The 55,988-nt window shown below is 62.7% G+C and carries 61 protein-coding genes; 45 read left to right on the forward strand and 16 right to left on the reverse strand.

Annotation, left to right across the window (positions count from 1 at the left end; genetic code table 11):
* On the forward strand, positions 1-290 hold a 290-nt coding region (locus tag CSQ95_RS25410; RefSeq protein WP_143450079.1), incomplete at its 5' end, for an integrase core domain-containing protein.
* A gap of 42 nt (positions 291-332) precedes the next feature.
* Here the strand turns inward: CSQ95_RS25410 and CSQ95_RS25415 are convergent.
* Complete coding sequence (locus CSQ95_RS25415; protein ID WP_065306524.1) at positions 333-983, reverse strand: CoA transferase subunit B; 651 nt, start codon at positions 981-983, stop codon at positions 333-335.
* 21 nt (positions 984-1,004) lie between these two features.
* The gene (locus CSQ95_RS25420) at positions 1,005-1,703 is read right to left on the reverse strand and encodes a CoA transferase subunit A (RefSeq protein ID WP_070289089.1); all 699 of its coding nucleotides are present in this window, start codon (positions 1,701-1,703) and stop codon (positions 1,005-1,007) included.
* 147 nt (positions 1,704-1,850) lie between these two features.
* Here CSQ95_RS25420 and CSQ95_RS25425 point away from each other — a divergent pair, with 147 nt between their 5' ends.
* Positions 1,851-2,417 carry a LuxR C-terminal-related transcriptional regulator gene (locus CSQ95_RS25425; RefSeq protein ID WP_070221561.1) on the forward strand — a complete coding sequence of 189 codons (567 nt, stop codon included), beginning with the start codon at positions 1,851-1,853 and terminating at the stop codon, positions 2,415-2,417.
* Positions 2,418-2,560: 143 nt separating this feature from the next.
* Here the strand turns inward: CSQ95_RS25425 and CSQ95_RS25430 are convergent, their stop codons facing one another.
* Entirely contained in the window at positions 2,561-3,337 is a 777-nt protein-coding gene (locus CSQ95_RS25430; protein ID WP_034752351.1) for an SDR family oxidoreductase, read from the reverse strand.
* A 264-nt stretch (positions 3,338-3,601) separates the two neighbouring features.
* Here CSQ95_RS25430 and CSQ95_RS25435 point away from each other — a divergent pair, with 264 nt between their 5' ends.
* The 10 genes from CSQ95_RS25435 to CSQ95_RS25480 all read left to right on the forward strand — a co-directional run bounded on the left by CSQ95_RS25435 (position 3,602) and on the right by CSQ95_RS25480 (position 15,912).
* Positions 3,602-5,278: an electron transfer flavoprotein-ubiquinone oxidoreductase gene (locus CSQ95_RS25435; protein WP_175444538.1), complete on the forward strand. Its 1,677-nt coding sequence runs from the start codon at positions 3,602-3,604 to the stop codon at positions 5,276-5,278.
* Between the two features lie 229 nt (positions 5,279-5,507).
* Positions 5,508-8,117: a tetratricopeptide repeat protein gene (locus CSQ95_RS25440; RefSeq protein WP_099411522.1), complete on the forward strand. Its 2,610-nt coding sequence runs from the start codon at positions 5,508-5,510 to the stop codon at positions 8,115-8,117.
* Entirely contained in the window at positions 8,114-9,247 is a 1,134-nt protein-coding gene (locus tag CSQ95_RS25445; protein ID WP_099411523.1) for a DegT/DnrJ/EryC1/StrS aminotransferase family protein, read from the forward strand. Before CSQ95_RS25440 ends, CSQ95_RS25445 begins: the two co-directional genes overlap by 4 nt.
* Positions 9,244-9,987: a CatB-related O-acetyltransferase gene (locus CSQ95_RS25450; protein WP_099411524.1), complete on the forward strand. Its 744-nt coding sequence runs from the start codon at positions 9,244-9,246 to the stop codon at positions 9,985-9,987. Before CSQ95_RS25445 ends, CSQ95_RS25450 begins: the two co-directional genes overlap by 4 nt.
* A complete protein-coding gene (locus tag CSQ95_RS25455; protein ID WP_099411525.1) occupies positions 9,980-10,576 on the forward strand; it encodes an acyltransferase in 597 nt (198 codons plus the stop codon). Before CSQ95_RS25450 ends, CSQ95_RS25455 begins: the two co-directional genes overlap by 8 nt.
* Before the next feature lie 172 nt (positions 10,577-10,748).
* On the forward strand, positions 10,749-11,600 hold the full coding sequence (locus tag CSQ95_RS25460) for a flagellin (RefSeq protein ID WP_099411526.1): 852 nt from the start codon (positions 10,749-10,751) through the stop codon (positions 11,598-11,600).
* Positions 11,601-11,783: 183 nt separating this feature from the next.
* Positions 11,784-12,635 (forward strand): flagellin, encoded by an 852-nt coding sequence (locus CSQ95_RS25465; RefSeq protein ID WP_099411527.1) that lies wholly within the window; start codon positions 11,784-11,786, stop codon positions 12,633-12,635.
* A 184-nt stretch (positions 12,636-12,819) separates the two neighbouring features.
* Entirely contained in the window at positions 12,820-13,698 is an 879-nt protein-coding gene (locus CSQ95_RS25470; RefSeq protein WP_077403203.1) for a flagellin, read from the forward strand.
* A 172-nt stretch (positions 13,699-13,870) separates the two neighbouring features.
* The gene (locus CSQ95_RS25475; protein WP_099411528.1) at positions 13,871-14,749 is read left to right on the forward strand and encodes a flagellin; all 879 of its coding nucleotides are present in this window, start codon (positions 13,871-13,873) and stop codon (positions 14,747-14,749) included.
* A gap of 56 nt (positions 14,750-14,805) precedes the next feature.
* A complete protein-coding gene (locus CSQ95_RS25480; RefSeq protein WP_180279163.1) occupies positions 14,806-15,912 on the forward strand; it encodes a hypothetical protein in 1,107 nt (368 codons plus the stop codon).
* Between the two features lie 95 nt (positions 15,913-16,007).
* On the opposite strand, the gene CSQ95_RS25485 is transcribed toward CSQ95_RS25480, so the two are convergent.
* From CSQ95_RS25485 to CSQ95_RS25515, 7 genes are read right to left on the reverse strand one after another with little or no spacing between them, the layout of a single operon-like run.
* Complete coding sequence (locus CSQ95_RS25485; RefSeq protein WP_070220038.1) at positions 16,008-18,095, reverse strand: flagellar biosynthesis protein FlhA; 2,088 nt, start codon at positions 18,093-18,095, stop codon at positions 16,008-16,010.
* Complete coding sequence (locus CSQ95_RS25490) at positions 18,092-19,231, reverse strand: flagellar biosynthesis protein FlhB (protein ID WP_070289078.1); 1,140 nt, start codon at positions 19,229-19,231, stop codon at positions 18,092-18,094. The genes CSQ95_RS25485 and CSQ95_RS25490 overlap by 4 nt, the downstream gene beginning before the upstream one ends.
* Positions 19,232-19,251: 20 nt before the next feature.
* Complete coding sequence (locus CSQ95_RS25495) at positions 19,252-20,049, reverse strand: flagellar biosynthetic protein FliR (protein WP_070220034.1); 798 nt, start codon at positions 20,047-20,049, stop codon at positions 19,252-19,254.
* An 11-nt stretch (positions 20,050-20,060) separates the two neighbouring features.
* Positions 20,061-20,333 (reverse strand): flagellar biosynthetic protein FliQ, encoded by a 273-nt coding sequence (locus CSQ95_RS25500; RefSeq protein ID WP_034757874.1) that lies wholly within the window; start codon positions 20,331-20,333, stop codon positions 20,061-20,063.
* Positions 20,334-20,336: 3 nt separating this feature from the next.
* Positions 20,337-21,107, reverse strand: coding sequence for a flagellar type III secretion system pore protein FliP (gene fliP, locus CSQ95_RS25505; RefSeq protein ID WP_070220032.1), 771 nt, complete (start codon positions 21,105-21,107; stop codon positions 20,337-20,339).
* On the reverse strand, positions 21,104-21,469 hold the full coding sequence (locus tag CSQ95_RS25510) for a FliM/FliN family flagellar motor switch protein (RefSeq protein ID WP_070220030.1): 366 nt from the start codon (positions 21,467-21,469) through the stop codon (positions 21,104-21,106). The genes fliP and CSQ95_RS25510 overlap by 4 nt, the downstream gene beginning before the upstream one ends.
* A gap of 1 nt (position 21,470) precedes the next feature.
* Positions 21,471-22,349, reverse strand: a complete 879-nt coding sequence (locus tag CSQ95_RS25515; protein WP_180279164.1) for a FliM/FliN family flagellar motor switch protein — start codon at positions 22,347-22,349, stop codon at positions 21,471-21,473.
* A 550-nt stretch (positions 22,350-22,899) separates the two neighbouring features.
* On the opposite strand from CSQ95_RS25515, the gene CSQ95_RS25525 reads away from it, so the two are divergent.
* The 17 genes from CSQ95_RS25525 (at position 22,900) to CSQ95_RS25605 (ending at position 36,581) form a co-directional block, all read left to right on the forward strand.
* Positions 22,900-23,238 (forward strand): flagellar hook-basal body complex protein FliE, encoded by a 339-nt coding sequence (locus tag CSQ95_RS25525; protein WP_034787870.1) that lies wholly within the window; start codon positions 22,900-22,902, stop codon positions 23,236-23,238.
* A 60-nt stretch (positions 23,239-23,298) separates the two neighbouring features.
* Positions 23,299-25,020, forward strand: a complete 1,722-nt coding sequence (fliF, locus tag CSQ95_RS25530; protein ID WP_099411530.1) for a flagellar basal-body MS-ring/collar protein FliF — start codon at positions 23,299-23,301, stop codon at positions 25,018-25,020.
* On the forward strand, positions 24,998-26,038 hold the full coding sequence (locus CSQ95_RS25535; protein WP_070289073.1) for a flagellar motor switch protein FliG: 1,041 nt from the start codon (positions 24,998-25,000) through the stop codon (positions 26,036-26,038). The genes fliF and CSQ95_RS25535 overlap by 23 nt, the downstream gene beginning before the upstream one ends.
* The gene (gene fliH / locus CSQ95_RS25540; protein WP_070219799.1) at positions 26,035-26,724 is read left to right on the forward strand and encodes a flagellar assembly protein FliH; all 690 of its coding nucleotides are present in this window, start codon (positions 26,035-26,037) and stop codon (positions 26,722-26,724) included. The genes CSQ95_RS25535 and fliH overlap by 4 nt, the downstream gene beginning before the upstream one ends.
* A complete protein-coding gene (gene fliI / locus CSQ95_RS25545; protein WP_070219797.1) occupies positions 26,721-28,031 on the forward strand; it encodes a flagellar protein export ATPase FliI in 1,311 nt (436 codons plus the stop codon). Before fliH ends, fliI begins: the two co-directional genes overlap by 4 nt.
* Positions 28,032-28,039: 8 nt before the next feature.
* Positions 28,040-28,477, forward strand: a complete 438-nt coding sequence (locus CSQ95_RS25550; RefSeq protein WP_077403163.1) for a flagellar export protein FliJ — start codon at positions 28,040-28,042, stop codon at positions 28,475-28,477.
* Positions 28,478-28,566: 89 nt separating this feature from the next.
* The gene (gene fliD / locus CSQ95_RS25555; RefSeq protein ID WP_099411531.1) at positions 28,567-29,976 is read left to right on the forward strand and encodes a flagellar filament capping protein FliD; all 1,410 of its coding nucleotides are present in this window, start codon (positions 28,567-28,569) and stop codon (positions 29,974-29,976) included.
* 50 nt (positions 29,977-30,026) lie between these two features.
* Positions 30,027-30,416, forward strand: coding sequence for a flagellar export chaperone FliS (fliS, locus tag CSQ95_RS25560; protein WP_070219791.1), 390 nt, complete (start codon positions 30,027-30,029; stop codon positions 30,414-30,416).
* Positions 30,409-30,726 carry a hypothetical protein gene (locus CSQ95_RS25565; RefSeq protein ID WP_099411532.1) on the forward strand — a complete coding sequence of 106 codons (318 nt, stop codon included), beginning with the start codon at positions 30,409-30,411 and terminating at the stop codon, positions 30,724-30,726. The genes fliS and CSQ95_RS25565 overlap by 8 nt, the downstream gene beginning before the upstream one ends.
* Complete coding sequence (locus tag CSQ95_RS25570) at positions 30,723-31,886, forward strand: flagellar hook-length control protein FliK (RefSeq protein WP_099411533.1); 1,164 nt, start codon at positions 30,723-30,725, stop codon at positions 31,884-31,886. The genes CSQ95_RS25565 and CSQ95_RS25570 overlap by 4 nt, the downstream gene beginning before the upstream one ends.
* 11 nt (positions 31,887-31,897) lie before the next feature.
* Positions 31,898-32,362 (forward strand): flagellar basal body-associated FliL family protein, encoded by a 465-nt coding sequence (locus CSQ95_RS25575; RefSeq protein ID WP_306532808.1) that lies wholly within the window; start codon positions 31,898-31,900, stop codon positions 32,360-32,362.
* Between the two features lie 33 nt (positions 32,363-32,395).
* Positions 32,396-33,139: a FliA/WhiG family RNA polymerase sigma factor gene (locus CSQ95_RS25580; RefSeq protein WP_086137678.1), complete on the forward strand. Its 744-nt coding sequence runs from the start codon at positions 32,396-32,398 to the stop codon at positions 33,137-33,139.
* Between the two features lie 56 nt (positions 33,140-33,195).
* Positions 33,196-34,110, forward strand: a complete 915-nt coding sequence (motA, locus tag CSQ95_RS25585) for a flagellar motor stator protein MotA (protein WP_034757817.1) — start codon at positions 33,196-33,198, stop codon at positions 34,108-34,110.
* The gene (locus CSQ95_RS25590) at positions 34,037-35,098 is read left to right on the forward strand and encodes a flagellar motor protein MotB (protein ID WP_070219910.1); all 1,062 of its coding nucleotides are present in this window, start codon (positions 34,037-34,039) and stop codon (positions 35,096-35,098) included. Before motA ends, CSQ95_RS25590 begins: the two co-directional genes overlap by 74 nt.
* Positions 35,099-35,114: 16 nt before the next feature.
* The gene (gene flgM / locus CSQ95_RS25595) at positions 35,115-35,405 is read left to right on the forward strand and encodes a flagellar biosynthesis anti-sigma factor FlgM (protein WP_034757812.1); all 291 of its coding nucleotides are present in this window, start codon (positions 35,115-35,117) and stop codon (positions 35,403-35,405) included.
* On the forward strand, positions 35,402-35,842 hold the full coding sequence (flgN, locus tag CSQ95_RS25600) for a flagellar export chaperone FlgN (RefSeq protein WP_083287147.1): 441 nt from the start codon (positions 35,402-35,404) through the stop codon (positions 35,840-35,842). The genes flgM and flgN overlap by 4 nt, the downstream gene beginning before the upstream one ends.
* Entirely contained in the window at positions 35,829-36,581 is a 753-nt protein-coding gene (locus CSQ95_RS25605) for a glycoside hydrolase family 73 protein (RefSeq protein ID WP_070219908.1), read from the forward strand. The genes flgN and CSQ95_RS25605 overlap by 14 nt, the downstream gene beginning before the upstream one ends.
* Positions 36,582-36,588: 7 nt before the next feature.
* On the opposite strand, the gene flgA is transcribed toward CSQ95_RS25605, so the two are convergent.
* The gene (gene flgA / locus CSQ95_RS25610; RefSeq protein ID WP_227742151.1) at positions 36,589-37,209 is read right to left on the reverse strand and encodes a flagellar basal body P-ring formation chaperone FlgA; all 621 of its coding nucleotides are present in this window, start codon (positions 37,207-37,209) and stop codon (positions 36,589-36,591) included.
* A gap of 281 nt (positions 37,210-37,490) precedes the next feature.
* Here flgA and flgB point away from each other — a divergent pair, with 281 nt between their 5' ends.
* The 14 genes from flgB to CSQ95_RS25680 all read left to right on the forward strand — a co-directional run bounded on the left by flgB (position 37,491) and on the right by CSQ95_RS25680 (position 49,632).
* Positions 37,491-37,853, forward strand: a complete 363-nt coding sequence (flgB, locus tag CSQ95_RS25615) for a flagellar basal body rod protein FlgB (protein ID WP_034758109.1) — start codon at positions 37,491-37,493, stop codon at positions 37,851-37,853.
* Between the two features lie 8 nt (positions 37,854-37,861).
* On the forward strand, positions 37,862-38,278 hold the full coding sequence (flgC, locus tag CSQ95_RS25620) for a flagellar basal body rod protein FlgC (RefSeq protein ID WP_034757795.1): 417 nt from the start codon (positions 37,862-37,864) through the stop codon (positions 38,276-38,278).
* Positions 38,279-38,281: 3 nt separating this feature from the next.
* Complete coding sequence (locus tag CSQ95_RS25625) at positions 38,282-38,935, forward strand: flagellar hook capping FlgD N-terminal domain-containing protein (protein ID WP_099411535.1); 654 nt, start codon at positions 38,282-38,284, stop codon at positions 38,933-38,935.
* Positions 38,936-38,993: 58 nt separating this feature from the next.
* Positions 38,994-40,172 carry a flagellar hook protein FlgE gene (locus CSQ95_RS25630; protein WP_099411536.1) on the forward strand — a complete coding sequence of 393 codons (1,179 nt, stop codon included), beginning with the start codon at positions 38,994-38,996 and terminating at the stop codon, positions 40,170-40,172.
* Positions 40,173-40,198: 26 nt separating this feature from the next.
* Positions 40,199-40,927 carry a flagellar basal body rod protein FlgF gene (locus CSQ95_RS25635; RefSeq protein ID WP_070219896.1) on the forward strand — a complete coding sequence of 243 codons (729 nt, stop codon included), beginning with the start codon at positions 40,199-40,201 and terminating at the stop codon, positions 40,925-40,927.
* Positions 40,928-40,959: 32 nt separating this feature from the next.
* A complete protein-coding gene (gene flgG / locus CSQ95_RS25640; RefSeq protein WP_170909686.1) occupies positions 40,960-41,748 on the forward strand; it encodes a flagellar basal-body rod protein FlgG in 789 nt (262 codons plus the stop codon).
* 11 nt (positions 41,749-41,759) lie between these two features.
* Complete coding sequence (gene flgH, locus CSQ95_RS25645) at positions 41,760-42,422, forward strand: flagellar basal body L-ring protein FlgH (protein WP_046685514.1); 663 nt, start codon at positions 41,760-41,762, stop codon at positions 42,420-42,422.
* A 9-nt stretch (positions 42,423-42,431) separates the two neighbouring features.
* Positions 42,432-43,544, forward strand: coding sequence for a flagellar basal body P-ring protein FlgI (locus tag CSQ95_RS25650; protein ID WP_070219890.1), 1,113 nt, complete (start codon positions 42,432-42,434; stop codon positions 43,542-43,544).
* Positions 43,541-43,933 carry a flagellar biosynthesis protein FlgJ gene (locus tag CSQ95_RS25655; RefSeq protein WP_373633016.1) on the forward strand — a complete coding sequence of 131 codons (393 nt, stop codon included), beginning with the start codon at positions 43,541-43,543 and terminating at the stop codon, positions 43,931-43,933. The genes CSQ95_RS25650 and CSQ95_RS25655 overlap by 4 nt, the downstream gene beginning before the upstream one ends.
* 81 nt (positions 43,934-44,014) lie before the next feature.
* A complete protein-coding gene (gene flgK, locus CSQ95_RS25660; protein WP_070289067.1) occupies positions 44,015-45,376 on the forward strand; it encodes a flagellar hook-associated protein FlgK in 1,362 nt (453 codons plus the stop codon).
* 10 nt (positions 45,377-45,386) lie between these two features.
* Positions 45,387-46,298, forward strand: coding sequence for a flagellar hook-associated protein FlgL (gene flgL / locus CSQ95_RS25665; protein WP_070219886.1), 912 nt, complete (start codon positions 45,387-45,389; stop codon positions 46,296-46,298).
* 5 nt (positions 46,299-46,303) lie between these two features.
* A complete protein-coding gene (locus tag CSQ95_RS25670; RefSeq protein WP_070219884.1) occupies positions 46,304-47,347 on the forward strand; it encodes a hypothetical protein in 1,044 nt (347 codons plus the stop codon).
* 170 nt (positions 47,348-47,517) lie between these two features.
* Positions 47,518-48,486, forward strand: coding sequence for an IS1595 family transposase (locus CSQ95_RS25675; RefSeq protein ID WP_099411537.1), 969 nt, complete (start codon positions 47,518-47,520; stop codon positions 48,484-48,486).
* 45 nt (positions 48,487-48,531) lie between these two features.
* Positions 48,532-49,632 carry a glycosyltransferase family 9 protein gene (locus CSQ95_RS25680; RefSeq protein WP_180279165.1) on the forward strand — a complete coding sequence of 367 codons (1,101 nt, stop codon included), beginning with the start codon at positions 48,532-48,534 and terminating at the stop codon, positions 49,630-49,632.
* Here CSQ95_RS25680 and CSQ95_RS25685 read toward each other — a convergent pair.
* The 3 genes from CSQ95_RS25685 to CSQ95_RS25695 all read right to left on the reverse strand — a co-directional run bounded on the left by CSQ95_RS25685 (position 49,617) and on the right by CSQ95_RS25695 (position 53,355).
* On the reverse strand, positions 49,617-51,791 hold the full coding sequence (locus CSQ95_RS25685) for a bifunctional diguanylate cyclase/phosphodiesterase (protein ID WP_306532812.1): 2,175 nt from the start codon (positions 51,789-51,791) through the stop codon (positions 49,617-49,619). The two genes, CSQ95_RS25680 and CSQ95_RS25685, sit on opposite strands and share 16 nt — an antisense overlap.
* Before the next feature lie 120 nt (positions 51,792-51,911).
* Positions 51,912-52,865 (reverse strand): DUF5672 family protein, encoded by a 954-nt coding sequence (locus tag CSQ95_RS25690; RefSeq protein ID WP_143450080.1) that lies wholly within the window; start codon positions 52,863-52,865, stop codon positions 51,912-51,914.
* Between the two features lie 37 nt (positions 52,866-52,902).
* The gene (locus CSQ95_RS25695; protein ID WP_070291266.1) at positions 52,903-53,355 is read right to left on the reverse strand and encodes a hypothetical protein; all 453 of its coding nucleotides are present in this window, start codon (positions 53,353-53,355) and stop codon (positions 52,903-52,905) included.
* A gap of 207 nt (positions 53,356-53,562) precedes the next feature.
* Between CSQ95_RS25695 and CSQ95_RS25700 the strand changes: the two genes are divergently transcribed.
* Positions 53,563-54,030 (forward strand): PACE efflux transporter, encoded by a 468-nt coding sequence (locus CSQ95_RS25700; RefSeq protein ID WP_070224839.1) that lies wholly within the window; start codon positions 53,563-53,565, stop codon positions 54,028-54,030.
* Here the strand turns inward: CSQ95_RS25700 and CSQ95_RS25705 are convergent.
* On the reverse strand, positions 54,006-54,887 hold the full coding sequence (locus CSQ95_RS25705) for a LysR family transcriptional regulator (RefSeq protein ID WP_070224838.1): 882 nt from the start codon (positions 54,885-54,887) through the stop codon (positions 54,006-54,008). The genes CSQ95_RS25700 and CSQ95_RS25705 overlap by 25 nt on opposite strands.
* Positions 54,888-54,983: 96 nt before the next feature.
* Here CSQ95_RS25705 and CSQ95_RS25710 point away from each other — a divergent pair, with 96 nt between their 5' ends.
* On the forward strand, positions 54,984-55,187 hold the full coding sequence (locus tag CSQ95_RS25710; RefSeq protein ID WP_099411541.1) for a DUF3460 family protein: 204 nt from the start codon (positions 54,984-54,986) through the stop codon (positions 55,185-55,187).
* Positions 55,188-55,193: 6 nt separating this feature from the next.
* On the opposite strand, the gene CSQ95_RS25715 is transcribed toward CSQ95_RS25710, so the two are convergent.
* Positions 55,194-55,943, reverse strand: a complete 750-nt coding sequence (locus tag CSQ95_RS25715; protein ID WP_373633025.1) for a YcbK family protein — start codon at positions 55,941-55,943, stop codon at positions 55,194-55,196.
* Positions 55,944-55,988 lie beyond the last annotated feature (45 nt).

The raw sequence follows: 55,988 nt of genomic DNA on the forward strand, positions 1-55,988 counted from the left end.
ATCATTCAGACAGGGGCATCCAGTACTGCTCGACTTACTATCAAGAAATTCATCGTCGTCATGGACTGACTTGCTCCATGACCGACGGCTACGACTGCTATCAGAATGCGCTGGCCGAACGTATCAATGGCATTCTGAAAGGCGAGTTCTTGCTGAATCGACCTGCAGACCTGCAACAGGCGAGCAAAATGGTGGCGCAATCGGTGCGGATATACAACCAGGAACGACCACATCCGGCCTTGAAGTACAAAACGCCCGATGCGGTGCATCGGGCGTTTGTGCAGCAATAAATACTGTCAACCTATTTTAGGACTGGACAGGCAACGAGCCGCTCAGACGGCGGAAACGTCCAGTTCCGCGCCCGTGGCCGCCTGCACTTGCTCCTTGGTCACGCCAGGCGCCAGTTCCACCAGCTTCAAGCCGTTTTCCGTCACGTCGATGACGCCCAGGTCGCTGATGATGACGTCGACCACGCCCACGCCCGTCAGCGGCAAGTCGCATTGTTTCAGCAACTTGTGCGACGTCGTGCCATCCTTGGCCGTGGCCACGTGCTCCATCAGTACGACGACGCGCTTGACGCCGGCGACGAGGTCCATCGCGCCGCCCATGCCCTTGACCATTTTGCCTGGAATCATCCAGTTCGCCAGGTCGCCCTTTTCCGACACCTGCATGGCGCCCAGGATGGCCAGGTTGATCTTGCCGCCACGGATCATGCCGAAGGAATCGGCCGAGCTGAAGTAGGCCGCGCCCGGCAGGGCCGTGACGGTCTGCTTGCCGGCGTTGATCAGGTCGGCATCGACTTCGGCATCGAGCGGGAACGGGCCGATGCCCAGCAAGCCGTTTTCCGACTGCAAAAACACTTCGATATTGTCCGGCACATAGTTGGCCACCAGGGTCGGCAAGCCGATGCCCAGGTTCACATAAAAGCCATCCTGCAATTCTTTAGCCGCGCGCGCGGCCATTTCATCTCTTGTCCAAGCCATGATCATCTCCCAATCTTGTATTTAGTCGGCGCGCACGGTGCGCTGCTCGATGCGTTTTTCCGGGTTCGCGTTGACCACGATGCGGTGCACGAAGATGCTCGGCGTGTGGACCTGGTCCGGGTCGATCTCGCCCACTTCGACCAGTTTTTCCACTTCCACGATGGTGATCTTGCCCGCCATGGCCACGTTCGGGTTGAAATTGCGCGCCGTCTTGCGGTAGATCAGGTTGCCGGCGCGGTCGGCCATGTAGGCTTTGACCAGGGCCACGTCGGCCACGAGGCTGCGTTCCATCACGTATTGTTCGCCGTCGAATTCGCGCAGTTCCTTGCCGTCGGCAACGATGGTGCCCACGCCCGTCTTGGTGAAGAAGGCGGGGATGCCGGCGCCGCCGGCGCGCAGCTTCTCGGCCAGGGTGCCTTGCGGCGTGAATTCCAGTTCCAGCTCGCCGGCCAGGTACTGGCGCGCGAATTCCTTGTTTTCACCCACATAGGAGGCGATCATTTTCTTGATCTGGCGCGTGGTCAGCAGCTGGCCCAGGCCGAAGCCGTCCACGCCGGCGTTGTTGGAAATGGCCGTCAGGCCCGTCACGCCCGAATCGCGCAAGGCGCCGATCAGGGCTTCGGGAATGCCGCACAGGCCGAAGCCGCCGACGGCGATGGTCTGGCCATCTTGGACGATACCGGCCAGCGCCGAGGCGGCGTCAGGATAAACTTTATTCATGGGTGTCCCTCTATCTTTTGTTAAGCTTTGGTCTTGAGTCCATGACTCAGGCAGCGTCTCAGCATAAAATACGCGAGTGGAAAGTACAATACCGTAGAACTACCGGCGCCGTGCCGGCAATCCCCCTGTGAGAGTGATACGCATCAGATGAACGCCGCGTCAGCCATCGATTATGAAAGCATCTTCCTGCACGCGCCCGTGGGCATGTGCATGTCGGAAAACCGCATCATGCGCAGCTGCAACGAAGCGCTGGCGGCCATGTTCGGCTATGCGCGCGCCCAGCTCGACGACCAGTCCTTCGAAGTACTCTACCCCACGCACGACGAATTCCTGCGCACGGGTGACCGCATCATCCCCATCATGAACGCCAGGGGCCGCTATTCGGACGAGCGCATCATGCGCCGCAGCAATGGAGAATTGTTCTGGTGCCACGTGACGGGCCACGCCATGCTGCCGAATCAACCGCTGGGAGCGGGCATCTGGACGTTCGAGGATGTCAGCGAGAAACGTCCCGTGACGGCGGAACTGACCCCGCGCGAGCGCGAAATCGCCGCCCTGCTGGTGGAAGGCAAGACCAGCAAGGTCATCGCCCGCCAGATCGACCTCAGCCCCCGCACGGTGGAAATGCACCGCGCCAAGCTGATGCGCAAGTTCGCCGCCTCGACGTCGTCGGAGCTGGTGCACAAGCTGGTGGGACTGCAGCTGCAGCGCTAGGGCTGCAGCCAGGGTGACTTTTCGTTTAAAGCCAAGTAAAACCGTCGCGAGCGGCAGCGATTTGTGGTTGAGAAGCGCAACCGTGCTCTAGCACGGTGAGCATCGCAGGCCGCAAAGCGCGACGCGCAGCAGGTTTTATGGCGTTAAAAAGTACTCATGCCGCCATCGGCGGAGATAATCGCGCCATTGATGAAGTGCGAATCCTCGCCCGCCAGCAACAGCAGCAGGCCGTCGAGGTCCTCCGGCTTGCCCGGCCGTTTATTCGGCAGCATTTCGATCAGTTTCTTGCCCTGCTCGGTAGCGAAATAATCTTCATTGATCTCGGTGGAAATGTAGCCGGGGCAGATGGCGTTGGTGTTGATGCCATATTTACCCCATTCCACGGCCATGGCGCGCGTCATGTGCACCATGCCCGCCTTGCTCATGCAGTACACGCCGATCTGCGGCAACACCTGCAAGCCGGCCATCGAGGCGATATTGATGATGCGGTGCTGTTTCTTCGGGTCGCCCTTGGCGCGCGCGATCATGCGCTTGGCCGTCTGCTGGGCCACGAAGAACGAACCGCGCAGATTGGTGTCCATCACGAACGAGTAATCTTCGGGCGTGACGTCGACCAGACGTTGCGTGGTGGAGACACCTGAATTGTTGACGAGGATATCGATGGGACCCGCTTCCGTTTCCGCATGGGCGATGGCCGACTTGATGCTGGCAAAGTCGGTCACGTCGAGCGACACCACGTGCGCGGCGCCGCCGTCCGCCTCGATTTCGGCGCGCAATTCCTTCAGGCGTTCGGTGCGGCGCGACGCCAGCACGACCTGCGCGCCGGCCTGGGCCAGCACTTTCGCAAAGCGCGCGCCGAGGCCGCTCGATGCGCCGGTAATCAGGGCAATCTTGCCCTCGAAATTGACTTCTATGCCCACGAGCTACTCCTGTTTTATTTTAAACAACACTTTACGCCATGCCCATGGCAATCCGGCAAATTCCCCCGCCGCGCACTCGAGCAAAAGTAAACGCCATCATTACACAAAATGGCCGGATTTAGATTGCGGCGAGGGGCAATGTCACGCAAAATGGCGCCAAAGTTGCAATCCTCGTCAAAAACAAGCACACTCGTGCTTAAATTTCCCCGATGATGCTTTATTCCCTATCCTTGCTACCTAATTGAGTGACTATAAATCGAGACCATGACACAGCCTAATAACTTAGTTGAACAGTACGGACCGCGCGAAACCATGGAGTATGACGTGGTGATCGTCGGCGGTGGCCCCGCAGGCTTGGCCGCGGCGATCCGCCTGAAGCAGCTGGCCGCTGAAAAGAGCCAGGAAGTGTCCGTCTGCGTGCTGGAAAAAGGCGGCGAACTGGGCGCGCATATCCTGTCGGGCGCCATCATGGACCCGAAAGCGCTGACGGAATTGATTCCGAACTGGAAAGAACTGGGCGCGCCCCTGAACACGGAAGTAACGGAAGACCGCATCCTGTTCCTGACCGAAACGAAAGCGTACAAGACGCCAGGCTTCGCCGTGCCGGCCTGCTTTGAAAACCATGGCAACTACATCGTCTCCTTGGGCAATGTGGTGCGCTGGATGGGCCAGCAGGCGGAAAACCTGGGCGTGGAAATCTTCCCCGGCTTCCCTGCCGCGGAAATCCTCTACAACGACGACGGCTCCGTGAAAGGCGTGGCGACCGGCAACATGGGCGTCAAGCGCGACGGCGAGCCCGGTCCCGACTTCCAGCTGGGCATGGAATTGCACGCCAAATACACCCTGTTCGCCGAAGGCGCGCGCGGCCACCTGGGCAAGCAATTGATGGCCAAGTATGACTTGAACGCCGGCAAGGACCCGCAATCGTACGGCATCGGCATCAAGGAATTGTGGGAAATCGACCCGGCCCAGCACAAGCCGGGCCTGGTGATCCACTCGAGCGGCTGGCCGCTGGACACGAAAACCTATGGCGGCTCCTTCCTGTACCACCTGGAAAACAACCAGGTGATGGTCGGCTACGTGGTGGGCCTGAACTACGAAAACCCCTACCTGTCGCCGTACGAGGAATTCCAGCGCTATAAAACGCATCCGGAAATCCGCAAGTTCTTCGAAGGCGGCAAGCGCATCTCGTACGGCGCGCGGGCCATTGCGGCCGGCGGCCTGCAATCGCTGCCGAAGCTGGTGTTTGCCGGCGGCGCGCTGATCGGCTGCGATGCGGGCTTTTTGAACATGAGCCGCATCAAGGGCAGCCACGCGGCCATCAAGAGCGGCATGCTGGCGGCGGACGCGGCCTTCGGCGCGCTGGGCGAACAGCGCCAGCACGACGAACTGACGAGCTACCCTGTTGCGTTCGAGAAATCCTGGCTGCATGAAGAACTGCACGTGGCGCGCAACGTCAAGCCATGGCTGTCGAAAGGTTTGTACCTGGGCAGCCTGATGACGGGCATCGACCAGCTGATCTTCCGCGGCAAGGCGCCGTGGACCCTGCACCACTCGCATGGCGACCACGAATGCCTGAAACCGGCGGCCCAGTCGAAAAAGATCGTGTATCCGAAACCCGATGGCAAGCTGACCTTCGACAAGATGTCGTCTGTGTTCATCTCGAACACGAACCACGCGGAAGACCAGCCCATCCACCTGACGTTGAAGAACGCCAGCGTGCCCGTCGATGTCAACCTGGCCACGTATGCGGGTCCGGAAGCGCGTTACTGTCCCGCCGGCGTGTACGAATTCGTGAAGAACGACGACGGCGCCGAACGCCTGCAGATCAATGCGCAAAACTGCGTGCACTGTAAAACCTGCGACATCAAGGACCCGACGCAGAACATCGTGTGGGTGACACCGGAAGGCGGCGGCGGCCCGAACTATCCGAATATGTAATCGCAAGGTTCCGCAGCACCGGCTGACAATCGGCCAGAACAGCGCACTCCCATCCGGCGGTGCGCTGTTTTTTTGTCGGAAGGATCAGAATTGCCCGCACTTTGGATCAACTGCAACAGCAAGTGCGCATTCGCGCGGCGTGCGTCAACAAATTCCCCTCGGAAAGTTTCTCGCGGGCACTGTCACCAGTTACAATTCCCGTTGCTAAACATTTCTCCAGCCTCAGCCCATGCACCCAACCCTCCCTCCCGCAGTCTCCCCCGACACCGAATTACAGCAAGCCATTGCTGAACACCAGGCAGGGCGTTTTGCCGAGGCGGAAGAGATTTACCTGTCGATCCTGCAGGATCATCCCTACCATGCCATCGCCAACCACAACCTGGGCTTGCTGGCCGGACAAGTAGGCCAGCACGTGGCCAGCCTGCCGTATTTGCGCAAGGCGCTGTCCGTCGCCCCGGACGAAGGCCAGTTCTGGCTGTCCTATGCGCAGGGATTGCTGCAGGCGGGACAGCCCGACGAAGCGCTCGACATCGTCGACACCGCCATCGCCCGCGGACTGGACAATGATGCTTCGCAAGCGCTGCGCCGGCAGGCGCAGGAAGCCGTCGCGCTGGCGGCCCTGTCGCCTTCGCAGCCGGAAATGGACCAGATCGTACAACTGTACCAGGCAGGCCAGCATGCGCAGATGGAAGCGGCCTGCCGGCAATTGCTGGCAACCTATCCCGACTCGCCATTCGGCTGGAGCGTGCTGGGCACGGCCTTGCAACTGCAAGGCAAGGATGCACTCGCCACGCTGCAGCGGACGGTGGAACTGACGCCGCACGATGCGCAGGCTCATGGCCACCTGGGCAATGCCTGGCAAACGGCCGGAAAACTCGATGCAGCCCGCGAATGCTACCTGCGGGCACTGGAAATCGAGCCGGCGTTCGCCGAGGCGCACTGCAACCTGGGCAACCTGCTCCAGGCAGAAAACCGGCTGGACGAGGCCGTGGCGAGCTACCGCCGCGCCCTTGCCTTGAAGCCGGACTACGCACTGGCGGCATTTAACCTGGGCAATGCGCTGCTGCGCCAGAAACAGTTTGGCGCCGCTGCCGACAGCTTCCGCGCCGCCACCCTTGCACTGCCCGACGACGCTGAAGCGCACAACCGGCTCGGCCAGGCGCTGCACGAAAACAAAAATGTGCAGGACGCCGTGCGCAGCTTCCAGCGCGCGCTGCAGATAAAACCCGCTTACCGGGCGGCACGGAACAATCTGGTCGCCGCCTACCTGGCGCTGAAACAGTATCAGGATGTATTGACGTGCCTCAACACGGCCATGGAATCCGAACCAGATGATGAAGAATTGCATTTTCATTTAGGTAATGTCATGCGCACCATGGGCAAAAGCAAGGAGGCGCTGGCCGCGTTCCAGCGCGCCCTGGAAATCAAGCCCGACTACGCAGCGGCGGAAATCAACCTGTGCTCGCTACTCCATGCCGAAGGCCACTTGGAGCAAGCCATCGCCAGCGGCTATCGCGCGCGGACGGTGGCACCGCATATTCCGGAAAGCCACAGCGGTCTGCTGTTTTGCCTCAGCCATAGCATCGATATCGACGCCCAAAGCCTGTTTGAGGAACATTGCCGCTTCGGCGAAGCCTTCGACCGCCCGTCCACGGCCGGGACAGCGGAAGTCCACGGCTTCCACAACGACAACGATCCCGCGCGGCGCATCAGGGTCGGCTTTGTCTCGGGCGACTTCAATTCGCACGTGGTGTCCAATTTCGTCGTGCCCGTGATCGCGCACCTGAGCGCCAGCCCCGGCCTGAGCCTGTATGCCTATTACAACAATACGCTGGAAGACGCCGTCACGCAGCGCCTGCGCGGCTATTTCCCGCATTGGCAAAACATCATCGAGGTGAGCGACAGCAACTTGCAGGAAAAAATCCGCGAAGACGGCATCGACATCCTGGTCGACTTGTCCAGCCATACTGCCTTCAACCGCCTGACGGCCTTTGGCCGCAAACTGGCGCCGATTCAGGTCAGCTGGATCGCCTATCCCGGCACAACGGGCCTGAAGACCATGGATTACTACCTGACGGATCCGCAATTCGACGTCGATGAAAAGTACTTCACGGAAAAAGTCGTGCTGCTGCCCGCCAGCGTGCCCTTCCTGCCATCGTCGGACTCCCCGGAGCTGGTCCGCGCGCCAGCGCTGGGCAACGGCTACCTGACCTTCGGCAGCTTCAATCGGCTCAGCAAGCTCAACCCAGGCGTCATCGCCCGCTGGGCAAAGCTGCTGCGGGCCCTACCCGAAGCGAAAATGCATCTGGCTGCCATGCAAAAGGACAGCGACATCACCACCTTGCAAGCCTGGTTCGCGCAGGAAGGCATCGCCGCCAACCGCCTGACCTTCCACGGCCGCACCCACCTGGGCGGCTATCTGGCCCTGCACCAGCAAATCGACCTTTGCCTCGACACCTTCCCGTACACGGGCGGCACCACCACGCTGCACGCGCTGTGGATGGGCGTGCCCACGCTGACGCTCAAGGGTACAAGCGTACCGAGCCATGCCGGCGCCTGCATCTTGCAGCATGTGGGGCTCGACGCCTTCATCGCGACCGACGACGACGATTTCGTCCGGAAAGGAATATTCTTGTCTAACAACATCATGCAACTGGCCGTCCTGCGCGCAGACTTGCGCAACCGCATGCAAGAGTCTGCGCTGGCCGACTCCCGCGCCATCGCCCACAATATGGAACAGGCTTTCCGCACCATGTGGCAGCGCTGGTGCGGCGGCTTGCCGCCCGCATCGTTCGCCATTGCGCCCGACGACGCCAGCAAGCAGGCGGTGCAGTCATGAGCGACAAGAAGCCGATTTACGTCACGCAGCCGCTCATGCCAGATTTGCAAGACTTCCTGCCGTATCTGGAAGAGATCTGGGAAAATAAAATCCTCACCAACGGCGGCCCGTTCCACCAGCAACTGGAACAGGCGCTATGCGACTATCTGGGCGTCAAGCACATCTGCCTGTTTACCAATGGTACGCTGGCGCTGATCACGGCCCTGCAGGCGCTGCGCATCACCGGCGAAGTCATCACCACGCCCTATTCCTTCGTCGCTACCGCCCACTCGCTGCTGTGGAATGGCATCAAACCCATTTTTGTCGATATCGACCCGCTGAGCCTGAATATGGATCCTGCCAGGATCGAGGCAGCCATCACGCCGCACACCACAGCCATCATGCCGGTGCACTGCTATGGCCGTCCCTGCGACGTGGAACGCATCGAAAAGATCGCCGACAACTATGGCTTGAAAGTCATCTACGACGCGGCGCATGCGTTCGGCGTGCGGCACAAGGGCAGCAGCGTGCTCAATTGCGGCGACCTGTCCGTGCTGAGTTTTCACGCCACGAAGATTTTCAATACCTTTGAAGGCGGCGCGATCGTCTGCCCCGACGCCAAGACCAAGCAGCGCATCGACCATTTGAAAAATTTCGGTTTCGTCGACGAAGTGACGGTGGTGGCGCCCGGCATCAACGGCAAGATGAGCGAGATCAACGCCGCATTCGGCCTGCTGCAATTGAAGGGCATCGACGCAGCACGCCTGCAGCGGCGCTCCATCGATGCGCGCTACCGGGAACGGCTGACGGCCATCGCCGGCATCGACTGCCTGCCCGCTGGAGAGGAGGAATCGGCCAACCATTCCTACTTCCCCATTCTCATCAAGGAAGCCTACGGCACCAGCCGCGACGCACTGTTCCATCTGCTGCGGGACGAGAATATCTACGCGCGCCGCTATTTCTATCCGCTTATCAGCGACTTCCCCATGTACCGCAGCATGCCGACCGCCGCCCACAGTAATCTGCCGAACGCGCTGCAAGCATCGCGGCAAATCATCTGCCTGCCCATCTATCCCGGCCTGGGCCTCGATCAGGTCGATGCCATCTGCGCCATCGTCGAGCAGCATGCACAGGCCGGCCTGACCCCATGAATATTTCCACAGACACCGACTTTTTCGGCACCATCGACGACCATCGCTGGGCGGCACAATTTACCGTGCTGTCCTATAAAAGTGGCGGACAGACCCTGATACCGCATGGCTTTTTCCGTAACTGGCTGGGCAATGAGCCGGACTTCGGGCAATTTACCATCGGCCGCTGTTCCGGCATCGGCATCGGTTCGCAAGCCAAATACGATTCGACCGCGCAGCACCTGCAAATCGGGCGCTACGTTTCCGGCGGCGCGAATCTGCGCTTCATCCTCAACGGCCAGCACGACATGCGCACCATTTCCACGTATCTTCTGGCATTGGGCGGCATGGGCCTGGAAAACAGCCCGATTCCCCAATATGCCGATACCGTGATCAAGAACGATGTGTGGATCGGCGACGAGGCGATGATATTGGGCGGCGCGGTCATCGAGAATGGCTGCGTCATCGGTGCGCGCACGCTGGTGCCGCCCGATTTCCGCAGCGAACCCTACGGCGTTTACGCAGGGACGCCGGCGCGGCTGCTGCGCTTCCGCTTCAGCGAGGAAGTGCGCGCAGCCCTGCTGGCGCTGGCCTGGTGGGAACTGCCGCTGCGCTGGATACGCGAGAATAATGCGCATTTCCTGCAAAACATGACGGCCGACGACGGCGATGCGCTGCGCATCATTGCCGAATTGGCAGAAAGCAAGCGCCGCCACCTAGAAGCCGGTGCCGCACACCCGCACAAGGATGACCATGTCTGAACTTTTCAATCCCGGCTATTACACCGAAGAAGACTTGCGCGACGCGGGGTTTCGCAGCCTCGGCCACAACGTGCGCATTGCCAGGAACTGCACCATCATCGGCATCGAAAATATCGCGGTCGGCAACAACGTACGCATCGACGGCTACAGCACGCTGGCGGCGGCAGGCGGATATATCCACATCGGCAACTACGTGCATATCGGCGGCGGCGGCTTTCTTTCCGGCGCCGCCGGCATCACGCTGGAAGACTACGCCGGCTTGTCGCAAGGCGTGCGCCTGTACAGCAAGACCGATGACTACAGCGGTGCCAGCATGACCAACCCAACCGTGCCGGCGGAATTTACAAACTGCAAAAGTGGCACTGTCCACCTGGGCAGGCACGTCATCATCGGCTCGGGCAGCGTGGTGCTGCCCGGCGCGCAGCTTGGCGAAGGCGTCGCCGTGGGCGCGCTCAGCCTGGTCACCAAGTCCCTGCCGGCATGGGGAATCTATGCGGGCACACCGGCGAAGCGGATCAACAGCCGCGACCAGGGGCTGTTAATTGCGGAAGAGCAATTGCGCGCGCGGGATGCCGTGAAAAATAGTTAAAAATATATTTTTAGATATGGTTTCTATGACAATAAAAAATCATCGCAGGCCAGCGGTCAGATAAAAAATATTTCCATGTAGCATTTAATACATAAGCAGAAATAGCCGCCTTGTGCTTGTGAGAGCAGAAAAATACCGCGTCTCGCTGAATATATCCTACAGGAGCAATACAATGCTGAGCCTTCACACCAATAACGCATCGCTGTCCGCACAAAACTCGATCGCCAAGACCCAATCGCAACTGTCGACCTCGATGACCCGCCTGTCCACCGGCTACCGCATCAACTCGGCAATGGACGACGCTGCCGGCCTGCAGATCGCTACCCGCCTGAAAGCACAGACCAGCGGCATGACGGTCGCCATGAGCAACACGCAAAACAGCACCTCGATGCTGCAAACGGCTGAAGGCGCGTTCGGTGAAGTCACCAACATGCTGGTGCGCATGAAAGATCTGGCCACCCAAGCTGCCGATGCTTCGTCGAACACGGCCGACAAGGACGCCATGCAAGCCGAGTACGACGCACTGGGCCTGGAGTTGTCCAACGTGATGAACAACACCACGTTCGGCGGCCAAGCCCTGCTGACCGGCGGCACCATCGCCAGCGCCATGACGTTCCAGATCGGCGCCGCGAAGTCGGAAACGATGACCATCAACCTGTCCACCTCGATGGGCAGCGTCGCCACCGCACTGGGTTCGGCCACCGCCAACTTCGCCGGCACCGCCGGCGGCACCGAACTGAAAACCTTGGCCAACACGGCCATCGGCAGCCTGGTTTCGGCCATCGACAGCATCGGCGTGGTACGTTCGGCCCTGGGCGCCGCCGCCAACCGCCTCGACCACGTCAACAGCAACCTGTCGAACATCTCGACCAACACCAAGGCCGCTACCGGCCGGATCATGGACGTCGACTTCGCCACCGAAAGCTCGAACATGACCTCGTCGCAGATGCTGCTGCAAGCCGGCACCGCGATGCTGAAACAAAGCAACAGCATGTCCTCGATGGTCATGTCCTTGCTGCAATAATCACCGGCGCCTAGCGCCGCATGAAAGCCCCGGCAAGCGATTGCCGGGGCTTTTTTTCATGGCGGTGCGCCAGATAAAAATTTCCGTGTGGAATTTAATGAAAGGTGCTCCCCTGTCGCCTTGTAGGGGTGAGGGCAAGAAATTACCTGCCGCTCGACGAATTCACTTACCAGGAGCAATACAATGCTGAGCCTTCACACCAACAACGCATCGCTGTCCGCACAGAACTCGATCGCCAAAACGCAATCGCAACTGTCGACCTCGATGACCCGCCTGTCGACCGGCTACCGCATCAACTCGGCAATGGACGACGCTGCCGGCCTGCAGATCGCCACCCGCCTGAAAGCACAGACCAGCGGCATGACGGTCGCCATGAGCAACACGCAAAACAGCACCTCGATGCTGCAAACGGCTGAAGGCGCGTTCGGTGAAGTCACCAACATGCTGGTGCGCATGAAAGACCTGGCCACGCAAGCTGCCGATGCTTCGTCGAACACGGCCGACAAGGACGCCATGCAAGCCGAGTACGACGCACTGGGCCTGGAATTGTCCAACGTGATGAAAAACACCACGTTCGGCGGCCAAGCCCTGCTGACCGGCGGCACCATCGCCAGCGCCATGACGTTCCAGATCGGCGCCGCGAAATCGGAAACGATGAGCATCAACCTGTCCACCTCGATGGGCAGCGTCACCGCCGCACTGGGTTCGGCCAGCGCCAACTTCGGCGCCGCTGGCCTGGGCACCGAACTGACCGCCAGCGCCAACGCCGCCATCGGCAGCCTGGTTTCGGCCATCGACAGCATCGGCGTGGTACGTTCGGCGCTGGGCGCCGCCGCCAACCGCCTCGACCACGTCAACAGCAACCTGTCGAACATCTCGACCAACACCAAGGCCGCTACCGGCCGCATCATGGACGTCGATTTCGCCACCGAAAGCTCGAACATGACGTCGTCGCAAATGCTGCTGCAAGCCGGCACCGCGATGCTGAAACAAAGCAACAGCATGTCCTCGATGGTCATGTCCTTGCTGCAATAATCACCGGCGCCTCGCGCTGCATGAAAGCCCCGGCAAGCGATTGCCGGGGCTTTTTTTCATGGCGGCGCGCCAGATAAAAAATTTCCGTGTGGAATTTAATGAAAGGTGTTCCCCTGTCGCCTTGTAGGGGTGAGGGCAAGAAATTACCTGCCGCTCGACGAATTCACTTACCAGGAGCAATACAATGCTGAGCCTTCACACCAACAACGCATCGCTGTCCGCACAGAACTCGATCGCCAAGACCCAATCGCAACTGTCGACCTCGATGACCCGACTGTCGACCGGCTACCGCATCAACTCGGCAATGGATGACGCTGCCGGCCTGCAGATCGCCACCCGCCTGAAAGCACAGACCAGCGGCATGACGGTCGCCATGAGCAACACGCAAAACAGCACCTCGATGCTGCAAACGGCTGAAGGCGCGTTCGGTGAAGTCACCAACATGCTGGTGCGCATGAAAGATCTGGCCACGCAAGCTGCCGATGCTTCGTCGAACACGGCCGACAAAACCGCCATGCAAGCCGAATACGACGCGCTGGGCCTGGAACTGTACAACGTGATGACCAATACCACGTTCGGCGGCCAGAATTTGCTGGGCGACGGCACGACCGGCAAGGGCACCCTCTCGGAAGCCAAGATGACCTTCCAGATCGGCGCCGCCAAGTCGGAAACCATGGACTTCACCGTGCAAGCAGGCATGGTCACGCTGGACGGCGCGCTGAAGGGCCTGTCCGCCAACAACTTCAAGGCAACCAGCGCCGGCGTCGGCACGGAACTGACCGGCACGGCAAACGCCACGATCGACCTGCTGAAAAATGCCATCGACAACGTCGGCACGATCCGTTCCTCCCTGGGCGCCGCCGCCAACCGCCTCGACCACGTCAACAGCAACCTGTCGAACATCGCCACCAACACCAAAGCCGCTACCGGCCGCATCATGGACGTCGATTTCGCCACCGAAAGCTCGAACATGACGTCGTCGCAAATGCTGCTGCAAGCCGGCACCGCGATGCTGAAACAAAGCAACAGCATGTCCTCGATGGTCATGTCCTTGCTGCAATAATCTTTGCCGGGCCGCTTGCGGCCAGCAAACGAAGCCAGACTGCGGTCTGGCTTTTTTTATGTGCGAAACGTATAAATTTGACTATATTGCCTTTCGATTTAACAATACGGGCGGCGCAGTCGCCTATACAAGGTAGACCCGATTCACCCTCACCGCCCACCGGAGCCGCCTTGTGCTGAGCATTCACACCAATATCGCCGCAATGTACGCCCAAAGCGCCGCAGCCAGTGCGCAAAGCCGGCTGGCGACGTCGATGCAGCGCCTGTCCACCGGCTTTCGCATCAACTCGGCCATGGACGACGCCGCCGGCTTGCAGATCGCCACGCGCCTCAGTGCCCAGGTCAGCGGCATGACGGTGGCCATGCGCAACACGCAGAACAGCACCTCGATGCTGCAGACGGCCGAAGGCGCGTTTGGCGAAGTCACCGACATGCTGGTGCGCATGAAAGACCTGGCCACGCAGGCGGCCGACGCTTCGTCCAACCAGACCGACCGCGACGCCATGCAGTCCGAATACGATGCGCTGGGGCTCGAGCTGTACAACGTCATGACCAACACCTCCTACGGCGGCGGCCTGTTGCTGGGCAACGGCAGTGCCGGCAAGGGCACCTTGTCGGAGGCGATGGCCTTCCAGATCGGCGCCAGCAGCAACGAAACCATGCAGTTCGACGTGTCAGGCAAGATGGTCAGCCTGGACACAATACTGAAAGCCATTTCGGCCAACTTTGCCGCCAGCGGCACGGCCGGCAGCGAAATCGGCACGAATGGCAGCGCCAACAACATGATCGACCAGCTGGCGGCGGCGCTCGACCAGGTCGGCGGCGTGCGCTCGGCCCTGGGCGCGGCGGGCAACCGCCTCGACCACGTGCACAACAACCTGGCCAACATGGTCACCAATACCAAGGCTGCCATTGGCCGTATCATGGATGTCGACTACGCGGCGGAAAGCGCCAACATGGTGTCGGCACAAATGTTGCTACAGGCTAGCACGGCGATGCTCAAGCAAAGCCAGAGCATGCAGAAAATGATACTGTCCCTGTTGCAGCCATGATGGCTGATACCGCCTGACTCACCGGCTCTTATAGACTTTCATCTGGACATAGTGGCATGGCGATAGACCGCATTTCATCGGGCAATCCGGTGCCCCTGATTACCCAGCGCTTCGACGTCAGCCCCGCGACGCCGATGGTGCCGGGCGTGGTGCAGCCGCTGGTGCCGATCGGCCCCTACATGGCGCCCGCACCCGACGCCGGCACCCTGCCCGCCCAGCTGCAGAAGCAGGGCCAGGACAGCCTGGCGTCCCTCATCAAGCCCAATGCCGACGGCACGGGCGGCGCCTTGCCGCGCGACAGCAGCGCCATGCAGGTCAATCAGCTGTTCTTCACGCGCCAGCTCGTCTGGCAGCCGCCCGACGCGGCGCAGCTGGCCGCCTCGTGGCGCGTGATGGTCAGGACCTATGGCGAACAATATGCGGCCCTGCAGGAACAGGCGCGCGGCCAGCACGTGCCGGGCAACCTCTTCATGGCCGAGCAGCAACCGGCCCTGCTGCGCGAAGGCGCCCGTCCGCCACTGACGGTCGACAGCGAAGCGTGGCGCTTTGCCGTGTATGGCTGGGGCGGCCAGCGCCTGCTGCTGCGCGTGCTGGCCAGCGACGTAGACGACGAGGCAACGCCGAGGCGGCGCGGCAAGGTGGCGCTGCGCGTCGAGCTGATCATCATCGGCATCGGCCGGGTGGTGATCCAGATGGAGCCGTCCGGCGACGGCGTGCTGCTGGAACTGGCCGCCGACGAGGAAGCCGCGCTGCGCCATCTGCGCCTGGCCCTGCCCGAGATCGCCGACGCCGTGCGGCGCGCGGGCCTGCGCCTGGTGCGCTGCCGCCTGAATCGCCAGCTGCATGCACAGCGCATGCACGGCAATTACCCGATGCAGGCGGGCGCCGCCTCGCTGTCGCTGCCCCTGTTCCGCGCCATGGCCGAAGTGGCCCTGCTGCTGACGCAGCCGGAAGCGGAAGCGGCGGCCGATCCCGATGCGCCCGCGGCGGCTGCGGCCGAAGCCGAAGCCGAAGAGGAGGCCATCTTTGTCGCGAAGGAAGTGGCGGCGCCGCTCGGCTACGACTATGGCGACGCGGAAGACGCGGCGCAGGGCGGCACCGTGCTGCTGCTGGCCGACGGCCAGGAGCACGACCTGCTGCCGCCCATCGACGAGCAGGATTGATGCAGCAGGATTGATGCAACAGGATTGATGCAACAGGATTAAAGCAACATAAAAAAACGGCGCCCGCGGCGCCGTTTTTCTTTCAATTCACCGTACTAGCCCACCGTGCCGATGATGCTCACTTCGCGGTTTTCCGGGATTTCATTGTACGACAGCACATGCAGGCCCGGCGCGAACAGGCGCGCGTAGCGGGCCAGCAGCGGACGGATCTGCGGCAGCACCAGCAGCAGCGGCGGCGTGGCTTGCTGCTTCATCTGCTCGCGCGCCACCGGCATGTTCACTTGCAACTGCGACAACAGGTGCGGGTCGATCGGATAATTATCCAAGGTCACCTTGCCCGACTGGCGCGCCTGGTTCAAGGAACCGAGCAGCATGTTTTCCAGTTCGCCACCCAGATTAAACGCCTGCATTTCCATCTTCTGGCCGAACAGGCCGCTGACGATCTGGCGCCGCAGCGCGCAACGCACCTCGGCCGCCAGCAAGATCGGGTCCTTGGTCGTTTCCGAACTGTCGAGCAAGGTGGTGGCGATGGGCACGATATCCTTCAGGGACACATTTTCCGCCAACAAGACACGGAACACGCGCAGCATCTGCGTGTGCGTCAGCGCCTTGTCCAGCGCGCCGGCCAGCTTCGGCGACAGGGCCGTCAGGCGCTCCATCAGGTTCGACACGTCTTCGTGGCGGAACAGTTCCGGCAGGTATTCGCGCACCATTTTCGACAAGTGCGTGGCGATCACGCTGGGCGCCTCGATGACCTGGTAGCCGAGGCCCAGCGCATGCGCCTTTTCGCTCGGCTCGATCCACGTGACGGGCATGCCGTAGGCCGGTTCGATGCCGGGAATGCCGTCCAGCTGGCCATACACGTTCGGCGACGGGATCGCCATCAGCCGGTCGGCCTGCACTTCCGCCTGCGCCACCACGGTGCCCGACAGCACGATCGCGTACTGCGACGGTTTCAGGGCCAGATCGTCGCGCACGCCGATATTCGGCAGCAGCAAGCCCATCGCTTCGGACAGGCTCTGGCGCACGCCCTTGACGCGCTTGGTCAACGGTTCGCCTTGCGTTTTATCCACCATGCCGACCAGCTTATAGCCGAGCATCACCATCAGCGGCTGCACGGCGGGCAGTTGCTGCCACTCCAGTTCGGCAGGCTTGTCGTCGCGCAAGGCCGCCTCGATGGCCGCCATGCCGGCCGCGTCGGGCCCCTTCACGCGCTTGGTCAGGCGCCAGGCAACAAAGGCCAGCACGGCGGCAAAGGTCATGAACATGAACCACGGCATGCCAGGAATCAGGGCCAGCGCCACCATCATGCCGGCCGCGCTGTAGATCACCGTTGGCGAGGTCAGCACCTGGCCCGCCACTTGCTGCTCGAAATCGCCCGAATCGCTGATGCGGGTCACCAGGATGGCGGCCGCGGCCGACAGCAGCAGCGCCGGAATCTGCGCCACCAGGCCATCGCCGATGGTCAGCAGTGCGTACTGGCGGAAAGCGTCGCCGAACGACAGGTCGTGCATCAGCGAGCCGATGGCCACGCCGCCGACCATATTGATGATCAAAATCAAGATACTGGCGACGGCATCGCCGCGCACGAACTTCGATGCGCCATCCATGGCGCCATAGAAGTCGGCTTCGGCGGCCACGTCCTTGCGGCGGATCTGGGCTTTTTCCTGATTGATCAGGCCGGCGTTCAGGTCAGCGTCGATCGCCATCTGCTTGCCCGGCAAGGCATCGAGGGTAAAGCGCGCGGACACTTCCGAGATGCGCTCGGCGCCCTTGGTAACGACGGCGAAGTTGATGATCATCAAAATCACGAAGACGACGATACCGACGACGAAGTTACCGCCGATGACCACGTTACCAAACGCCTCGATCACCTTACCGGCCGCATCCGCGCCCGTATGGCCGTGCAGCAGCACCACGCGCGTGGACGCCACGTTCAGGGTCAGCCTGAGCATGGTGGTGGCCAGAATCACCGTCGGGAAGACGGAGAAGTCGAGCGGCCGCTTGGCCGACACGCTGACGAGGATGACGATCAGTGCCAGCACGATATTGAAAGTGAACAAGATATCGAGCAGCACGGGCGGCAGCGGCAAGATGATCATCGCCAGGATCACCAGCAGGAACAGCGGCGTGGCGAACTTGTGGCGGCGCATTTCGGCAACCAACCGGTTCAGGAAATTCATGAAGGTACTACCTCGCTCAAATGAGATGGCACGACCACCTCGGTGGGAAATGGGGGCTGGGCGGCGCGCTGCCCAGTACGGAATGCTTTCAGCTGCAGGATGTAGTTGAGCACCTGCGACACGGCCTGGTACAGCTGCACGGGAATCTGCTGCTGCACCTGGCTGGTGTTGTAGATGGCGCGCGCCAGCGGCGGCAACTCCAGCGTTTCGATGTTGTGTTCCTTCGCCACTTGCCGGATATACAGCGCCATCTCGTCGACGCCCTTGGCAACGACAAACGGCGCCTCGGCGCGGTCCTGGTCATACTTGAGCGCGACGGCGTAATGCTCGGGGTTGACGATCACCACGTCGGCGTCGGGCACGGTCTTGCGCACGCTGCGCCGGCCGATCTGCTGCTGCAGCTGGCGGATGCGCTGGCGCACTTCGGGCCGCCCTTCGCTGCTTTTATGTTCTTCCTTGACATCCTGCTTGCTCATGCGCTGGTTGCGGGCAAAGAAAAACGCCTGCGCCGGCACGTCGATGATGGCAAACAGCACGAAGACGGAAATGAGCGCCATCAGGCCGTCGAGCATCAGCGCCGAGCCGTCGAGCATGGCTTGCTGCAGGGGCCGGTGTTGCAAGTCCACGTACTGCGTCAGGCTGGAGCGGCTCACGTGCACGAGCACCATGCCCAGCACGGCGGCCTTGGCGATCGACAAGCCGAATTCAAAGCCATGCTTGGGCGACACCAGGCGGCCCAGGTTCTTGGCCGGGCTCAGGCGCTCCATCTTCGGCATCCAGTTCTTCGTGCTGATGACCCAGCCGCCAGGGACCAATGAGCCGAGCACAACAAACAAGGGCACGCAGAACAGCGGCACGATCATCTTGATCAGCAAACCCACGGACGTGGTAAACGCCATCGACATGGCATTGTCCAGCGCGCCCTTGCTGTCGAGCGGCATGAAGGCCATGGCGAACAGCTCGCGAAAGCTCACCAGATAGCCGGGCAGCAGGTAAATGAAGACCTTCATGCTGATCAGAATGCCCAGCGCCGTCGACAGGTCGCGCGAACGCACCACCTGCCCTTCCTGGCGCGATTTCTTCAGCTTCTGTGCTGAAGCCTTTTCTGTCTTATCGCCCGTGCTGCTATCCGCCATGCGTCACACCTTTCCGCGCGCTATCCATGGGCCACCCGCATCTGTTCGGCGATCATGTCGAGCACGCGGTTCGTCATGGCGATGTAGTGCTCCGGAATAAAGCGCACGATCTGTCCCAGCATCAGCAGGCCGAACATGGTGATCATGGAAAAGCCCAGCGAAAACAGGTTCAGCGACGGCGCCACGCGGTTCAGGAAGCCAAAGCCCAGTTGCACCACCATGGTGGAAAAGACGATGGGCAAGGCCAGCAGCATGGCGGCGGCGAAGATCCACGCCACGTTATACGCCACCGTCTGCAGCAGCAGCGGCCCGTAGCCCTGCCCCACGGGCCAGGCCTTGAAACTGGCGCCGATCACGCCCGTCAGCACGAGGTGGCCGTCGATGGCGAAAAACACGATCATGCACATGATGGTGAGCATCCCCGTGATCACGTCCGACGAGGTGCCGTTGAGCGGATCGTTCATGACGGCCATGGAAAAACCCACCTGGCTCGACACGAGGTAACCGAGCACCGACATGACGGACATGGCGAAGTGGAAAGCCAGGCCCAGGACGAAGCCGATGATGGCCTGCTCCAGGGTGGCGACGAGGGCGTGCAGGGAAAACGGATCGATCTTCAACAAGTCCTGCGACACGCCCGAGGCCTGCATGACGGGCAGCATCAGGATCGCCAGCACCAGCGACAGCAGCACCCGCACGGGGACGGGCACCATGGCGTCGCCGATCACGGGCGAAGCGCTGAGCATGGCCAGGATGCGGCAGAACGGCCACCACACGGCCAGCAGAAACGGCAGCACCTGATTGAAAATCTGATCCATGGCGCGCGGCGCTATCCGACCAGGGTGGCGGCGCGCTGAAAAATGGACACGCAATAATCCATCAGGTAACCGGCCATCCAGCGTCCAGCCAGGATCAGGGCCAGCAGGGTGACCAGCAGGCGCGGCAGGAAACTCATGGTCTGTTCATTGATCGAGGTGGCCGCCTGCACCAGCGCGACCAGCAAGCCCATGAGCAAACCCGGCACGACCAGAATCACCACCAGCAGCATGACGACATGCAGCGCTTCGATGATCAGGTCGACGGCGACTTCAGGGGTAAACATCGGTCAATAGCCCTGTATGCTGGTAACTAAGGTGTTGACGGTCAGCGTCCAGCCGTCGACCAGCACGAACAGCAGCAGCTTGAACGGCAGCGAGATGACGAGCGGCGAGAGCATCATCATGCCCATGGCCATCAGCACGGACGCCACCACCAGGTCGATGATGAGGAAGGGAATGAACAGCATGCAGCCGATCTGGAACGCTGTCTTGAGTTCGGACAACACGAACGCGGCCAGCTTGACCGTGAAACTGTGGTCTTGCGGGCGCATGGTCGACGGTTCGCCGGCCAGGTGCGCAATCTGCGCCAGCGCGGCCTTGCTCGTCTGCGCCAGCATGAAGCGCGAAATCGGCACTTCGGCGATCTTCAGCGCTTCCTGCATGCCGATCTGGTCGCGGTCGTAAGGCACGAACGCGTCCTTCCATACCTGGTCGCCGATGGGACGCATGACCAGCAAGGTGAGAATCAGGGCGATGCCGGTGACGATACGGTTGGGCAAGCCCTGCTGCAGGCCCAGGGCCTGGCGCAGCAGGGACAGCACGATGACAAAGCGGGTAAAGCTGGTCATCATCATGACCATCACGGGCAGTAGCCCGAGCAGGGTCATGACGACGAGGATCTGCATCTTCACCGACAAGTCGGTCTTCGCGCCCGGCACCACGCCGGCGAGCAGGTCCTGCGCGCCGGCGGCGCTGCAGCACAGCATCAGAACAGGGACAGCCAGCGCGGCAGCCAGCGCGCCGCGGCGCCGGCTCAAGCCGGGTACCGCCAGCTTCATGCTGTCATCAGGTCGAGATTGAGGCCGTCGAGGTCGATGACTTTCAGGCCATAGTTCTCGCCGGCCACCACCACTTCGGCACGGCCGATCGGCGTGCCATTGACCTTGATCACCAGCGGTTCGCCGGCCAGCATGTCGAGTTCGATCACGCTTTCCGGGCCGATGGCCATCAACTCTTCCAGCGAAATGCGGGCCGAGCCCACTTCCAGGGTCAGGGTGACGGGAATCTTGCGCATCATCTGCGGAATGTCGCGGCGCGCGCGGGTGCTGGCCACGTCGGCAACGTCGCCCTGGTCGATGATCATGTCATCGCCCAGGTCTTCCAGCAGGGTTTCGCTCTGGTTGGTATCGGTCATATTCATATTATTCGACATCTTCAAATGAGGTTAAACAGAGCTTGCCCTTGTGTTCGGAAACAGCCGCTGTAAATAAACGGGAGTCGTCCAGCATGACGTCAGTACGGCTCAGACTGACGGGAATCACGTCGCCCACGCGCAGGTCGAACAAGGCGCCCAGCTGCATCTGCTTGCTGACGAGCCGGCCTTCCAGGGTCACTTGCAGGCGCGAAGCGAGCGGGCGCACGCTGCCGCGCAAGGCTTTCTTCGCTTGCGCGCGTTCGGGCAGCAGGCCGCGCAACACATCGGCCATCAGGCGCTTGTCCAGCGAGAACCAGAACTGGCCGCTCTGCCCCGCTTCGACGTCGCTGAGCGACACGGTGACGATCCAGCTGCCGCGCGCCGGGTGCACGCCGGACTGCACGGCTACCTCGGCACTGGTGTCGATGTCGCTGCTCTTGCCCAGGGTTTGCAGATTCTTGTGGATGCGCGTGAACAAACTGTTCACCAACTGTTGTCCCAGCACCACAGCGAGGCGCTCTTCCGTGGCCGTCACGCGCACTTGCGCCGGATCGGGCAGCGCGCCCTTGGCGCCGGCACTACCGTAGCGATAGTTCAGCACGCTCAAGAGGATCTGCCGTTCGAGCGCAAAGCCCGGCTGACCGGCCGGCGTGGAAAAACTCAGCCAGCGATTCGCGCTGTCCTCGCTCTCCACGCGCGACAAGGTCACGGCATCGATCTGGAAATTGCCCCAGTAGCGCCGGCTCATCGGCTGGCGCAGGGCCACGGCCAGGTCGTCGCGCAGCTGGGCGCCGAATACATGCAGCAAATGGACAGGACGTCCAAGCAGACAGGAATCGAGGACTTGATGGCGCGCAGTTTGATCTGTCTTGGTAATGATTGTCATGTAGTGGTCATGTCGGTATTGCGGTGGCAGAACAAATTATACGGATCGCCCGAAATTAAATACAGCATCATCTTGGCCTTGCCAACCGGCCGGCGAGCAAACGATTGCGCATCGTATCGCATGCTGGATGACTACGGTGCTGAACAATACATGAAAAAGCAAAATATTGCCATGTATCAATATTCCTTGAGGCAATCCTCTCTTTACTTTATAGTTGCCTCGAGGTAAGCTTATAGCGAGAAAAAAGTGATTTGCAGTGCGCCATTCCGCTTACCTGATTCCGGTTTTTATGGCAGTTTCCAGCCCCTCTTATTGCCACCAGAAGAAACTTTTATCAGATAATTATTAGTTGTCATGGCCATGTAAATCATTCGGCGCGGTTCTGCCGGGTTTGTTGAATCTGCTTGAGCGGATGGTGTGGCAACTGATAAAACTGATGGGCCCTGTCAATTGGGCCGGGCAAGATGGCATTGGATGTAATGCCTGCCGGAATGGCAACACCAGTAATTTCTGATTGATACGTCACCGCATATTGAAAGTAGAGGGCAAGATGAGCAACGAACTCGCAGGTCTGATCAAGGCCGATCTGGCAGCACTGAGCAATGACGCGCGCGCCCTGGGCGCCAGCATCGCGCCGGCCGCCCAGTTCGGCGCACCGGAACAATCCGGCTTCTCGTTTGCGCAAAGCATGAAAGACGCCATCGGCAAGGTCAACGGCGACGACCGCATGGCTGCACAAAAAATGAGCGACGTCGACAGCGGCAAGAGCGACGACATGGTCGGCGCCATGCTGGCCAGCCAGGAAGCGAGCCTGTCCTTTTCCATGTTGATGCAAGTGCGCAACAAGGTCATGGGCGCGGTCGACGAACTCATCAAACTGCCTCTGTAATCTTCACGTCCTGATCCACGCCCAGCCTCCCAGCGAAAGTTACCCCAAGTGATTACCACCATGAAGTCCGCATTTGCGCGCTGGCGCCCTGGCGCCCAGCCCGCCATCCCGCCCGCCCTGCTGAAAAACCTGGTTCCCATCGTCGTGCTGGCCATCGGCATCACCGCCATGGTGACCATGTATGCCTGGCGCGACCAGGCCAACTACAAGCCGGTGTTTGGCGCGCGCGAAAAAGTGGCCGTGACGGACATGATGGCCACCCTGGACGCCGAGCACATCCCCTACCGTTTGCATCCGGACAGCGGCCAGGTGCTGGTGCCCGACGCCATGCTGGGCAAGGTACGCATGCTGCTCGCCTCGAAGGGCGTGACGGCGCAGCTGCCGGCCGGCCTGGAACTGATGGACAAGAATGACCCGCTGGGCGTATCGCAATTCGTGCAGGACGTGCGCTTCCGCCGCGGCCTGGAAGGCGAGCTGGCGCAAAGCATCATGACGATGGACGCGATCGCTTCGGCGCGCGTCCATCTGTCGATTGCCAAGTCGACGTCGTTCGTCGCCAGCGACGGCGACAAATCGTCGGCTTCCATCGTCGTGGCGCTGAAACCGGGCCGCACCCTGGCGCCGGAACAGATCGCCGCCGTCATTAACATGGTGGCCGGCAGCGTCGCCAGCCTGGCGCCCACGCGCGTGAGCCTGGTCGACCAGGGCGGCAACCTGCTGTCCTCGCACGTCGACCTGACGGACGGTTTCGATGCATCGGCCGCCGGCAATGAAGGCGCGAAACGCTTTCAGGATGAAATCCGCCGCAACGTCACGGGCTTGCTCGGTCCCGTCATCGGCGAAGACAACTTCAAGCTCAGCGTGACGGCCGCCGTGAACAACGACCGCGTGGACGAAACGCTGGAAAAATACGGCGAAGCGCCGAAAGTGACGAGCGAAGCGATGCGCGAAGAGCAGGAACGCAACCGCACCGTGGCCGGCATTCCCGGCAGCCTGTCGAACCGTCCGCCAGCGGCCGCCGTGCCGGCACCGGCCGACGCCGCCGGCGCCGCGCCGAAGCCGTCCGACGACGGCACGGCCCGCAAGAACGCCACCACACGCCAGTACGCGTATGACCGCAGCATCACGCAGATCAAGCGCAGCCGTGGCCGCCTGGAAAAACTCAGCGTCGCCGTCGTCCTCAACAGCGCCGCCGCACCGAACCCGAAAACGGGCTGGACACCAGCAGAACTGGGCAATATCGAAAAAATGCTCAACAGCGGCCTGGGCATCAACGCCCAGCGCGGCGACAGCCTGAGCCTGACGGCGCTGGCCTTCCCTGCCAAGCCGCCCGTGGCGCAGTGGTGGGAAGAGCGCGACACCGTCGTCGATTTCAGCAGCTGGCTGCTGTACGCCCTGGGCGCCGTGCTCGGCTACTTCCTGATCCTGCGCCCGCTGCTGCGCCTGCTGACCACGCGCCTGGCGCCGCCGGCACTGAAACAGCTCGATCCGGCCCTGGCGCTGGGCGGCAGCAACGCCGCCGCCGGCGCCAATGGCGTGACCGCCGCCAGCGCGCCGGCCTTGGGCGTGAATGGCAGCCCGCTGGCGCTCGAGGGCGAGGCCGCCGCCGGCAACGCCATGCCGGTCGTGCCGCTGCTGGAAAATTATGACTTGCCGCCACCAGGCTCGGCGGTCGACGTGATGGTCGACCACCTGAAAGTGCTGGCGGAAAAAGAACCCGAGCGTGTCGCCGAAGTCGTCAAACAATGGATGCAGAAAAATGGCCGAACTCAACAACAGTAATCCCTCCGACGGCGCCGAATACGAAAGCGCCAGCCTGAACCCAGTGGAACAGGCCGCCATCGTGCTGCTGAGCATCGGCGAAGAACAGGCCGCCAATGTGCTGCGCTGCCTGTCGCGCGAAGAATTGCTGGAAGTCACGCAAGTGATGTCGCGCATGAGCGGCATCAAGGTCGAATCCGTGAAAACGGCCATGCAGACCTTCTTCGACGACTACCGCCAGCAAAGCGGCGTGCACGGCGCCTCGCGCAGCTACCTGAAGCGCTCGCTGGACATGGCGCTGGGCAGCGATATCGCAAATAGCGTGCTCAACAACATTTACGGCGACGCCATCCGTCCCAAAATGGCGCGCCTGCAATGGGCCTCGCCAAAATGGCTGGCCGAATACATCGTCAACGAGCACGTGCAGATGCAAGCCGTGTTCCTGGCCTTCCTGCCGCCCGCGCTGGCCGGCCAGATCCTCGACGCCCTGCCCGCCGAAGGCCGCGACCTGGTCTTGCTGAACCTGGCGCGCCTGGACGAGATCGACCGCGACCTGCTGGTCGAGCTCGACGAACTGGTGGGCCGCTGCCTGGGCGCGCTCGACACGCAAAGCACCAGCGTCGAAGGCATCCGCCAGGCGGCCGAGATTCTCAACCGCATGCCGGGCAACCGCGCCGCGCTGGTCGAACTGCTGCGCGCGCACGACCCGGACGTCGTATCGGAAATCGAACTGAGCATGTACGACTTCCTGATCCTGGCCACGCAGAGCGATGTCACGCTCACGCGCATCCTGGAAGACGTGCCGATGGAACAGTGGGCGATTGCACTGAAGGGCGCGGAACCGTCGATCCGCGACGCCGTGCTGAAAACCATGCCGCGCCGCCAGGCGCAGAGTTTCGAAGACATGATGCGCCGCTCCGGCCCCGTGCCCCTGTCGCGCATCGAACAGACGCGCCAGGAAATCATGGCCACCGTCAAGGGGCTCGCCGATGCGGGCGAGATCGAAGTGCAACTGTTTGCCGAAGCGGTGATCGAATGAAACACTTCCGCTCGTATCGTTTCCCGCCGCTGTCGCAATTCATCGCCGCCGGCCAGCGTGCCTCCAACGAGGACACGGATGGCCAGTGGCAGGCGTCCGTCTCGGAAGGTTTCGAGCAGGGCCAGCGCGACGGCTACGAAGTGGGCCTGGTGCAAGGCCAGCAGGATGGCTACGACGCCGGGCGCAGCGACGGCATGGCGCAGGGCCGCGAAGAAGGCCGCAATGAAACGCTGGTGGCGCTGGATCGCCTGGCGCGCCCCGTCGACGCCATCTTGCGCGACCTGAAGAAAGTGCGCGCCGATTACCGCGAAGCGCAGCGCAAGGAAGTGGTCGACCTGGTGGCCAAGGTGGCGCGCCAGGTGATCCGCGCGGAACTGGCGCTGCAGCCGGTGCAATTGCTGGCCCTGGTCGACGAGACCCTGGCCTCGATGCCGCCCACGCGCGAGGAAATCGACGTCTTCCTCAATCCGGAAGAACTCAAACGCATCAGCGAACTCGATCCGAAGCGCGCCAAGCGCTGGAACCTGATCGCCGACGCGCGCCTCGACGCGGGCGAATGCCGCATCAAGGCCGGCGACAATGAAGTCGATGCGGGCTGCCATCAGCGCCTGTCGGCCTGCATGGAGCAGGTCAGCAGCCACCTGGCGCTGGCCGCCGAACACGCAGACCACGGCGCGCCTGCATGATCGCCGACACGCTGCGCAGCTTCGAGATCGGCGACATCCCGGTCGCGACACCCACCGGCCGCCTGGTCGGCGCCTCCGGCCTGCTGCTGGAAAGCGCCGGCTGCCGCCTGCACACGGGCCAGCGTTGTCAAATTGAAACAGTCAATGGCGAATGGCTCGATGCGCAAGTCGTCGGCTTCCGCGAAAAACTGTCGTATTTAATGCCGTTCAAGAAGGCGACGGGCCTGACCACGGGTGCCAGAGTCCTGCCCCTGCCCGACAAGGCCAGCCTGCAGATCGGCCCGTCGTGGCTGGGCCGCATGGTCAATGGCCTGGGCGAGCCGATCGACGACCTGGGCCGCCTCGGCGGCGAACACATCCTGGAAGTGACGCCGCCGAAGATCAATCCCCTGAAGAAACAACCGGTGGTCGAACCGCTGGACGTGGGCGTGCGGGCGATTAACAGCATGCTGACCCTGGGCAAGGGCCAGCGCGTGGGCCTGATGGCCGGCTCCGGCGTGGGCAAGAGCGTGCTGCTGGGCCTGATCACGCGCCAGACCGTGGCCGATGTCGTCGTCGTCGGCCTGATCGGCGAGCGGGGCCGCGAAGTGCGCGAATTTGTGGAAAAGTCGCTCGGCGCCGAAGGCTTGAAAAAGGCCGTGCTGGTGATCGCGCCGGCCGACGAATCGCCCTTGATGCGCATCATGGCCACCGAGCTGTGCCATTCGATCGCCGCCCATTACCGCGACCAGGGCAAGCACGTGCTGCTGCTGGTCGACTCGCTCACGCGCTATGCGATGGCCTTGCGCGAAGTGGCGCTGGCCCTGGGCGAACCGCCGGCCACGCGCGGCTACCCGCCGTCCGTGTTTTCGAACCTGCCGCAACTGGTGGAAAGCGCCGGCAACGGCGCCCACCCGGAAGGCAGCATGAGCGCCATCTACACGGTGCTGGCCGAAGGCGACGACCAGCAGGACCCCGTGGTCGATACGGCGCGCGCGATTCTCGACGGCCACATCGTGCTCACGCGCGAACTGGCCGAGCGGGGCCACTACCCCGCCATCGATATCGCCGCCTCGATCAGCCGCTGCATGGCGCAGGTGATCACGCCCCCCCACATGCAGGCGGCGCGCGCGCTGAAAGCATCGATGGCGCGCCATGCGCGCGTGCGCGACCTGATCCCGCTGGGCGCCTACGTGCCCGGCGCCGACCCGATCACCGACCGCGCCGTGCAGTTGCACGCGCCCATCGAAGCCTTCCTGTGCCAGGGCACCAAGGAAGAGGCGCCGATGGGGCCGTGCATCGAACAACTTGAACAGATCATGGCCTAGGAGCATACGTGAGCGACGCGCATACCATCCGCAACCTGACCACCCTGGTCGGCCTGCGCAGCACCGAAGTGGAACGCCTGCAAGGCGAAATGGCGGCGCAGACGGCCGTGCGCGAGCGCTACCAGAAAAACCTGGAGCGCCTGACGGGTCTGTACACGGATAGCGGCCCCAGCGGCGCCCTGCCCCTGGCCCTGTCCGTCAACTGCGGCAACTTCAAGCAAGCCGTCATGCAGATGGCCGACCAGCACCGTACCGACCTGCATTTGCACGAGGCCAACATGGCCGTCTCGCAACGCGCGCTCAATACGGCCTGGGCCAAGCGCGAAGTGCTGGACCAGGTGCTGACGCAAAAACAAAAATATGTTGCAAATGAGCAACAACGTGTCGATGCCAAGCGGCAAGACGAGCTGGCGACGCAATTCTGGTTCCGCGGACAGGTAAAATGAGGTTGGTGTAAGTTTCTTTCAGGAAAACTTCACAAAACGGGAATGGGGGTCGCCTTGTACCGGTATATCCCTTTATTCAGGAGTCTGGCATGGCAAGCGTAATTACTGCACCGCAATACGATCCGATCCCAACGGCCGAAAAACTGGCGACCAAAGCTATCGCTGCGCAGAAGGCAGCCCTGCAAGCGCAGAACACGCTGGCCAGTAATACCAGCACGGCGCTGGGCAACCTGAAATCGGCCATCTCGGCCTTCCAGAGCGCCATGTCGAGCATGACCAGCAGCAAATCGGTGCTGAGCCAGTCCGCCACCTTCCCGGCCGCGGGCTACGGCTCTGCCACGGCCGGCATCAATGCGACGCCGGGCACCTATTCCTTTTTTGTTGAAAAACTGGCCACGGCCAGCCAGATGTCGTATGGTGGCCTGAGCAGCGTCAATACCGCCGATGGCACGGGTACGCTGAAAGTGAAAATTGGCGACGGTGTGGGAGACAACACGCTCGATATCGATCTGGCCGCTGCCGACAAGGATGGCAACGGCACGCTGACACCACAGGAAATCGCTGCCGCCATCAATGGCAACAGCAAGAACAATTCGCGCGTAACGGCGTCCATCGTGACCATCGACAACCAGGCGCAACTGGTGCTGACGTCGAATGCAACGGGCATCGCCAACGCCGCCACGCTCGATGCCAGTGGTGTCGCGAATGTCGCGCTGAAAGGCGCTCTGATCGCTCCGGCCAACATCAAGGAAGTCGTCAAGGCGGACGACGCCATCGTCTGGCTGGGCGGCAAACCCGGCGGCACGGCCATCACGCAGGCATCGAATACCTTCACCAACGTGCAAGATGTGAAAGTCACGTTCACCCGTGCTATGAGCGCCGCCGAAGCGCCCGTGACCTTGACTGTCGCCACAGATAGTGCCGGCACCGCCGCGAACGTGCAGGCATTCGTCGATGCCTACAACAAGCTGAAAAGCCTGATGGATGGACTGGCCAGTCCCGGCAACCCGGAAAAGGATATTGCTGCGGGCATCTTCGCCCATGATTCAGGCCTGAACGCCCTGCGCAGCAGCATGGGCGACGCCCTGCGCCTGAACGTGAACGGCGTATCGCTGGTGTCCTACGGCATTACGGCCCAGCGCGACGGCACAATCAGCCTCAACGCCGCCAAACTTACGGCCAAGCTGGCCGACAACCCGACAGGCCTGGACAAGCTTTTTGGCAACAACAGCCTGTCCGCCCCTGCAGGCGTGCTCGGTAGCTTGGACAAGGTACTCGGCCAGTGGAGCAATATCACCAAAGGCCAGATCACCCAACGCCAGGCCGCCACGGAAAAGTTGCAGAAAAGTCTGGTGAAGAGCGGCGAGCGCCTCACGGCCCAATATGACACCGCATACAAACGTTTCCTCGATCAATTTACGCGCCTGCAAGTACTGCAGGAGCAAATGAGCAAGACGTCCGATATGTTCGATGCCATGTTTAGCAACAATAAATCCTAAGGCGGATGCGCCCGTTGCGCCGCCACAGTTAACATAGCGAGAAGACAATAATGTTGAACAATGAAGCTTACGGCAACTACCATGCCGTCAACCTGGATGCCCAGACCGCCCGCGCCACACCGGTCGAGCTGGTACTGGTGCTGACGGACGGCCTGCTGGAAGAACTGGCGCGCGCGCGCGGGCATATCGTAGGCAAGCGCTACGAGCAAAAGGCCATCAGCCTGGATAAATGCACGCAAATCATCAACGGTCTGTCGAGCTCGCTCGATTTCGACAATGGCGGCGAAGTGGTCGTCAACCTGGCCCGCCTGTACGACTATTGCGTGGCGCGCCTGTACACGGCCGGCATCAAGCTCGACCCGACCCTGATCGACGAAGTGACGACCCTGATGACCACCATCAAGCGCGGCTGGGTGGGCGTCCAGGCCAACAATGCCTAGGCGCGGCATCCTGCAACAGCTGAACCGGCAATTGGGCGCCGCCATCGCGCAAGCGGATTGGGAAGCAATGGGAAAACTGTCCGCCAGCCTGGCGAAAAACATCCCCCTGCTGGCAGAACGGGGCGCATGGAATGCGCTGGAACAAACAGAATTGTTGCAATTGCGCAAAAATCACGCGCAAGCGGTTAAAATTTGCTCTGAGGAAAAAGAACGCCTGGGTCAACACCTGGGTGCATTACAGGCAAATAAGGAAGGTTGGGTCGCCTACGCCGCGCTCGGCGAATACGACTCGGACGGGAATCAAGCATGATCATGAACTTCAACACGGCGCCGGCCGCTCCGGCACCGGCGAGCCCTGCGGCAGCTGCACCAGCACCGGCGGCAGCGCCGTCACAGGCCGCCGCCTTGCCCGGCACACCAGGCTATGCCGCTACTGGCACCGTGCCCTCCGCCCTGCCCCTGTTTGCGCAGGTGCTTGACGTGACGGGCGTGGAAACGGCCGACGCCGACACGCCCGCTCCCGCGAAGGAGAGCGACAGCGACAGCCAGGCCGACAGCAGCCTGCCGGCCATGGCCGCCCCCGTTATCGGCTTGCCGGTGACCATGCTGCCGCCAACGGACGCGGCCGCAGCCGAGGCGCGTGCCGCCGCCCAGGCGCAAGTACAGACACAAGCACAGACGCAGGTGCAGGCGAATGCGGCGCAAGCCAATCCGGCACTCAACATCAGCCTGCATCCGTCGGCGGTCACCCTGAACGCGCCGGCAGCGGCGCCAGCGCCAGGCCGCGACACGCGCGAACCGCTGGCCGCCGCCAACCCGGCGACGGCCGCCAAGGGCGGCGCGCCGGCACAGCCGTTCGAATCGCTGCTGCAGCAAAGCGCTCCGGCAACCGCCGTTGCCGCGCCTGCCGTTGCCGCGCGCGAAGGCGAACGTGGCGCTGCGACCCCGGCACCGGCCACGCCCAACCTGGGCCTGACGGGCGCGGTCGGCAATACGGCCACAGCGGCCCCGGCCGGCGACACCATCAAGCTCAACGGCCCAGCCCAGCAATGGCAGGAACCGCTGCGCGAAGCGCTGGGCGAACGCCTGCAGACGCAGATCGGCCGCAACAGCGAACACGCGACGATCCGCCTCGAGCCGCCCATGCTGGGACGCATTGAAATTTCCATCCGCCATACCGCCGGCGCGCTGCAGGTGAACGTCACGGCGTCGAATTCGGAAGTGTTGCGCCAGTTGCAAGGCATCGGCGAGAACATGCGCAGCGACCTGGCGCAGCGCCAGTACACCGACGTGGCCGTCAATATCAGCGCCACCCCGCGCAGCCCCGCTGCCCAAGCGTTCGCCGAAGGCGATGCGCGCGGCCAGCGTCAGCCGGGCCGCCAGCAGGACGACGCCGAGCCGGGACGCGCCCTGTCCGACGGCAACACCGCCGCTACCACATACGCCAGCCACGAGCGAGAGACCGCCTGATGAATATGAAAATGAAACTGATAGCCGGCTTTGTCGGCGTGGCCGTGCTGGCCGCTGGCGCCGCTGGCGGCGCCATCTGGTATTTGGCCAAGCCGGTCGCCGGCCATACCGATGTCGCCGAAGCGAAAGCCCCGCCACCGCCCGCCACGGGCAAGAAGGCGCGCAAGTTCCTCACGCTGGACAAAGTCATCGTGATGTTGCGCCGCGGCCCCGGCGAAGGCGAAACGCATTATCTGTCGGCCGACCTGGTGATCGCCACCACCGAGGAAAAGGAAAAGCTGACCAAGGATCACTTGCCGCTGATGCGCTCGATCGCCGTCAGCACCCTGTCGAGTTTTCCGCTGGACAAGGCGCAGACCATGACCGTGGAACAATATGCCGAGCAGATCAACAAAGCCTTCAATGTCAGCTACGAGCGTGAACAGATGGAAAAACCGTTCACCGAAGTCATGGTCGGCAAGCTGATCATTGAATAAGCCAACACGCCAGCCGACCTAGTGGGAGATCCCTTGGCCTATGTAGAGCAATACCAGGAAGCGTATGGCGCCGGCGAATATGCCGCCGCCAGCGCTTGCGCGGCCGTGCTCAGTATTGCTGAAGAGCAACAACATCTGGTGGCGTACTCCCCTTTGGTGAAACGCATCGTGCGCCAGCTCAATTCGCAGGTGTCGGGCGCCATCGATCGCGACGACATGGAACAGATCGGCCTGATGGGCCTGCTCGAAGCCTTGCGCCGCTACGGCGTGCCGGACCAGTCTTTCGGCAGCTATGCCAGCCTGCGCATCCGTGGCGCCATCCTCGATGAACTGCGACGCCAGGACTGGCGCCCGCGCGCCGTGCGCCAGGAAAGCCACCGTCTGCGCGACAGCGTGCGCGCCCTGACCCGCCGCCTCGGACGCGAGCCGCTGGACGCGGAAATCATGGCCGCGCTGAAGCTGACGCCGGAAGCTTTCCAGGAATACCAGTTGGCGGAAAACGCCGAGCTGATCGCCAGTTTCGATGAAGTGCTGCAGGAAAGCCTGGGACAGGCCGACAGCGCACCGAGCCCGGAAGAGCAATTGATGGTGCGGCGCAGCCTGGAGCAAGCGCTGCGCGCACTCGACGAACGCGAGCAGCGCGTGATCCAGATGTATTACGAATTCGAACTGAGCTACAAGGAAATAGCCGCCGTACTGGACCTGAGCGACGCCCGCGTCTGCCAGCTCAACAAGACGGCGCTGGGCAAGATGAAAGCCATGCTGCAAGACGCATAAGTTTCAGCACTATCCATCAAATTGACGCAGCACAATGACGCAGAAAGGCAGTTGACATGGTAATTATCGGTATCTTAATCGTGATGGGGTGTGTATTCGGAGGCTTCGCCCTGATGGGCGGCACCGTCCACGCGATCTGGCAACCGGTCGAGTTGATCATCATCATCGGCGCCGCCGTCGGCGCCCTGGTGCTGGGCAACCCGAAGCATGTACTCGGTGAAATGCTGCACCAGATGCGCAAGATCGTCACGCACAAGAAGCAAGGCTCGGAATTCCAGCGCCAGTTGCTGCTGCTGATGTATGAACTGCTGCAAACGGCCGCCGGCGGCCTGAAGGCGCTGGACGCCCACGTCGAGGCGCCGCGCGAAAGCGCCCTGTTCCAGCGCTATCCGCTGGTGCTGGAAGAGCCGAAGCTGCTGGCCTTTATCGTCGACAACTTCCGTTTGATGGCGATGGGCAAGATCAACGCGCATGAACTCGAAGGCGTGCTGGAGCAGGAACTCGAAGCCATCCACGACGAATTGCTGCAGCCGTCGAAGTCCCTGCACAAGATCGCCGAAGCCATGCCCGGCTTCGGTATCCTGGCGGCCGTGCTCGGCATCGTGATGGCCATGAATTCCGTGGCCGACGGCGCGGACGCGGCGGAAATTTCGGAAAAAGTGGGCGCCGCCATGGTCGGTACCTTCATCGGCATCTTCTTTTGCTACGGCGTGCTCGATCCGATGTGCAACATGATGAAACAGCTGGTGGGCGAGGAAGGCTCGACCATGGAATGCGTGAAGGTCGTGCTGGTCACGCACGTGGCGGGCAAGCCGCCGCTGCTGGCCATCGATGCGGGCCGCCGCCTGGTGCAGCTGAACATCAAACCGAGCTTCGCCCAGCTGGAAAGCTGGATCAATGCGCTGGAAGATGGCGGCGCCGAACAAGAGCAAGGCCAAGGCCGGGGAGGCCGCCGTGCTAAAGCCGCATGAGAAACATGAACAGGCCATCATCAAGCGTGCCGGCCGCAAGCATGACGACGATGGCCATGGCGGCGCCTGGAAAGTAGCGTTCGCCGACTTTTGCCTGGCCCTGCTGTCGCTGTTTCTCGTGCTGTGGCTGATGGCCGCGCGCGAGCAGCAGGCGATGAAGGAAATCATGATGGACGCGTCGGCAGGCAGCCGCCAGGGCGAAGGCCAGGGCGTCATGCCGGAACAGAAAGGCGGCCCGCGCGGCAGCCTGATCGAGCGCTTCCCCATGCCCCGCAAGGGCACGGGAGACACGCGCACGGAAGGCAAGCAGACGCAGGACGGCAAGGCTGGCGCCGCGCCGCAAAACCAGACCAAGGTCAGCTACCAGTCGCCGGAAGACTTGCTGTCCCTGTCGCGCGCGCTCGACAAGCTCAGCGACGAAGCGGGACTGAAGAGCAACCTGCAATCGGTGATCACGCCATACGGCTTGCGCGTCATGCTGCACGATACGGACAAGCAAGGCATGTTCGTGCGCGGCAGCGCCGTGCCGACCGACCGTTTCCGCAAGCTGCTGCGCCAGATGGGGCCCGTGTTTGCGCAAATGGAGAACCAGATGCTGATCGTCGGCCATACGGACTCGATGCAATACGCCAATACCGGCTATGAAGGCTTCTCGAACTGGACCCTGTCGGCCAACCGCGCCATGTCGGCGCGCGCGCAATTGCTGATCGGCAGCATGAGTCCGGACAGCGTGCTGCAAGTGGTCGGCATGGCCGACCGCGCGCCGCTGGACGTGAAAAATGCCAGCGCAGGCATCAACCGCCGCATCGAACTGTTAATATTGACGCGTGGCCAGGCCGACAGCATCGCCGCCATGTTCGGCATGGCCGGACAAAAGCCGCAAGGCGACGAGCTGCAGGTGGGTGAACCGGACTCCGGCACCCTGCAACGCCTGCGCGAAAAACTGGGCCTGCCCGCAAAGAAAGATCGGGAAGAGCATGCAAATTAAGGGCAAGGGACAACGTATGAAAATCTCCTCCGGCAACACCGGTGCTGCCGTGCGCAGCAGCGCCGTCGCGCCGGCCGAGGCGATCGCCGAGAACGCGGGCGCCGCAGGCGCCATGGGCGGCTCGTCGGCCGGGGCGGAACTGCAATCGGCCGTGCTGCAGCCGGCCATGGCCGCCCTGCGCGCCATGCCCGAGATCGACCATGAACGCGTGGCCATGCTGCGCGATGCGCTGGCCAAGGGCGAGTTGCCGTTCGATCCATCGAAACTGGCGGGCCTGATCCAGCGTTTCCACGGCGGCGAATCGTGACCGCGCCGCGCAAGGGCATCACGCGCCAGGAAGCCGTGCGCCGCGTGCTGCAAGGCATGACGGACGACCGCGCCGGCTATGCCGCGCTGCAAACCTTATTGGAAGAGCAATTTCAGGCCACCTTGCACCACCAGAGCACCCGGCTGACGGCGCTGGCCGACCAGGTCGTCGCCGCCGTCGAGCCACTCGACGCACGCCGCCGCCAGCGTGTCAGTCTCGTCACCGCCCTGCTGGGCCCGCAAGGCGACATGCCCCAATTGTTTGCGCTGTTGCAAGAAGACGCGCGTGCGACCGCCCAGCGCGACTGGGCCGCGCTCGAGCAGATGGTGCTCGAATGCAAGCGCCTGAATGCCCGCAACAGCGATTTATTAACAGAGCAGTACAGCATCATGCAGCGCGTGCTGCATGGCGAGGAAGATACGTATGCGCCAGGCTGATTTCCTGACCACCCGCGCCACGGCGGCGACGCCATCGACGGCGGCGACCCATGCCGTGCAGAGCAATATGCGCGCCACCGAATCCACGGCCTCCAGCGGCGGCTTTGGCAGCGTGTTCCGGCAAGTACAGGGCGAAGTGGCCCGCTTCATCGAACAGGGCGGCGGCAACGCCACCAACCTGAGCCCGCAAGGACGCGCCTACCTGGAGCAAAGCCAGCCCGTCAATGTGCTGGGCGCCATCAGCCAGGGCGGCGAGATCGGCGAAACGCAGCAGCAATTCCTCGCCTCGATCAAGCCATGGACGGAAGAAACGGGCGCGCGCCTGGGCGTGGCGCCGGAAATCGTCGCCGCCCACGCGGCGCTGGAATCGGGCTGGGGCCAGCGTCCGCTGCGCCAGGGCACGGGCGCGGACACCAATAATCTGTTCGGCATCAAGGCCGGCGGCAAATGGCAGGGCGACGTGGCCAGCAACCTGACGACCGAATACGAGGCCGGCAGCGGCACGGCACTGAAGAAAACCGAGCGCTTCCGCAGCTACCCGGACCAGGCCAGCGCCTTCCGCGACTATGCGCAAGTATTGCTCGACAATCCACGCTACCGCGCCGCCCTCAACACGGGCGCCGACGCGGGCGCCTTCGCGCAGGGTTTGGCGCGCGGCGGCTATGCCACCGACCCCAACTATGCCGCCAAGCTGACGCAGCTGGCGACACGTCTGCAGCGCACGGCCGCCGCCGAGTAAGTTCCCTTTAACGGCCGGGAAGTTCGGCCGGCTCCACCACGCCCGCATCGACCACCCTGGCGCGTATCACCGTGCCGCTGGTGGCGTTGCGCACGCGGATCAGCTCGCCAAGCGCGCCCGGATCCATCGCCTCGCCGGCCATGCTCACTTCCACCTGCTCCTTGCGCGCCACGATGTTGACCGCACTGCCCCGCTTGATCAGCACGGGCGAGGCCAGCTGCCCCTGGCGCAGCACTTCGCCGGCACGCAAGCTGCGCCGGCTCGACAGGCCAATCGCGCCAGGCAAGGCAGAAATACTGTCCGGCACCATCGTCACGTCGCGCCGCGCCAGCACCACGTCACCCGATTGCAACGGCGTATTGGCCGTGACGGGGGCGCTGGTGACGGCCACTTGCGCCGTGATGCTGCCGCGCGCCAGCATTTCGTAACGCCATCCGTTGCTTCCAGGACACACTGCGACAAAGCGCATGCGCTGCGCCGAGCGGCTGTCCGCCGTTTCCAGCGCAACGGGCGCGGCGCACGCCGGCATGGGGCGCGTGCTTTTCACGACGGTCACCTGAAACTGGGGTTCCAGCAGTCCCGCCGTGGCCGCCTGCTGTGTCAATTGCTCGCGAGCTAACTGTTCCACACGTGAAAATATATTGTCGGCTGGCAATTCTGCGCGACCTGCACTACTATATAGGCTGGTCAGTAAAAATAGGCTTGGCAGCAGTATGTGACGACATTGCGCCTTGTTCCACATCACGGAATAGTTCTCAAAGTAAATCATTGCTAACCTTAATCAAAGATACTGAAGCGGCATGACCTTACCATGCGTCAACATGACTTGGCTGGGATTTTACCTCTGCACCACTTATTTTCTGGACCAAACCGCAAAAAGCACGATCGAATTCAACACAAAGGATGACCATGGGGATTAATTTCAAGGATGCGCTGGGCGTGCACGCCGATGCACTCGCGCTGCGTGCCGACCGTACACGCGTGCTGGCGGCCAACATCGCCAATGAAAACACGCCCGGCTTCCAGGCCATGGACATGGATTTCGGCAGCGCCCTGCAACAATTGCAGGATAACGAGGCCGGCCTGCTGTCGACCGATGACGATGCCAGTGCCCTGTACCGCGTACCCTACCACCCCAGCCGCGACGGCAATACCGTCGAAATCGGCGTCGAGCAGGCGGCGTTCTCGCAGAATGCCACCGACTTCCAGACCAGCCTCACTTTCGTTAACATGAAACTGAAGGGTCTGTCCAAGGCCATTTCCGGACAATAAGGATCAGCATGAGCTTCCAGGATATTTCCAAGATCGCCGGTTCGGCGATGGCGGCGCAGACCGTGCGCCTCAATACCATCGCCAGCAACCTGGCCAATGCCGATTCCGTTGCCGGTTCCGAAGGCGAAACCTATCGCGCGCGCAAACCCGTGTTTGCGGCCGTGATGGATGGCCCGGGCGCCAGCGGCGCCGGCGGACGCGTTCAGGTGCTCGACGTGGTGCAAAGCGATGAGCCGCTGCGCAAGGTGTATGAACCGGGCCACCCGATGGCCAATGCCGACGGCATGGTGTTCTACCCCAACGTCAACCAGGTAGCCGAGATGACCGACATGATGTCGGCCTCGCGCGCGTTTGAAACCAATGTCGAAGTTCTGGGCCGCATCAAGTCGATGCAGCAATCGCTCCTCAAATTAGGTGAAGCATAATCCATGGAAACCAATCTCTTTACAAACAACACCAATGGCAGCGGCAGCAACAACAATGCCGTCAAATCGCAAAACAATGCCACCCAGGATATGTTCACCAAGTTGCTGGTCGCGCAGATCAAGAACCAGGATCCCCTGGCGCCGACCGATCCGAGCCAGTTCGTCAATCAATTGACGCAGCAGGCGCAGACGGAAGCGATGCAAAACCTGTCGGCGCTGACCAGCGCCAATGCCAGCGTGCTGCAATCGATGCAGGTGCTGGCCCTGGGCGCGCAGGTAGGCTCCGAAGTCATGGTCAACAGCGAAACGGTGCAGCTCGACAAGAGCAAGGTCAACGGCAGCATCGCGCTGGCCGCCGGCACCACCAAGACCACCGTGACCCTGAAAGGCATCGACGACAAGGAATACAAGATCGAACTGGGCGCCAAGTCGGCCGGCACGGTGCCGTTCACCATCGATCCCGTCGCCTTGGGCTTGCCTGCAGGCACGTACACCATGGCGGTCACCACCAATGGCACCGAAAAACCATCGGTCGACATCGCGGGCAAGCTCAACAGCGTGCGCCTGTCGTCCGGCGGCAGCATGATTTTGAGCGTGTCGAACCTGGGCGAAGTCAACCCTGGCGCGATCACCGGCTTCAACGGCAAGACGGCCTGATCCGCTCGCCCCTTCGTTTCCTGAACACTAATCTCGTCCTTCACTAAAGGAAGTCAACATGAGTTTCGACATCGCCCTGTCCGGTATCCAGTCCATCAACCAACAGTTGAACAGCACCAGTAACAATATCGCCAATGCCGGCACCTACGGTTTCAAGAGCAGCCGCGCCAACTTTTCGGCCATGTATGCCGGTTCGCGCGCCACGGGCACGGAAATCGGCTCGATCACGCAAAGCATGTCGCTCAATGGCGGCGTGCTGAACACGGGCCGCGCGCTCGACGCGGCCATCGACGGCCGCGGCTTTTTCGTCGCGCGCGATGCGCAAAACACCATGAGCTACAGCCGGGTCGGCATCTTTTCGGCCAGCAGTGATGGCAAGCTGATCGACTCGAACGGCCGCCTGGTACAGGGCTATGCCGCCGTCAAAGGCAGCACCACCCTGGGCACCATGGGCGACATGAACATTCCGACGGGCCAGATTCCCGCCGTGGCATCGACCAAGCTGGCATATGCCGCCAACATGTCGTCCGAATGGACCATCAAGGCCGTGCCTTTCAACAAGACCAACGAACTGAGCTACAACAGCGCCAAGTCCTCGATCGTCTACGATTCGCTGGGCGCCAAGCACTCGCTGGGCCAGTACTTCGTCAAGACGGCGACGGGCGTGGACGTGCACTACACCTTTGACAACGCCGATGTGACGCCGGTGACGAGCATGACCTTCGACACGAACGGCAAGCTGGTGACCGGAACGACCGCCACGCCGGTGTTCCCGACGCCGCCTGGCGCCGCAGCGCTGTCGATCGCCATCGACTACACGGGCACGACCCAGTTCGCCGGTGAAGCGACCACCTCGACCGACCGCGCCGACGGCTATGCCTCGGGCACCTACACGGGCGTGGAACTGGCCGACGATGGCTCCGTCGTGGCGAAATACACGAACGGCCAGAAGCAAAGCATCGGCGTGATCGCCCTGGCCACCTTCCCTGACGAAGGCGGGCTGACGGCCGTCAACGATACCAGCTGGGTCGCCTCGACCACCTCCGGCACCGCCATCTATGACCGTCCGGGCGTCGGCATGGCCGGCAAACTGGTGACGAGCTCGCTGGAACAGTCGAACGTCGACATCACCTCCGAACTGGTGGGCCTGATGACGTCGCAGCGCAACTACCAGGCGAACTCGAAGGTCATCTCGACCGAGAACGCCATGCTGCAATCGCTGATGCAAGCGCTGTAATCCACGATACGCAAAGGTAAAAAGCAATGGATGCGCTGATTTATACCGCCATGAGCGGGGCCGACCGTGCCCTGCGGGCACAGCAGGTACACGCCAACAACCTGGCCAATATCGAGACGGGCGGCTTCCGCGCCAACCTGGAAGTGTCCACTGCCCAGCCGCTGCAAAACGGCTATGGCTACGACGACCGCCACATGACGCAGACGCAGTCGAGCGCCGTCGGCACGCGCACGGGCGCCATCAAGGAAACGGGACGCGAACTCGACGTGGCCGTCACGGGCCCCGGCTTTCTCGCTGTGCAATGGCAAAACGGTGAAGCCTACACGCGCGCCGGCGCCATGGACCTCGATGAAACCGGCGCGCTGACCATCAACGGCCGGCCCGTGCTGGGCGAAGGCGGTCCGATCACGATTCCCGAGCACACCAGCCTGTCGATCGGCGCCGATGGCACGATTTCCATCCAGGTGCCAGGGACTGCGCAAATGCAGACCGTCGACAAGCTCAAGCTGGTCAATGCGGAATCGGGCGAGTTGACGAAGAACGAGGCGGGCCTGATCGTGGCACGCAGCGGCGAAGACTTGCAGGCCGACCCGGCGGTGCGCCTGCGCGACCGTCACCTGGAAGGCAGCAACGTGTCGGCCGTCGAGGAAATGGTCGCTACCATGAGCCTGAACCGCAGTTTCGAAATGCAAATGAAAATTTTCAAGGCCAGCGACGCGATGACCGAGTCCGGCAACCGCCTGCTGGGCGCCTGAGCCCAACGCCAACCAATTACCAGGAGTAAATCATGAATCCAGCAATGTGGATCAGCAAGACCGGCGTGCAGGCACAAGACGCCAAACTGCAAGCCATCGCGAACAACCTGGCCAACGTCAACACCGTTGGCTTCAAGCGCGACCGCGTCGTCTTTGAAGACCTGTTTTACCAGGTCGAGCAGCAGCCGGGCACGCAGCGCGCCGACAATACCCTGTCGCCATCGGGCGTGCAGCTGGGTAACGGTACGCACATGGTCGGCACGCAAAAGGTGTTTACCACCGGCAGCCTGCAAACGACGAGCCGCGAATTCGACGTCGCCATCACCGGCAACGGCTTCCTGCAAGTGCTGCGCCCGAATGGCGAAGCGGCCTACACGCGCGCCGGCCAGCTCGGCATCAATGAAAACGGCGTGATGGTCAATGCCCAGGGCTTGCCGCTGGTGCCGCAGATCACCGTGCCGAACAATGCGACGGCGATCACCATCGGTGAAAACGGCATGGTCACGGCCACCGTGCCGGGCAATGTCAACGGCACCCAGCTGGGCCAGCTGAACCTGACCAGCTTCGTCAACCCGACGGGCCTGCTGGCACTGGGCGAAAACCTGTTCCAGGAAACGGCATCGAGCGGCACGCCGACGGAAGGCCGTCCCGGCGAAGGCGCACTGGGCAAGCTGAAACAGTTCGCGCTGGAAGGCTCGAACGTGCAGGTGGTCGAAGAGATGGTCGACATGATCGCTGCCCAGCGCACCTATGAAATGAACACCAAGGTGCTGTCGGCCGCCGACAATATGCTGCAATACCTGGCGCAAGCGGCACGCTGATGACAATCGCCATGAAAGCCACGGCAGCCATGCTGCTGGTGTTGATGGCCGGTTGCGCCAGCCAGCCGGCCGCGCCGGTGGCGCCCAGCTTTTCCGATACGCCGCTGCCCGTGGCGCCGCGCAGCGCTGCGCGCGGCGGCGTGGGCGGCGGCGTTTTCAATCCCGACGCGGGCCTGGACCTGATCTCGGACAGCCGCGCCTTCCGCGTCGGCGACGTCGTCACGGTGGCCCTGCAGGAAACCACGCAAGCGAGCAAGAAGGCCGGCACCTCGTTCAACAAGGGTTCGTCCGTCGGCGTGAATGCGGCCAACATCCTCGGCAAGACCTTCCCCAAGACGGGCATCGACCTGTCGGCCGACCGCAACTTCGCCGGCGACTCGACCAGCACGCAGCAAAATGCGCTGTCCGGCGCCATCACCGTGATCGTGCAGGAAGTGCTGCCGAACGGCTTGCTGCGCGTGCAGGGCGAGAAAACGCTGACCCTGAACCAGGGCGAGGAATTCGTGCGCCTGCGCGGCTACCTGCGCGCGGCCGACATCGATTCGAACAACCAGGTCTCGTCCCTGCGCATCGCCAATGCACAGATCGCCTATTCCGGCCAGGGCACCCTGGCCGAAGCCAATACACCAGGCTGGCTGACGCGCTTCTTCGTCGGCCCATGGATGCCGTTTTAAGGTGAGCTCATGAAATTTCGTTCCGCCCTGCCCCTGGCAGCCATGCTGGCCGCGCTCTCCGGCTTTGCCCTGCCCGCCAGCGCCGCGCAAGTGCTGCGCAACCTGGTCAGTATCGAGGGCGTGCGCGACAACCCGCTGGTCGGCTACGGCCTCGTCGTGGGCCTGAACGGCAGCGGCGACACCACCCAGGTGAAGTTTTCCAGCCAGTCCGTGGTCAACATGCTCAAGCAATTCGGCGTGAAGATGCCCGACGGCGCCGAAGCAAAAAGCAAGAACGTCGCCACCGTCATGGTCAGTGCCGTGTTTCCTCCAGGATACCGCCGTGGCCAGGCCATCGATGTCACCGTGTCGTCCCTGGGCGATGCGAAGAGCTTGCGCGGCGGCACCTTGTTGCTGACGCAATTGCGCGCGGCCGACAATGAAACGTATGCGTTGGCACAAGGCAACGTCGTCGTCGGCGGCTTGAACGCCACCGGCAAGAGCGGCTCGTCCGTCACCGTCAACACGCCGACCTCAGGCCGCATTCCCAACGGCGCCAACATCGAACGCGAAATCCTCAGCGATTTCTCGACCAAGCCGACCGTCACCCTGAACTTGCGCCACCCGCATTTCGAGACGGCCATCAATATCGTCGAAGCCGTCAACCGCCGCTTTGGCGCCGTCGCCACCACGCGCGACGCCACCAGCGTGGAAGTACTGGCGCCGGAAAACCCGACCCAGCGCGTGGCCTTCATGGCCAAGCTCGAAGCGCTCTCCGTCGATGTCGGCGTCGATACGCCGAAAGTGGTCTTCAATTCGCGCACCGGCACCGTGGTCATCGCCGAAGGCTTGCGCGTCAAGGCGGCCGCCGTCACGCACGGCTCGCTCAAGGTCGTCATTTCCGAAAGTTCGGCCGTCAGCCAGCCGGCGCCGTTCGGCCGCGGCCAGACCACCGTTACGCCGCAGTCGAAAGTGTCCGTCGACCAGGGCAATGGCAATATGTTCAAATGGCCGGCCGGTGCGAAGCTGCAGTCGATTATCGACGTGGTCAACAGCCTGGGCGCCTCGCCCGACGACATCATGGCAATTTTGCAAGCCCTGGACCAGGCCGGCGCCATCGAAGGCGAACTGGTGGTCATATGATGAATATCAACGACAGCAGCGGCGCCCTGCCCTCGGCCCTCGACGACAAGACGCCCGCCGCGGCCACGCCGGCCGATCCCCGTTATGCGGCCAAGGCCACCGAGGCGGCCGTCAAGTTCGAAGCCTTCTTCATCTCGCACATGCTGCGCCAGATGCGTTCGGGCACGCGCGAGATGGCGGGCGAAGACAGCGTCTTCAAGGACCCGGTCAACAGCGACATGCTGGAAATGGCTGATAACCTGGTGGCCGACAAGATGGCCGGCCAGCGCGCCTTCGGCATCGCCGACGCCATTCTGCGCCAGCTGCTGCCGCCTGCCGGCGCCCCGGTGACAGCCCGTGGCGCTGTCAAGACCGACAATATTGCGGCGCCGCTTAATAAATCCGTCTGAAGCGTCGCCTGTACAAGGTAACAACGATTCAGTGCCTGCCCACCCGCACGCGCCACACTCTTCACGAAAGAAACTTGCCCAATGAGCATCATCAGCAATGCATTGTCAGGCAGCATCGCCGCCCAGGCCGCACTCAATGCGGCCAGCCAGAACATCGCCAACCTGCAAACGGCGGGCTACACGCGCCAGGGTGTGCTGCTGTCATCGCTTGGCGCCACCGCCGGCGTGCGTTCGGCCGGCAATGGCGTGGAAGTGTCCGCCTTGCTGCGTTTTGCCGATGCTTATAAGAGCCAGCAAATGTGGCGTGCCGCGTCCGACCAGGGCGCCCGCTCGCAGACCCAGCCTTACCTGACCCAGCTCGAACGCGTGATGGGCGACGATGCGTCGAGCATCAGCAATGGCATCGACGGTTTCTTCAAGGCCCTGAACGCGGCCGCCGTCGACCCGACGTCGACGCCGCTGCGCCAGCAGATCGTCACTTCCGCCGATGCCATGGCGCAGCGCTTCAACAGCATCAGCACCGTCATGGGCAACCAGTTGCTGTCGGTCCAGCAACAACGGGCGGCGATTGTGCCGCAAGCGAATACCACCCTGGCCAATATCGCCGCGTTGAACCAGCGTATCAGCACCTCCACGGCGTCGGGCACGAACGTGTCGTCGCTGATGGATGCGCGCGACCAGCTGATCGATGGCCTGGCCTCGCAAATGGGCATCGATGTGCTCGACCAGCCGGACGGCTCGCGCAATGTCTCGCTGAAGTCGGGCCAGCCGCTGGTCATCGGCAGCCTGGCCGGCACCCTGAGCAGCACCATGACGAACACGGGCGATCAGACGCTGAGCCTCGATTTCGCCAAGTCCTCGTACACGCTCGATCTGGTCGCCATCGGCGGCCAGATGGGCGGCCTGGGCGAATTCGAAAAAAATACCCTGAAACCGCTGCAGCAGTCGCTGCAGGACATGGCCACCCAGTTGACCAGCAAGGTCAACGCGCAACTGGCGCTGGGAACAACCATGGCCGGCACGGCCGGCGGTCCCCTGCTGGCCTACGCGAATGGCAAGCTGAGCATTACCCCTGGCTTCAACGCCAAGGACCTGGCCCTGTCGCTGACGGGCCAGGCCGGCGACAGCGGCAACTTGCAGAAATTGATCGACATCAAGAATCAACCGATCAACGTCAGCTGGGTGGGTTCCGTCCTGATGAGCGACGCGGACACGCAGCTGGTCGGCAAGCTGGCGATCTACAGCCAGCAGAACCAGGCCTTGCTGAAGACGGCCAGCACGGTGCGCGCGCAAGCGATCGACGACTGGAAATCCACGAGCGGCGTGAACAAGGACGAAGAAGCGATGAACCTGGTCGAATTTCAGAATATGTACCAGGCAAACATGAAAGTCATTTCCGTGGCGAATACCTTGTTTGACGCCACTTTGCAAATGATGGGTTAAGGAGAAGATCATGCGTGTTGCCAGTAGCCAGTACCAATCGCTGATTAATATTTCTCTTCAGCAAAATCAAGAACGCATCAATTACCTGACCCAGCAGATGGCCTCGGGCTTGCGCATCCAGCTGCCGTCGGATGACCCGATCGGCAACGTGCGCATTTCGCGCCTGACGCGCGAGCAAGCCATGGTCACCCAGTACCAGGACAATATCGCCACAGTCAAAGTGCGCCTGCTGAAAAACGAAAACTACCTGTCGAGCATGGTTACCGACATGGGCCAGGCGCGCGACCTGCTCGTGTGGGCGGCCGACGGCAGCAACGCCCCCGACGACCTGAATGCGATGACGCAATCGCTGGTCGCCATGCGCGACAGCGTGCTGTACACGGCCAACCTGAAGGACCAGGAAGGCCGCTACATGTTTTCCGGCACCGCCACCGACCAGCCGGCGATCAAGTACGACGCGACAGCGGCTGCCGGTTCGCGCTACAGCTACATCGGCAATACCGACACGCAGACCGTGGTGGTGGGCAATGGCGTGACGCAGGCGGCCAACGTCGACGTGAAGAATCTGGAAGTATGGCTCAACAAGATCGACCAGGTCATCACCACCCTCGGCACGCCGGGCGTCAGCCCGAACGACCCGGCCGTGCGGGCCGTGGTGGGCGCAGGCCTGAATGGCACGGATGACGGCATGGATCTGCTCTCGGGCAAGATCGCCATCTTCGGCGGCGCGCAGAACATTCTGTCCACCTTGTCCGGCAACCTGGCCAATGTCTCGCTGTCGAACGATTCGGCCCTGCTGGACCTGAAAAAGACCGACATGGGCGCGGCGGCCATCGAACTGACCGGCTACCAGACAGCCCTGCAGGCAACATACAAGGCATACGCCAAGGTTGGCACCATTTCCCTGTTTGATCTTCTCTGACCATCATGCAAATCGTTCAGACTCCCTCCTCTTCCGGCGTCAATGCCAAAGGCGCCGGCACAGCCCGCGTCGTCGATGACGCGTCCGCCGCCATCAACGGCAGCGCCAGCGCGCGCAGCGATGCGCCGGCGGCGAAGAGGTCGACGGCGAGCCTGCAACGCGGCCTGAGCAACTGGGATCACCAGCTGCAGGGGGAGATTTCCAACGCGCAGCAAACGCTCGACTACCTGGAACGCAGCAGCAGCCAGTTGCAAGCGCTGAAAAGCGAGCTGGCGGCCAAGCTGGCCGCGCGCCAGGGCCGCGAAGGGCAAGTCGAAGCGAGAGTACGCCAGTTCAGCAATACCTGGCGCCAGCGCGCCAGCGCCTCGGGCGGCACGCTCGACGCACAGCTCAGCTATACCAGCCCGCGCGCGGCACAGCAAAACTTCAGCATCCGCGGCCTGACCATGGCCAGCCTGCAGGAAGGCCCGCAGGAAGTGCTGGCGTTTTCCGTCGGCGGCGCGAACCAGGCATTGCGCTCGGTCAATATCGAACCTGGCCTGAGCGCGAACGAAATCGTCTCGCGCTTCGACCGCGCCTTGATGCCATCGGGTATCGGCGTCAAACTGGGTGAGAATGGCGAACTGGTGTTCAGCACGTCGGAGGCGGCCTGGGCCAACGTGCGCGACAGCCTGTCCGTGCGCGGCAGCGGCATCCGCTATCCGACCGGCCAGATGAGCCGCGTGCGCACGGATGCGGAACCGGCCGCCATCGCGCCGGAAGAATGGCATACCGGCGACGTGGAAGCCCTGCGCGCCACCTTGCAGCAAGTGGTGCAGGCGCTGGCGCAGTTGCAGGCGGCGCGCAGCTCCGTCAGCCTGGCCCTGGCGCAAGCGACGGGACGAGTTGCCCGAGCGCAACCGGTGCAGGTGCATGTCAGCATGGATACCCTGGCGGAAAACTTCACGCAAAAGGCCAGCGAGCCCGGCTATGAATCGCTACTGGCGATCAGCTCGGCATTGGTCGGCATCAGCCGCGAGAGAGTCGTCGCCCTGCTGGGCCTCGAATAATCGCTCCCTGCGCGTGCGCCGCCCTGGCGCACGCGGCAATAATGGGGCACGCCCCCTAGCTCAGGATGGTGGAAATCCGTAGGCTCTGTCCCCGACAAATAGGGGAACTCAAGGAATCTTCCCCAGCCCCGGCTGTCTGACTATACCTATCAGACAAACGGGAGCCTTCCATGCAGCCAGCCGAATGGAAAACCTTCATCACCCAGTTCGCCGCACTGAGCCGTCGCCAGCGTCTGGCGAGCACTGCTCTGCTGCGCGGGGCAGGATCGCGGAACGCCGCCGTGGCACTGGTCGAAAGCGTGGCCCGGCAGCGATTGCACTGTCCCGCCTGCAACAGCAGCCATGCGCACCGGCACGGTCATGCGCACGGACTGCAGCGCTACCGTTGCGTACCGTGCGGGCGCACCTTCAATGCGCTCACCGGCACGCCGCTGGCCCGCTTGCGCCACAAGACCTTGTGGCTCGACTACGCTGGTTGCCTGCTCCAGTCGGCTTCCGTGCGCAAGGCAGCAAGCCAGCTGGGCGTGCACCGCAACACCGCCTTTCGCTGGCGCCACCGGTTTTTAAGTCTGGCCAAGACGGACCGGCCCCATTGCCTGCATGGCATCGCCGAAGCGGACGAGCTGTATGTGCTGGAGTCGGAAAAGGGCGCGCGGCATCTGACGCGTCCGGCGCGCCGCCGTGGCGGCCATGCCCACAAGCGCGGCATTTCCAGTGAACAAGTCTGCATCCTGGTGGCGCGCGACCGCACGGGACAAACCCGCGATTTCGTCGCGGGAAAAGGGGTGCTGACCAAGGCGCAGCTACATGCTTGCCTGCCTCCGGTGATCGACAAGGACATCTTGCTGGTCACCGACGACCATGCTGCCTATCGCGCCTTCGCGCGTGAAGCGGGCATCAGTCACCAGGCCGTCAATGTGCGTGCCGGCATCCGCGCGCAGGGCGCCGCCCACGTGCAGAACGTCAACGCGTATCACAGCCGCTTGCGCGGCTGGCTGCGCATCTTCCATGGCGTGGCCAGCCGTTATCTGCCGAATTACCTGGGGTGGCGCTGGATACTGGACGCCGGGCGCATCCGCTCCCCAGAAACATTATTGAAGGCAACATTGGGCGAGTTCCCACATTTGACGGTGACATAGCCAATCCGTAAGATGCTGCTGTCGCCATCTACTTCCGGAGTTTCCTTGATAAAAACCGCCGCCCGGCTGATCAGTTATGCCCTGCTGGGCAAATCCGGCAAGCAGCCCCTCGATATCGCCAAGGTGCGCAAGGTACTGATTTTGCGCAACGACAAGATCGGCGACATGATCGTCACCTCGGCCCTGCTGCGCGAGCTGAAGAAAAACTATCCGCACTGGCAGATCGACGTGGCCGCCAGCAGCGCCAACCGCGATGTCATCGCCGACAACCCGCATGTGAACGAGATCCTGATCTGGGACAAGCAGCCGCTGCTGCGCGACTTGCGCACCACCATCGCCGAGCTGCGCCGGCGCCGCTACGACGTCATCTTCAATCCCTACAACCGCTTTTCGATTCCCCTGCTGCTGCGTATCAAATGGCTGGGTGCACGCTATCTGACGGGCTTTGCCATTCCCAAGTACGGCACCTCGACGGCGAAGCTGGGCATGTTTGACCATACCGTGCCCTGCGACCGCAGCCGCCACATCCTGCACAGCTTTTTCGCCACGTTCGAACAATTTGGCTTGCGCGGCATCGATATGCGCTATGAACTGTTCGGCGTGGACGCGCACGCGGCACGGGTCGACGCCGCCTGCGACACCTTGCTGCGTACACATGAAGGCTTGTTCTGCCTCAATTTCCAGGGCAGCAATGCGCAGCGCACGGTCAGCGTGGCCGACGCCCAGTGCTGCTGCGCGGCCCTGGCGGCACGCTATCCGCGCCATGCGCTGCTGGTGATCGCCGCGCCGGGCACCGAGGCGCGCGCCGCCGAGATCGTGCGCGGCGCCGGCCATGCCAACGTGATGAGCGCGCCACCCACGGGCCACATCCTGGAGCTGGCGGCCCTGATCCGCCGCTGCGAACTGGTGCTGTCGCCCGACACGTCGGTGATCCACATCGCCTCGGCGTACGACAAGAAAATCGTCGGCTACTACATCCGCACCGACAACTACCGCTGGTTCTATCCGGCCAGCCGCCATTACCGCGTCATTCTGGCGCCGGGCCTGACGCTGGCCTCGGTCAGCGCCGCCGAGACGCTGGCCGCCGTGGAAGAGCTGATGGAAGGCGCCGGGCAGGCGCAGGAAACGCTTCAGGCCGCCGGCTGAGACGCCAGCAGGCGGTCCATCTGTCCCGCCGGCAACGCGCGCGAAAAAAAGTACCCTTGCGCATAGTCGCACCCGGCGGCGCGCAGCAGGTCGCGCTGCGACGCCGTCTCCACGCCTTCGGCCACGACTTTCAGCCCCAGCCGCTGCGCCAGCGCGATGATCGCCTCGCACAGGCCCTGCCCGTCGCCATCGTGCCCCAGCTCGCCAACCAGGGAACGGCCGATCTTGAGAAAATCGATGTCGGCCTTCTTGATGCACGCGAGCGACACCTGGCCGCTGCCGAAATCATCGAGCGCCAGGGCCAGGCCCATGGCGCGGAACTGGCGCAGCCGGTCGACCACCTGGCGCCCCTCGTCGAGCAGCACCGCTTCCCTCGTCTCGATGACGATGGCGCCCGGCGCCAGCCCCTGGCGCGCCAGATGCCCGCCCCAGTCCTGGTACAGCGCGGCGTCGCAGCGAAATTCCATGGCCGACTTGTTGATGCTGATCTGGAACGGAGCGCCATGTTCGTCCTGCCACTTCCGCGCCTGGCGCACGACCTGGCGAAACACCCATTCGCCGATATCGATGATCAGACCGTTCGCCTCGGCAAAGGCGATGAAATCGGCGGGCACCAGCAAGCCGCGCAGCGGATGTCGCCAGCGCAGCAGCGCCTCGGCCCGCTCGATGGCGCCATCGCGCAGGCGGACGATGGGCTGGTAATGCACTTCGAACTGGTCCTGCGCCAGCGCCAGGCGCATCTCGCGCACCGTGCTGCGGCGCAATTCGGCCGCCTGCTGCAAGGCCGGCGTGAAATAGCTGTAGCCGTTGCGCCCCGCACTCTTGGCCGCGTACATGGCCTGGTCCGCATGCCGCAGCAAGGTGTCCGGCGCCTCGGCGTCGGCCGGATACAGGGCCACGCCCACACTGGCCGACACTTGCGCCGTGTCGCCGTCGAGCATGAACGGCAGGGCCAGCGCGGCCGTCAGTTCCTGCAGCACGCGCTCGATGCCGCCCAGCTGCCCCACGCCGGCCAGGATGACGGTGAATTCGTCGCCGCCCAGGCGTGCCACCGTATCGGTGGCGCGCACGCGCTCGCTGATGCGGTGCGCCGCCTGGCGCAGCAGCATGTCGCCCTTCTCGTGACCGAGGCGGTCATTCACCTGCTTGAAATGGTCGAGGTCGATGAACAGCAGGGCCAGGCAAGCGCCTTCGCGTTTGGCATGGGCCGCCTCGTGCTGCAAGCGGTCGAGAAACATGTGGCGGTTCGGCAAGCCTGTCAGCTGGTCGAAATTGGCTTGCCGCCAGATGCGCTCGGACGCCGCGCGCTGCGCCGTGATGTCGCTGACCAGCGCCAGCGCGCCCAGGTAGGTGCCGGCGGAGTCGAAGATGGGATTGGTGGCCAGGGTGGCCCACAGGGTGCTGCCGTCACGCCGCAGGAACTTGAATTCGTGGCGCTCGACGATGCCGTCCTGCCGCCGCGCAATGTTGCGCTCCAGGATGGCGCGCCCCTCCTCATCCATGAAGGCGGCCAGCGGCTGGCCCAGCATATCCTCGATCTGGCAATCGAGCATCTGCGCCATCTTCGGATTGACAAAGCTCGTCAGCGCCTGCGCATCGATTTCCCAGATGCCCTCCTCGGCGCTGTGCACGATGCGTCGGAAACGCTCTTCGCTGCGTTCGAGCGCGGCCAGCTTGCCTTCGGCCTGCTCCAGCACCAGGCGCAGCGCCTGGCCGTTCGGATCGGCGCTGCCCAGCAGGCTGACGGGCAAGCCGGCCTCGCGCGCGCCGGGACGCGGCGGCGGCAGCTGCACCTGCAGCTGGATACGCTCGGGCTCGCTACTGTTGAGCACGCGCTGCACGAACTGGTCGTAATCGTGGCGGAACGCCTCGTGCACATAGGAGCGGAACAGCACGTGGCCGGGATGCCCCCGCGCCAGGCCGAACAGTTCCGCCGCCACCAGGTTGACCTGCAGGATCACGCCATCGAGACCGAGCACGAAATAGGCAACAGGCGCGAGCAGGTATAAATCGTTGAAATAAGCTTGTTCGCGTTCGGCCTTCATCCGTTCCGGACTGAAGACGCCATCGTCAAGCAGGGGCGCGACATGCCGCGGCACGCCGTCGCGGCCGAGCGGGGAGGAATCCAGAGCAGGTACCGCTTGCGGTGCTGTATCCATGGCTGTCCTTTGCACGGCCGCCCTGGCAAACAGGTGGGTGCAGTAGCGAGACTAGCACGCGTCACGCGCAGTGTCGAGCCATGCCTGCCCATATGCCACATTCACCACAGGCAGGGGCCGTCAGGACAGCTGCGCCGGCAGCGCTGCGGCGCGCGAGCGGCCGCGCGTGAGCGCATGCCAGCCAGCGCGCAAGGCAAGCAGGCAGGCGTCGGCGAACATGGCTGCGCCACCGTTGAGACGCCGGCGCAATACGTGGGTCGCCATCCGATAGCGGCCGGAACCATACAACTGCTTGATCAACCTGCGCACGGCGGACGCATGCATGATGGCATCGTCGCACAGGAGCAGGTAATCGCGCAGCGCCACATCGTCCAGCACCCGGCCAAAGTTGAAAAACCCATGGAAACCGAACGTGGGGCCGGTGGGGTCCACACATTCAAACGCAAAGTTGGAGGCCAGACCGGCATCGGCAAAGCGCACGCCAAAATCGTCGCGCAACCGCTCGCCATGCAACTCACAGATCGCATAGTCCTCGGGATGGACTTGCGTGATGGCCAGCTGAGGCAAGACCTCGTACAGACGCCGCGATCGCAAGGAAAAGCCGCCATTACCGACGGCCACAGGGCGATGCGACCACGGTGCGCCTATGTAATCGCAGTCCAGGAAAGCGTTCTGCCATTGGCGCGCATCCACAATGAAACTGTCCCACTGCATGATGAGCACATGTGTGCCGCTGAAATGGGTGCTCAGCTCATGCACCATGAATGCCGAATACGCCTCCACGCTCTCGATGGGGGCGATCAGTACCTGGCGTATATGCGGGGGCAAATCATGCAGGCGGGACGTGAACAGCAAACACTCCTTGAAATCGGCGCCGGCCAGGCAACGCTCGATGGCAAAGCTGGCCAAGTCGGGATAACGCGTTTCCACGCACACCAGGCTGATGTTGCGGAGGTCCAGTTTGTCATTATGCATCACAGGCTTTTCATCGGAATGTAGACGGAAGGCATACCTGGCGCGGCATGGCATATTTTGCAACGCCCGCATCATACAGCGCAAAGCGGAGCCGGACAAGGGGCATGGCCGCCCGCCTCACTGCAGTGGATACGATTCAGCGGCCCATGCGGTGACGGCGTAAGCCGAAATCATGGCCCACCACCAGCAAGGTGCTGGCCACCAGGCTCGATAGCCCCACGATCAGCTGGATCAGCTTATCGTCAGGCAATATCCACAAGGACGAGGCGGGTGTCTCGCAGCCCGTGGCGGCGCTGATCAGGGGAGACACCCACGCCGCGTCCGGCGTCACGTCGAGCACGACGGCGCCGTCGGCGCTCGTCTGCATATAGATGTCGCCCCCTTCGGCCAGGGTAAAGCAGATGCCCACGCCCGTTTCCGTGGCGCGGATATTGTCCTGCATGCTGCGATTATGTTCCTCGATCCACACTTCCACGTCGTATGGCGTTTCCAGGTGCTCCCACGGACGGGGGCGGAAACGGGGACGTTCGTCCGCGCTGGCGGGGGAATCCGGGATATCGGGAATGTTGCTGTCTGCTGCGCCTTGCATGCTCGTTGACCTTTTCTGCGGTGATGTACTGCGGTGATGTGCTGCCGTGATGCAGGGGAGCGCTTGCCCGCCAGCCGCCATTATCCCTCGTTCGCGGCAAGCATGGTAATTCCACGCCACACCCATCAGAAAAACTGATAGCCATCAACTTTTAGCATCAGCATGACTGACTTAAAATACACGCCATCTCTTCTTTACAGGTTTTACATGCAAGGCATCAAACGCAAAATCGTCTACGTCACCGCCTTTGAAATCATCGGCATGGCCATTTCCACGGCCTGGCTGACCCTCCTTTCAGGCGAGTCGCCCACCAGCACGGGTCCGCTGGCCATCATGATCACCACCATCGCCGTGATCTGGAACCTGCTCTACAACACGGCGTTCGAATACTGGGAAATCCGGCAAGTATCGCGCACGCGCACCGTCTGGCGCCGCATCCTGCATGCGATCGGCTTCCAGATCACGCTTGTCATCTACCTGATCCCGCTGATCGCCTGGTGGCTCGACATCAGCCTGTGGCAAGCGTTCGTGCTGGACTTCGCGCTGATGCTGATCATCCCCTGCTACAGCTTCATCTTCAATTACTTCTTCGACGGCCTGTTCGGCGTGCCCCTGTCGGCGCAACAGCCGAAGGAAGAGCCCAATGATGCTCAGGCCGCTTCGCTGAGCAACTGAAGAAAGGACCGCGCCGCCATGCCCAGCGGCCGGTCCTTCATCCACACCAGGTGGATGGGCACGACCAGGCCATTGCCCGTATTCTTGAACGCCACGCAGCGCACCCGCCCTGCCGCCAGCGATTCCTTGATGGCCGAGGCGGCAAAGTTGCCCCAGCCCAGTCCCGCCTCCACCATCGCCAGCGCCATCGGCAAACTGTCGGTGCGCCAGTAGGACAGCCCCACCACGGGGCGCGCATCGGCCAGGTCGAGTTCGCGGCTGGCCACGATAATCTGGCGCAAATTCACCAATTCCTCGATATACAGGGGCCGGCCCGCCACGTCGGGTGGATGCTGGGTGGAAATAATCGCCAGCAAGGCATCGCTGCCCACCAGCTGGAACTGTTCCTCGTGGTTGATGCGCCCGCCGGCAAAGGCCATGCAGGCGCTGATGCGGCCCCGGTGCAGCATGTCGAGCACATCGTCCTGCGGCGCCGTCAGCACCTCGATGTCGAGCAGCGGATGGCGCTGCGACAGCGCGCGCACGGCGGCGAGAAAAGGCGCATGGTCGAGTTCGGCCGCAATACCGAGCGAAATACGGCTTTCCAGCCCCTGCGACAATTCCTGCACATGCAGGTGCAACTGCTTCAGCTGCTCGGCGATCAAGCGCGCGTGGGGCAGCAGCGCCATCGCGGCCGGCGTGGGCACGGCTTCGCGCGCGCCCCGGTCGAACAGGGCGATACCCAGTTCCGCCTCGATGTTGGCCATCGCCATGCTGACGGCCGACGGCGCCCGGCGCAAGGCGCGCGCGGCAGCCGAGAACGAGCCGCCGTCAACGACGGCCAGGAACAGTTCGATGTTATGGCTGGACAGTTTCATGGGAAGGGGAAATGGGAAGCGTGGGAAGCTGGAAACGGGCGACGCGTTCCTGCCGCCGGCGATAGAATGGCAGAAATCTCGATAGCAGGAGGGGCCATGACTCGTCCACTTCCCTACCGCCGCGGCGGCTATGTCTCGGAGTTTACCCGCTTTATCGACGGCTATCTGCGCGAGCATCCCGAAGCGCAAGCCAGCCAGCGCCTGGGCTGGCGCATTTACTGGGAACGCCCCGTGAATTTCGATGAATGGCGGCGCACCAGCACCGATAGCGTGCCGGAGCCGCCGTATCACTACGATTAGAAAGCCTCAGCCTTTCCAGACGCGCTGCAATCCCGTATCCGCATGGATCCAGCCGCCACGGGGTCCCGAGCGGTAATAGAAGCCCACGCCGCCCTGCTTGAAGCTGCGCACGAGCGAACCGAGCACTTCTGCGTTCAGATTCGCCACGCGGATGTCGGCGGCGCGGCCCGAGATGTGCAGCGACTGGCGCGCGGCCGGCACGCCCGCTTCGCGCAGCTTGCCGTTCGACTCGGCCGTGCGGTAGCCCGACAGGATTTCCAGCGGCTGCTCGATGCCGTAGCGGGCCACGAACGCTTGCGTGCCCCACAGGGTTTCCAGCAGTTTCGGGTCGATGGGCGCCGTCTTCTTGCCGTTCACGTCGCGCAGCAAGTGGCACAGTTCCTGGTAGGCCGAATCGATGACTTCGCCATCCTTCCAGTACAGCAGTTTCGCCTTTTCATTGCTGGCCGGGCGCACCACTTCCAGGGTGCGGGGCTTGAGCCAGAATTCCAGGTCCAGCGCCTGCGCGTCGAAGATGTCGGGAGGCGGCTCCATCTCCGTGATCGCCTGGCGCGACTGCGAGGTGATCGAGCGGTCGACGCTGGCCAGTTGCGTCGGCTGGGGCGGCACGCCCGTGCGCGGCGCACGCGGCTTGGCGCTGGCCGAAGCCGACGCGGGAGCGGCCGTGCGCGAGGCGCAGCCGATGAGTGGGGTGGCTACCAGGCCCAGCGCGGCCAGGCCCATACCATGATGTAGAAAATTTCTGCGCGATGCCATAGTCAGTCCAATGTAACGATGGGAATACTATAGCGTATTGTGCTG

The sequence above is a fragment of the Janthinobacterium sp. BJB304 genome, assembly GCF_002735765.1.
Lineage (GTDB): Bacteria > Pseudomonadota > Gammaproteobacteria > Burkholderiales > Burkholderiaceae_D > Janthinobacterium.

Bases quoted from the DNA above. Each gene is read 5' to 3' on its own strand.
- CSQ95_RS25415 (WP_065306524.1), bottom strand. From the start codon at position 983: ATGGCTTGGACAAGAGATGAAATGGCCGCGCGCGCGGCTAAAGAATTG.
- CSQ95_RS25420 (WP_070289089.1), bottom strand. From the start codon at position 1,703: ATGAATAAAGTTTATCCTGACGCCGCCTCGGCGCTGGCCGGTATCGTC.
- CSQ95_RS25425 (WP_070221561.1), top strand. From the start codon at position 1,851: ATGAACGCCGCGTCAGCCATCGATTATGAAAGCATCTTCCTGCACGCG.
- CSQ95_RS25435 (WP_175444538.1), top strand. From the start codon at position 3,602: ATGACACAGCCTAATAACTTAGTTGAACAGTACGGACCGCGCGAAACC.
- CSQ95_RS25440 (WP_099411522.1), top strand. From the start codon at position 5,508: ATGCACCCAACCCTCCCTCCCGCAGTCTCCCCCGACACCGAATTACAG.
- CSQ95_RS25445 (WP_099411523.1), top strand. From the start codon at position 8,114: ATGAGCGACAAGAAGCCGATTTACGTCACGCAGCCGCTCATGCCAGAT.
- CSQ95_RS25450 (WP_099411524.1), top strand. From the start codon at position 9,244: ATGAATATTTCCACAGACACCGACTTTTTCGGCACCATCGACGACCAT.
- CSQ95_RS25455 (WP_099411525.1), top strand. From the start codon at position 9,980: ATGTCTGAACTTTTCAATCCCGGCTATTACACCGAAGAAGACTTGCGC.
- CSQ95_RS25460 (WP_099411526.1), top strand. From the start codon at position 10,749: ATGCTGAGCCTTCACACCAATAACGCATCGCTGTCCGCACAAAACTCG.
- CSQ95_RS25465 (WP_099411527.1), top strand. From the start codon at position 11,784: ATGCTGAGCCTTCACACCAACAACGCATCGCTGTCCGCACAGAACTCG.
- CSQ95_RS25470 (WP_077403203.1), top strand. From the start codon at position 12,820: ATGCTGAGCCTTCACACCAACAACGCATCGCTGTCCGCACAGAACTCG.
- CSQ95_RS25480 (WP_180279163.1), top strand. From the start codon at position 14,806: ATGGCGATAGACCGCATTTCATCGGGCAATCCGGTGCCCCTGATTACC.
- CSQ95_RS25485 (WP_070220038.1), bottom strand. From the start codon at position 18,095: ATGAATTTCCTGAACCGGTTGGTTGCCGAAATGCGCCGCCACAAGTTC.
- CSQ95_RS25490 (WP_070289078.1), bottom strand. From the start codon at position 19,231: ATGGCGGATAGCAGCACGGGCGATAAGACAGAAAAGGCTTCAGCACAG.
- CSQ95_RS25495 (WP_070220034.1), bottom strand. From the start codon at position 20,049: ATGGATCAGATTTTCAATCAGGTGCTGCCGTTTCTGCTGGCCGTGTGG.
- CSQ95_RS25500 (WP_034757874.1), bottom strand. From the start codon at position 20,333: ATGTTTACCCCTGAAGTCGCCGTCGACCTGATCATCGAAGCGCTGCAT.
- fliP (WP_070220032.1), bottom strand. From the start codon at position 21,107: ATGAAGCTGGCGGTACCCGGCTTGAGCCGGCGCCGCGGCGCGCTGGCT.
- CSQ95_RS25510 (WP_070220030.1), bottom strand. From the start codon at position 21,469: ATGAATATGACCGATACCAACCAGAGCGAAACCCTGCTGGAAGACCTG.
- CSQ95_RS25515 (WP_180279164.1), bottom strand. From the start codon at position 22,349: ATGACAATCATTACCAAGACAGATCAAACTGCGCGCCATCAAGTCCTC.
- CSQ95_RS25525 (WP_034787870.1), top strand. From the start codon at position 22,900: ATGAGCAACGAACTCGCAGGTCTGATCAAGGCCGATCTGGCAGCACTG.
- fliF (WP_099411530.1), top strand. From the start codon at position 23,299: ATGAAGTCCGCATTTGCGCGCTGGCGCCCTGGCGCCCAGCCCGCCATC.
- CSQ95_RS25535 (WP_070289073.1), top strand. From the start codon at position 24,998: ATGGCCGAACTCAACAACAGTAATCCCTCCGACGGCGCCGAATACGAA.
- fliH (WP_070219799.1), top strand. From the start codon at position 26,035: ATGAAACACTTCCGCTCGTATCGTTTCCCGCCGCTGTCGCAATTCATC.
- fliI (WP_070219797.1), top strand. From the start codon at position 26,721: ATGATCGCCGACACGCTGCGCAGCTTCGAGATCGGCGACATCCCGGTC.
- fliD (WP_099411531.1), top strand. From the start codon at position 28,567: ATGGCAAGCGTAATTACTGCACCGCAATACGATCCGATCCCAACGGCC.
- fliS (WP_070219791.1), top strand. From the start codon at position 30,027: ATGTTGAACAATGAAGCTTACGGCAACTACCATGCCGTCAACCTGGAT.
- CSQ95_RS25565 (WP_099411532.1), top strand. From the start codon at position 30,409: ATGCCTAGGCGCGGCATCCTGCAACAGCTGAACCGGCAATTGGGCGCC.
- CSQ95_RS25570 (WP_099411533.1), top strand. From the start codon at position 30,723: ATGATCATGAACTTCAACACGGCGCCGGCCGCTCCGGCACCGGCGAGC.
- CSQ95_RS25575 (WP_306532808.1), top strand. From the start codon at position 31,898: ATGAAACTGATAGCCGGCTTTGTCGGCGTGGCCGTGCTGGCCGCTGGC.
- motA (WP_034757817.1), top strand. From the start codon at position 33,196: ATGGTAATTATCGGTATCTTAATCGTGATGGGGTGTGTATTCGGAGGC.
- CSQ95_RS25590 (WP_070219910.1), top strand. From the start codon at position 34,037: ATGCGCTGGAAGATGGCGGCGCCGAACAAGAGCAAGGCCAAGGCCGGG.
- flgM (WP_034757812.1), top strand. From the start codon at position 35,115: ATGAAAATCTCCTCCGGCAACACCGGTGCTGCCGTGCGCAGCAGCGCC.
- CSQ95_RS25605 (WP_070219908.1), top strand. From the start codon at position 35,829: ATGCGCCAGGCTGATTTCCTGACCACCCGCGCCACGGCGGCGACGCCA.
- flgB (WP_034758109.1), top strand. From the start codon at position 37,491: ATGGGGATTAATTTCAAGGATGCGCTGGGCGTGCACGCCGATGCACTC.
- flgC (WP_034757795.1), top strand. From the start codon at position 37,862: ATGAGCTTCCAGGATATTTCCAAGATCGCCGGTTCGGCGATGGCGGCG.
- CSQ95_RS25625 (WP_099411535.1), top strand. From the start codon at position 38,282: ATGGAAACCAATCTCTTTACAAACAACACCAATGGCAGCGGCAGCAAC.
- CSQ95_RS25630 (WP_099411536.1), top strand. From the start codon at position 38,994: ATGAGTTTCGACATCGCCCTGTCCGGTATCCAGTCCATCAACCAACAG.
- CSQ95_RS25635 (WP_070219896.1), top strand. From the start codon at position 40,199: ATGGATGCGCTGATTTATACCGCCATGAGCGGGGCCGACCGTGCCCTG.
- flgG (WP_170909686.1), top strand. From the start codon at position 40,960: ATGAATCCAGCAATGTGGATCAGCAAGACCGGCGTGCAGGCACAAGAC.
- flgH (WP_046685514.1), top strand. From the start codon at position 41,760: ATGAAAGCCACGGCAGCCATGCTGCTGGTGTTGATGGCCGGTTGCGCC.
- CSQ95_RS25650 (WP_070219890.1), top strand. From the start codon at position 42,432: ATGAAATTTCGTTCCGCCCTGCCCCTGGCAGCCATGCTGGCCGCGCTC.
- CSQ95_RS25655 (WP_373633016.1), top strand. From the start codon at position 43,541: ATGATGAATATCAACGACAGCAGCGGCGCCCTGCCCTCGGCCCTCGAC.
- flgK (WP_070289067.1), top strand. From the start codon at position 44,015: ATGAGCATCATCAGCAATGCATTGTCAGGCAGCATCGCCGCCCAGGCC.
- flgL (WP_070219886.1), top strand. From the start codon at position 45,387: ATGCGTGTTGCCAGTAGCCAGTACCAATCGCTGATTAATATTTCTCTT.
- CSQ95_RS25670 (WP_070219884.1), top strand. From the start codon at position 46,304: ATGCAAATCGTTCAGACTCCCTCCTCTTCCGGCGTCAATGCCAAAGGC.
- CSQ95_RS25675 (WP_099411537.1), top strand. From the start codon at position 47,518: ATGCAGCCAGCCGAATGGAAAACCTTCATCACCCAGTTCGCCGCACTG.
- CSQ95_RS25685 (WP_306532812.1), bottom strand. From the start codon at position 51,791: ATGGATACAGCACCGCAAGCGGTACCTGCTCTGGATTCCTCCCCGCTC.
- CSQ95_RS25695 (WP_070291266.1), bottom strand. From the start codon at position 53,355: ATGCAAGGCGCAGCAGACAGCAACATTCCCGATATCCCGGATTCCCCC.
- CSQ95_RS25700 (WP_070224839.1), top strand. From the start codon at position 53,563: ATGCAAGGCATCAAACGCAAAATCGTCTACGTCACCGCCTTTGAAATC.
- CSQ95_RS25705 (WP_070224838.1), bottom strand. From the start codon at position 54,887: ATGAAACTGTCCAGCCATAACATCGAACTGTTCCTGGCCGTCGTTGAC.
- CSQ95_RS25710 (WP_099411541.1), top strand. From the start codon at position 54,984: ATGACTCGTCCACTTCCCTACCGCCGCGGCGGCTATGTCTCGGAGTTT.
- CSQ95_RS25715 (WP_373633025.1), bottom strand. From the start codon at position 55,943: ATGGCATCGCGCAGAAATTTTCTACATCATGGTATGGGCCTGGCCGCG.